Genomic DNA, 57671 nt, shown 5'->3' on the forward strand with positions numbered 1-57671 from the left:
GATACCACAAACGTTCACTCTCAGAAACAGCGATGTATCGAGTTAAACAGTTGCTAGGAGGGCAACTGAGCTTAAGAAATTACAATGCACAGGTGGGTGAAACTTACGCGATGATAAAAGCGTTGAACAAGCTTACTGGGTTAGGTATGCCTGAAACTTGTCGTATTGACTAAGGAATACGCGAAACGGGGTGGCTCTATCTCTAAATTTAATTACGCAACAAAGCCTCTTTGGACAGAGCCTAGACCGGTAAATGAAGCGGTTGAAACATCTGCGCTACGGTTTAAACACCTGCATTGCATTAGACACAAGCACAGCGGATTAGCCACAGGTACAGCAGATTAACCACCTGTCAAAAAACAACGAGCGTGTTTCTAATCACACAGCTTTAGAGTAGAAAACAAACTCATTCGCGACAAACCAAAAACCCGACTCATCGCCTTACAACAGTTAAGGTGAAAAGATAGATAGAAAAAAGGTAAACAGGCAGAATCGTGACTATAGAAAAGCCACAATTGGATTCAAAACCTTCCCCACCGACTCGATTGAATAGTAAAGCACCGTTTTCCGGCAATTTATTTGTGATCTGGGTTGCGCGCGTACCGCATACTATCAGATACTGAACAAAACTAACCTTCAGCCACAGTAAACGTTCCGCGCTTGCTGTTCAGGAAATTCAATGAGTTCAGATAATCAGCCGACCTACTTCTTTTTCGATTACGAAACTTGGGGCGTTAGCCCAGCAAAAGACCGTCCGAGTCAATTTGCGGGAGTTCGTACCGACCAAGACTTTAACGTTATTGGAGAGCCTCTGGTTATCTATTGCCAACCTCCTGCTGATTACCTCCCTGCGCCTGAAGCAGCACTAATCACACGCATCACACCACAGAAAGCGGCTTCACAAGGTCTTCCTGAGCCGGAGTTTATTGCTAAGATCCATGCTGAGTTAGCCAAACCAAACACCACAAGCCTTGGCTACAACAGTATTCGATTCGATGACGAAGTAACGCGTTACACCTGTTACCGAAACTTCATTGACCCATATGCGTGGAGCTGGCAGAACGGCAACTCACGTTGGGATCTACTGGATGTAATGCGCGCTGTTCACGCACTGCGTCCTGAAGGCATTGTTTGGCCAGAGAACGAAGAAGGTTATCCAAGCTTCAAACTGGAACACCTATCTGTGGCAAACGGCATTGAACACGAGAACGCGCACGATGCAATGGCCGATGTTATTGCGACCATCGAGTTAGCGAAGAAGCTGAAAGCAGCACAACCTAAGATGTTCGATTACCTTTACAACATGCGTCATAAGCGTAAGCTGAATGACCTAGTCGATATCGTAAACATGACACCATTGATGCACGTTTCAGGCATGTTTGGTCGAGACTGCAACTACACTAGTTGGATTGTGCCTATGGCGTGGCACCCAACCAATCAGAATGCCGTTATCGTGGTTGATTTAGCTAAAGATCCAAGCCCGTTATTAGAACTGGATGCTGATGAACTCAGAGACAGGCTCTACACCAAACGTAGTGAACTTGGTGAAGACGAGCTACCCGTACCAATCAAATTAGTTCAACTGAACAAGTGCCCTATTCTTGCGCCAGCCAAAACACTGACGGCTGAAAATGCCGAAACCATCGGTATCGATCGCCAACAATGCTTGAAGAACCTAGCACTGCTTCGTGAACACCCAGAGATCCGCGAAAAACTGATCGGGCTGTACTCACAAGAGCGCGAGTACGAAAAGAGTGATGATGTTGATACACACCTTTACGACGGTTTCTTTTCACCTGCTGATAAAACAGCGATGAACATCATTCGCGAAACTGACCCGAACAACTTGGCAGCTTTGGATATCACCTTCAGTGACGAACGTATTAAACCGTTACTGTTCCGTTACCGTGCGCGTAACTTCCCATGGACGCTCGACGAAGCCGAGCAACTGAAATGGGCGAACCATTGTCGTGAGTTTTATGAGGGCCGTTTAGAAGAGTACATGCTGAACCTTGAAAACCTCGCACACGAACATGAAAGCGACGAGAAGAAAATGGCTATCTTGAAGGCGGTTTATCAGTACGTAGAAAAGTTAGCTAGCTAATTCCATTATCAAGAGACGTAACACTTTGAAAGAAAGATTGATCCAACTGGTTTACTGCTTAATCTCCTTCACCTTAATCATAGGTGCACTTACAGCAGGTAACGCGTTACAACACTTTTTGGATACCTCAATCCCAGGCAGTATTTTTGGCATGTTGATTCTGTTTGCCGCCATGGTGATTGGTATTGTTCCTTCGCACTGGGTACAGCCCGGTGCAAGCTTGATTATCCGCCTAATGATCTTACTGTTTGTTCCGATCAGTGTTGGGTTGATGGATCACTTCGACATGCTCATCGCGAACGCATTGCCAATTATGGCGAGCGCCGTTGGTGGCACATTACTGGTGTTGGTGTCCTTATCATGGTTCTTAGACCGCTTGCTTTCGAGAGGTAACTGATCATGTGGATTCTACTCACCATCGTGGTATTCCTGTTTGCTCGCTGGGTAAGCCAAAAAGTAAACTCGCCGCTGTGTAACCCCCTGCTTATCAGCATTGGTATCATCATTCCGATTCTCACGTTCTTCAAAGTACCGTTTGAGACTTACTATGCTGACAACACCTGGATTACCTACATGCTTCAGCCTGCGGTTGTTGCACTTGCTTACCCGCTTTATGAACAGCTACCTCAAATCAGAGCCAACTGGCGCATCATCACCTTTGCTTGCACGTTAGGCAGTGTAATGTCGATGACAACAACGGCATTAATCGCAGTGGCTTTTAAAGCGGACTTAACTTTGATCGCGAGTTTGTTAGGCAAATCAGTCACCACGCCAATTGCGATGGAAGTATCAAGCCATTTAGGTGGTGAAGCAGCGATTGCGGCAATACTGGTATTGATTGTTGGTCTGTTTGGGGCAATTTTTGCTTATCCAATCTACAATCTCATTGGTATTAAGAGCCCTATCGCCCGTGGTTTAACCATGGGTACCGTGTCTCACGCTTTAGGCACTGCAACCTGTGCTGAAAAGAATCAGGAAGATGCAGCATTCAGTTCTTTGGCTCTTGTACTTTGCGGCGTCATTACCTCAATCATCGCACCGAGCATATTTTCGCTTGTAGTTTGGTTCTACTCTTAACCATTTTTATTACAGTTTAAACGTTGCTCGTTCATTGGTTACCTAATAGATTTGGCTAACGGTTCTAAAGTATGACAAGTAGCCCAAGCAGAACTCTGATTATCTCAGTGTTGGCTTGGGCTTTTTTATCGCATTTACTCAGTAATAGCAGTCAAATCACGGTCTTTTACGAGCACTAAGTGCGATATCAGCTGTATAAATGGCTCTTGTAATCGATTTCAAGTGTGACCTCACTCTAATTATGCAAACCAATGTAACAACAACAATTCAATAGTGATCTTTATCACAGAAAATTCCTGAGCAATGCATAAACTTAAAGCCTAAGGTCAATTAAGGATTCAACATGAACAGTCGTATTACCCTGGCGCTGGAAAGTGCTCCAACAGCAATCAAAGCACTTTTGAGTGACATCGTATTAGCAGACAACTTTGACGCGACATTGTCTCCAGAACAATTTGCTAGCTTACTACAAGCAAGTGGTTTAGCGGATGACGAGCTACGTATTGCACTACTTCCTTTTGCCGCAGCGTATTCTTATGCTCCGTTATCTGACTTTTATGTTGGTGCAATCGTGCGCGGTTTGTCTGGCACTCTGTATTTTGGTGCAAACCTTGAAATCGCTGGTGCTCAACTTGGCCAAACAGTACACGCAGAGCAATCTGCAATCAGCCATGCTTGGATGAAAGGCGAACAAGGTATCTCAGATATCACGATCAACTTCAGTCCTTGTGGTCACTGTCGTCAATTCATGAACGAACTGACAACAGCAAAAGAACTTAAAGTTCAGCTTCCACAACGTGATGAAATGTCTCTGCAAGAGTACCTGCCAGACTCATTCGGCCCTGCTGATTTAGGTGTCAAAACTGGCCTAATGACGAAGCTTGATCATAAGTATACGACCGAAGAAACAACGCCTATTGTTGTAGAAGCGCTAGCAGCACTAAACCGCAGCCATGCTCCTTACACCAAAAACCTAAGTGGTGTTTCACTACAACTGACGTCAGGTGAGATCTTCACGGGTGCTTATGCAGAAAATGCCGCGTTTAACCCGAGCCTACCCCCTCTGCAAGTGGCGTTGATTCAACTTAAACTGGCTGGCTTCGATTTTGAACAAATTGAAAGTGCTGCTTTGGTTGAAATCGCAGAAGGTAGCATCAGTCACCTAGCGGATACGCAATCTACATTAGAAGCGATTAATCCAGACATTCCAGTGACTTACTTAGCAATCTAAGTACATCTAATTAACAAAAATTTAAATAAGCAGCCCTATTTAACAGGGCTGCTTTTTTTATCCCTGCAATTAACGCAACAGCTTGCGCAAACGTTTGCTTTTATCATTAAAATAAGTATGATCTCCCCGTTTTCAATCAATCGTTCAAAAGATCGGAAGGAATTTCTATGTTTGGTACTGCTACTCGTGAAAATGCTACTCGTGTACTTCTATTAGGTTCAGGTGAACTCGGCAAAGAAGTTGCTATCGAGTGCCAACGTTTAGGTTTGGAAGTTATTGCTTGTGACCGTTATGCAGACGCACCAGCGATGCAAGTTGCGCATCGTAGCCATGTATTAGACATGTTAGACGGCGATGCACTTCAAGCGATCATTGAACTAGAAAAGCCAGATTATGTGGTTCCTGAAATTGAAGCTATTGCCACCAGCAAGTTGGTAGAGCTAGAAGCGCAAGGCTTAAATGTCGTTCCAACTGCGAATGCAACCAAGCTAACGATGAACCGAGAAGGTATCCGTCGCCTAGCCGCAGAAGAGCTGAAACTGAGCACTTCTCCTTACCGCTTTGCAGATACCTTTGAAGATTTCTCAGCCGCTGTTGAGTTCGTGGGTATGCCTTGCGTTGTTAAGCCAGTAATGAGCTCTTCAGGTAAAGGTCAAAGCGTTATCAAAACAGAAGAAGATATTCAGAAGTCTTGGGACTACGCACAAGAAGGCGGTCGTACTGGCGCAGGTCGCGTTATCGTTGAAGGCTTTATTGATTTCGATTACGAGATCACCCTTCTAACCGTTCGCGCTGTTGATGGCGTTCACTTCTGTGCACCTATCGGTCACCGCCAAGAAGACGGTGATTACCGCGAATCATGGCAGCCACAAGTGATGTCAGACAACGCACTTAAAGCCGCGCAATACACGGCTGAACAAGTGGTTAACGCACTAGGTGGTCACGGTATCTTTGGCGTCGAGCTGTTTGTTAAAGGCGATCACGTTATCTTCAACGAAGTATCCCCTCGCCCACACGATACTGGCTTAGTGACATTAATGTCTCAAGACTCATCGGAATTCGCACTGCACGTACGCGCGTTTACTGGTATGCCAATCAAATCAATCACGCAATACGGCCCATGTGCTTCAGCGGTTATTCTGGGCCAAGGCACTTCAACCAACATTCGTTTTGAAGGTCTTACAGAGGCGCTAGACGCACCACAAACTCAAGTTCGCTTGTTTGGTAAGCCTGATATCGATGGTCGCCGTCGCCTAGGTGTGGCGCTTACTCGTCGCAACAGTACAGAGACAGCAATTGAAGATGCCATTGAAAGTGCATCTAAAGTAAAAGTGATTTACTAGCTAGCTATTCAACTCTGAACAATCGCGACTTCAAACCTGAACAATAAAAAAGACGGGCCATTGAGCCCGTCTTTTTGTTGGTGTTCTCATTTTATTGAAGCAGTCTTTTCGCTTGAAAGCTCACTGACTTAAGCGTCTGACTCAATCAAATACACTTCTTCACTGAATCGAGACAAGCCTTTCTTAGCAATCTTCGGATGTTCATCGTCCGCTATATCTTGATTCAACAACGTGATTTTGTATCCTGCGAACAACTGATCGATCTCTAGTTTAGGTACGCTAAACGGAGGTCCTGGCATCTCGCTTTGGTCATAATCCAGAGTTACCAGAAGGATCTTTCCACCCGGTTTCAGCAGTTGTTTTAAACGCTCTACGTACTGCACTCGCATCTCTTCAGGCAGTGCGACTAAAGACGCGCGATCATAAATGGTATCAACAGGCTGGATTGGAGCTGTGAAGTAATCGCCTGTATAGATGTTCAGCTCATCGAATTGATACAGCTCATGCTGACCGCTAATTTGAGTCACAGTCGGCGTGTACAGGTGCTCTGCAAAAAATGCGCGAACCGCAATCTGGCTTAACTCGACACCTTGAACATCTTCATGCTTTGAAGCTAGCCAAATCAGATCTTCACTTTTGCCACAAAGTGGAACAAACACACTCTGCTCGTAGCTAGTCTCAGTCTTTTCCCAAAATTTAATCAGAAGTGGGTTTACATCTTCGAGGTGGAAACCAATTTGGTTGGCTGCCCATTTATTGTGCCAAAATTCAGGATTATTCATCTTTCGTTCATGTTAAACAGTCATAATGCAAGGGTACAGTATAGAGAGGTAAGAGCAACCTTAGCTTGGTTTAAAGTACCAAATTGGTTTCGGCAGAATCAGAAACTGGCTTAGTTCAAAGTTCTGATAATTGCGGAACTAACGCTTGGATTATTTGTCTATATCTTCACATTTTAAAGCAATATTAAACGTTAGAGTTGGTTTCTGTCTTAGCTAGCCCCATTTAATATGTAGTGAGTTTAGTTAAGCTGTTTTTACTCTTATGCGTTACTGGTTACCCCTTTTGACTACCCGTTTTTTGTAACCTTGTATTTTGGAGTTTGAATGAGTGTATTTCTCCGTACGACGGCCCTAATGCTTCTAGTATTGAGCCGAGCGCCTGCATTCGCAGCAGCACCTGTTTCAACAAGTTCAACTGATCAATCACGCACCGCGTCATCGCAAAACCAAGTTTCATCAAATGTATTCCGCCATAGCCTAAGCGGCTTGTATGGCATAAAAGCATTCGACTCACGCCCGACTCAGCCTTATACCGACTTCGATATTCTGTACAGCAAAGCGCATCAAGGCCAAGCTGAACTAGAAACTATCTGTAAAAGTACTGCCCTACTCACCAATTCTGAAGCACTATTTGCCGGCGTTAAATCTCAAGCTCGTGCAGAAGAAAAAATCGCCCTTGAGCTTGATGGTGACGTAACAAAAATTACCGACTTAGCCCGCGCAACTATCATCGCGAACGATGTCGAGAGCTTGGTTGAAGTTTACGAAGCGCTAAGCCGTGAAGCAGACGTTGTTAAGCTGAAAAACAAGTTTAAATCACCAGCTGACTCTGGCTACCGTGACCTTAACTTGTTGGTTCGTTTACCTAAAACCAACATCATTGCAGAGGTTCAACTTCACTTAAAAGCGATTGCTGATGTGAAAAGTGGCCCTGAACACGAGCTGTACGAAATTATCCAAGGTATTGAGCGTCACGCAATTGCTGAACATCGCCCAATCAACGATATCGAAGCGGCACAAATCAATAGCCTAAGACGCCAATCTTTAGAGCTTTACCAACAAGCATGGCAACCGTACATTACAACGCACATTAAAGCGGCTTAATCACTGACTAAGCAATTATCATAAACAAGAACGACAAAGGGCTGCATAATCGCAGCCCTTTCTTTTATCAATTATTTTGCTTATCCAACCTCTTAGAAACCAACTTAGCCAGTATCCCGAGAAAGCCCCACCTACTGGTGATAATACTCTTTAGTGCGGTTATATAAGTCCAATGGCTTCAACGTGCCATAGAATGCAGCTACGTCTTGCAAGTCTTTATCCGAAAGGTGTTTGACCACCGACTGCATGTACAAATCTTGGCGTTCATCACTTTTAAAATCACGCAGCTGTTTAAGAATATACCCAGCTTTCTGACCTTTGATGTTTGGATAAGATTGTACGAAGGGAATGATTTTGTCGCCATGACACTGGCTACATAGATTCTGAACCAACTTTTCACCTGCGACTAGGTTAGGTATGTAACCCTCGGTGATTACCTTGCTATCGACACTAGCTTCAACCTCAGTTTTAGCTTCCACTTCAAGCTTCGGCGCTGGTTCCGACTTTATTCCTAATGATTCGACTCGCGAGGCAACTTTATCTTCAGGGCTCGACTGTTCATCAGTACACGCCGACAGCGACAAAACTACTGATACAGCGGCTATCGCGATAGCTCTATTAACAACAGCTCCATTCGCAACAATTCCATTTGCAAGAGAGGCCCGCTTTAATCGTTTAATGATCACTGGCTCTCTCCCGGCATAGGTGGCATCAAGGCGCTATCAATAGGCTTACGACGATACTTGTTCATATCGATGCCTTTGTCTTGATAATAGGTACTGAGGTAATCCAGTACTGGGTCCCAAGTATCAGACAGATCCCACAGCCCTTGAGTATCGACCATCCACTGAATAGTTTCACGCCATTGTTCTCTGTTACCGCTGTTCTGAGCAACGATTAAGCTGGTATGGCAAGCGTTACATTGCCCTTTCACGGTCTCCCAACCGGGTGCCATAATCAGACCCGATGCTTTATCTACACCGTAGTACTCTTTTGGATTCTCAGGAATGTCTTCAGCATGAACGAGCATCGACGTTAATAAGCTACACACCAATGCCGCTCTTATTATACCTTTACGGTAACTGCGCTTACTGGCAGGAGTTGAGTTTGCATGAAATGAGTGACCATCAACCAAATTGGTAAGTTTAGAACTGCCATCAATAGGCTTATTGGAAATAGACAGCATCACGACACTCTTACTGCGATACGGTGGCAACCATTAAACAGGTAACCTTTAGGATTCCATTGCGGTTGCACGACTGGCTGGCAATCACCTTCGCTATCGGTCGCCTTCGCCCAAATCTCATAATAACCTGTCATAGGAAGGTCTAGATCGGCTTCCCATTGTTGCCACGCGCCTTTGTTTACTGGCTTATTCAGCTTTGCATCCTGCCAAGTGGTACCGTAATCGTAACTCACTTGCAGCCTCTCAACGGTTCTTAGCCCAGCCCAAGCATGACCACTGACTTTAATCTTTTTACCAAGGGGAAACTCAGTTCCGCTTTTTGGAGAAGTAATCAGCGACTTCACAATCATCTCTTCAATGATTCGGAAATCTTTGTTATCCACTTTCTCACCCGGAGCGATTGGGTTCTTAGGCACTTGATAAGCAGGAGCCGCCATCTTGTGGCCATCATGAATCTTATTTCGAATACTGATGCCTGTTGTGCATTTCTGAGAAACAGAAGCCGGTCGACCGCCAAATACCGTTCGTAGCGGATAACCATGGAGATAAGGGATCGGCTCGCCATTCATTTCCCATGCAATCAAGGCGTTATCGTTCATTGCAGCTGCAATAGGAACACCACGTGAAATCGCCTCACCTTTACCACTCAAGTGTTTATCAAAGCCATGGTTACCAACGTAAACCGCATCATCTTTAATGCCACAGTCTTTGAGCACATCGCTCAACAACACCCCTGTCCACTGCGAACAATAGACACCAGCATTGTTCCATTGATTACCTTTGGTGCTTGGATAAAAGTTGTTACGACTGTTACCACCACACTCCAACACAAGGCTTTGTGTGTGATGTTTAAACTTAGATTTGAGCTCGGCTATCGTGTAGGTTTTGCTTTGTTTTACCGATTCCCCTTTCACTTCGAAGGTCCAAGTGTCAGGGTCCATCTCCGTAAAATCAGGCATCAAGCCATTCCAACGAACAAAGGGAACATCTGCAGGTGTCACAGCAGGCGCAAGCATACTTTCTGGCGGATACGCATTCAAAGGGTTGGTATTTAAAACGGTGTAGTAATCCGGTAGATCTTCTGCTTTTGCCCACGTTAATGCATTGATATCCAATGCAGCTAAACCTTCAGGACGATTCGCGGCAAATACCCACGACACTGGCAATGCAGATACTGCGGTTGCTGAAAGCGCGGCTTTAAGGAACTGTCTTCTATCTAAACTCATTGCGGTGCCCCTGTTTTATTCAGTTGGTAAAAGTAATTAGCTAACTTCTTGATGTCTTCTTCTGACAATAATTGCGCGACTTTGGACATCGTTTTGTCCTCACGCTTACCACTTTTAAAGTCAGTCAGTTGCTCAGTAAGGTAGACTTGGTTTTGCCACTTAAGGTTGGGGATAGAGGGAAACGAGGTGTCGTTGTTACTGCCATGACAAGCAATGCACATATTGGCGAGTTGCTGGTACTCAGCTGCCGGAGCGACAGTCGATAAAAAGAGTAACATCAAAGCTAAAGCGGACTTACGCAAAGCTTCTCCTTAGATTTAGATCAACAAAATAGATTAACTAGCTGCTTATTGAGCACATTACAGCAAATCACTCGGATGATTTAAATTCAATTAGATTTAACCACTGTTCAATTTAACTGAACAGATTCATAAAACACATGAAAAAACCTGAATAAATACTGGTTAGCTGTCCATTTTAAATGTATGGGTAATAACTAAAGACGGGTGTCGATGTATGGAAATACGTACGATATAGAATGCGCGAGATTACGAGGTTGCGAGGTTGCGAGGTTGCGAGGTTGCGAGGTTGCGAGGTTGCGAGGTTGCGAGATGATAAAAGACTTAAAGAGAGGCACAACAATAATTGCCAGACCAAAAACAAAAAGACCACGCTAGGCGTGGTCTATTGCTTGGCTACTTCTCGATTTTAATATTTTCAACTCGGGCCTTTAGTTTTTGTCCCGGTCTGAAAGTAACAACACGTCGAGCAGAAATTGGAATGTCTTCACCAGTTTTCGGGTTACGACCAGGTCGCTCGTTTTTCTCGCGAAGATCAAAATTACCAAAACCAGACAGTTTTACCTGTTCGCCATTTTCGAGTGCTTTACGAACTTCTTCGAAAAACACTTCAACCGTTTCCTTGGCATCCCGCTTGCTGTATCCGAGTGTCTCAAACAGGTTCTCAGCCAAATCGGCCTTCGTGAGTGCCATAAAACTTTCCTCAAAGCTATGTTAAACATTGCTACTATCGTCAGTAGCGCCAAAGCATTTACCCTATTCAATCAATGAGATAAGGTCATTTACAAGGAAAGTGTATGCCAAGCTTCTGATTTTCGCCAACTTTTTTATCTTAACTATTTAATTATTCTTTCAAATCAGAAAGATAAGTCGCTTCAAATTTCACATATATAGCTAAAAACCATCTACTCAACAGCCACAGAATAGAACTATACTCCACAAAAATAGATTAGTTCAGAATTTAAAACTTAAGCGATCCGAATATTAATTTTTGAGACTTTTCTCCGATACCCAATAAAATCAGCCACTTGATTTGATATTGGACTCAACAGAGGTCACTAAATAAACGTTATTAAATATGAGATTTGTATCATTTCAGAATTTAATTCGAATTCGCTTATAACAACCCATGTTCTTTTGGGAGTTTAATCAGTAATCCAATCATTATAAGAAAGCTTCTTTGGTACAACATGCAAATGATGGGCAATAAACGGCTATTATTCATCTACAAAGTAAGCTTGGAAAGAGAGAGCCCACCTAAGAGGTTCTTTAATTAAAAGTTCGTTTCTTATAGCTAGTTGTTATGTTATAACATATCCACATTATCACTAATTTTGTGGATTGAATGAGAGACATCGAAGCGATCATCGAGCACGTAAAACAAGGCTGTAAAACAAACGGAAAACAGTTTACCGCTAAAAGACTGTTGATACTGCGTGCGCTGGTTCATGCCGACAAAGCTCTGTCTGCGTATGAACTCGTTGAATACTGTAAGGAACACTTTGACCAGCACGTTCAAGCGATGTCAGTTTATCGAGTGTTGGAATTTCTTGAAGAGCAGCACTTAGCACACAAACTGCAAGTCTCTAATAAGTACATACTTTGCGACCATATCCTTTGCGATCATGAGCACGGCATCCCGCAATTTTTGATTTGCTCTAAGTGCGACAAAATCAGCGAGCAAACCATCGCCCCTTCCATCATTCGCGATCTTCAATCTCATGCAAAGCAAGAAGGCTTTACTGTAACAAGCCCACAGTTAGAGATTAGCTGCGTATGTGATGAATGCGTCGATACATAAGCTCTAAGCTCTAAGCTCTAAGCTCTAAAAAGCATAGACGTAACCGTAACGATATTTTATTAAACACTCCCCCAGCATTAGCACTAATCAAAAAGGAAGAATGAACCGCTATGTCTGCAACACTCATCAAGAATGCCCGCTTGGTCAATGAAGGCATCATTGCCGAATCGGATCTATTGATCATTAACCAGCGAATAGAAAGAATCGCCAATAACATTGAACCAAAACCAGACGATGAGATTATTGACGCTCAAGGGTGCTATCTCCTTCCAGGGATGATTGACGATCAAGTCCATTTTCGCGAACCCGGCCTCACTCACAAAGGCTCAATAGCCACCGAATCACGAGCTGCAGTTGCTGGCGGCATTACGAGTTATATGGAAATGCCGAACGTAAACCCGGCGACCACCACCATTGAAGCATTAGAACGAAAGTTTGATATTGCAGCACAAAGCTCACTGGCAAATTATTCATTTTACCTTGGTGCGACCGAAGACAACCTTGAACAAATCAAACAACTCGACCCTAAGAATCATTGTGGGGTGAAGGTGTTTATGGGCGCTTCCACTGGCAACCTATTGGTGGAAGATCCTCAAGCGCTAGATGCTATATTCCGCGACTCTCCCGTACTTATCGTTACCCATTGTGAAAGCGGCCCCGTCATTGTCCAAAACCAAGAAAAACTGAGAGAAGAGAAAGCCGAATTCACGATTGAAGACCACCCCACGCTGCGAGACGCCAATGCTTGCTACGCCTCTTCGTCATACGCAGTAGAGCTAGCCAAAAAGTACAGCAGTCAACTTCATGTACTGCACATCACGACTGAGAAAGAACTCGCACTGTTTGAAACAGGCCCCATTCAAAACAAGCACATTACGGCTGAAGCTTGTGTCCACCACCTTTGGTTTAGCAACCAAGACTACGCAGCGTTGGGCAATCAAATTAAGTGTAACCCTGCCATCAAATATCCGAGTGATCGTGACGCGCTAATAGCGGCTCTGAATTCGGGAAAAATCGACATTATTGCGACGGATCACGCGCCTCATACATGGGAAGAAAAACAGGTTCCCTATGAACAAGCACCCGCAGGTTTACCTTTAGTCCAGCATGCTTTGTTGACGCTGTTTGACCATGTGAAATCAGGAAGAATGACGATGACTCAGGTTGTAGAGAAAACGGCTCACAACCCAGCACTGCGCTATGCAATACGTGAACGAGGCTTTATTCGCGAAGGTTACTACGCCGATTTAGTCTTGGTTGACTCGCAAGCACCAACCTTAGTCAGCGATGAAAACAGCTTATACCAATGTATATGGTCACCATTTTCAGGGCATGAGTTCTCCGCTCAGGTAAAGCACACATGGGTAAATGGATCCAGAGTGTATAGCCATCCTGAGGCATTCGCAGATCAAAAGACTCAAGACAGCGTCAAACAAAGCACTCAGCCAACACCGGCAATGAGGCTCTCTTTTGAACGTTAGAGCCTCGACTAAGAAAAACAGACCACCATCTAAACAACGGAATAAATCGCTGGCCACTTATAACGGTAGGCCCAGCGGCACTAAAAAAATAAAAGAGCTCAATATGTTAAGAAGAAACCCTAGCGGCCATATGCCGAACGTGTCGGAAACCACCTTCATTGACCCGACCGCTATCATCTGCGGGAAAGTCATCATTGAAGATAACGTGTTTATCGGCCCCTACGCCGTCATTCGTGCCGACGAGGTTAACGAACAAGGTGACATGGAAGCAATCGTGATTAAGCGCGATACCAATATTCAAGATGGTGTCGTCATACACTCAAAAGCAGGAGCAGCGGTGACCATTGGAGAACGCTCTTCTATCGCTCACCGCTCTATCATTCATGGGCCATGTGAAGTTTGTGACGATGTCTTTATTGGCTTCAACTCGGTGGTATTCAATGCTGTGATTGGCAAAGGTTGCGTCATTCGCCACAACTGTGTGGTAGATGGCCTCGATTTACCGGAAAACTTCCATGTCCCACCAATGACCAATATAGGCTCAGGGTTTGACTTAAATAGCATCTCCAAAGTACCGCCTGAATACTCCGCATTTTCAGAGTCTGTGGTATCAGCCAACCACACCTTAGTTCAAGGCTATAGGAGAATTGCTAATGAGCTCTGATAAGTCACCTATGTTAGGCATTCCAACTAACATTATTACTGGGTTCCTTGGGGTGGGAAAAACCTCTGCGATTCTCAACCTGATGAAGAACAAACCAGAAAATGAGCGCTGGGCTGTGCTAGTTAATGAGTTTGGAGAAATCGGCGTTGATGGTAGCTTGATTCAAGGCAACCAGACCGCACAACAAGTGTTCATTCGTGAAGTACCCGGTGGTTGCATGTGTTGTGCGGCAGGTTTACCGATGCAAATCGCGCTTAATCAACTGCTTACCGAAGCCAAACCAGATCGTTTGTTAATCGAACCAACAGGGCTTGGCCATCCTAAAGAAGTACTACAAGTTTTGTCCTCTGAACATTACCGTAAAGTACTATCACTGCAGAAAAACGTTACCTTAGTCGATGCACGGAAGCTCTCTGATTCTCGCTATGCAGATCACGATACCTTCAATCAGCAAATTACCATTGCCGATACCGTAGTTGGTAACAAAGTCGACCTATACCAAGATGGCGACGCAGAGAAACTGGCTGAATACGTGACTGAGATTTGTCACCCGAATACCAAGCTAGTCTTCGCTCACCATGGAAAAATCCCTTTTGAAGAGTTCGAAGGAGATACAAACTTCTTTGGTCAACAAGCGCACCACAACCATCATCATCACCAGCAAGACAAGCCGCTCGCTTCAGAATTACCAATGCCAGAAAGCGGCATGATCAAAGCGACTAACCAAGGTGAAGGTTTTGAAAGCGTTGGTTGGCGATTCTCTGCAGAGAAACTGTTTGACCACCAACGTTTGAGACACTTTTTAGTTGGATTGAAAGCTGAGCGGATGAAAGCGGTATTCATTACTCAAAGTGGTATTTTCGGGTACAACTTAACAGAGGATGGCTTGACGGAATCAGAACTCGATGAGTGTATCGAAACCAGAATAGAAGTGATCGGTCTAGAAATAGATGACGTGCTAGAGAGCCAGTTACTTGAGTGCATGATCGCTTAAGTCATAGAAAGAAATAAGCCCACTAACCTTGTATACCAAAGCTAGTGGGCTTATTTGCTGGTTATGGATTAGCAGTCTTATCAGCTCCTAGAAAAATTCTTAGCCTACAGAAACTAGACGCTTCTCTGCCAAGGCCATCGCAATGTTCACTTTAGCGTAAGCGCTCTCATTAATGAAATGTGGATAGATATCTTGTTCGCGCTCCCAATAGATATCATAACCAAAAAAAGTCGCTAACAACGGCTCACCTTGCTTCACGGCTTCGAAATCTCTGCCACAAATCGCTGGGTGTACCGTAGCGACTCGCATACCATCTGGACCAAGTGGCACATTCACCTCTTCAACATAGAAAAAAGCACTGTAATCTTGTAACGCTTTAACTTTGTTAAGGTTATGGTTCTCAACGTAATCAAGAACCAAGGTCAGCATTTGCTTCATCAGTTTGAGAGTGTCGAACTTGAGTGACCCATGCGCTTGAGCCCCTACTTCAATCATGACGCCGCGATCACCTGCCGTGCACAGGTATGGCTGCTCATCCCACGGTTTTCTGTCTTCAAAAAGAATATTGGCTTCCGGCATACGTTGCTTCACATACGCGCCCATTTTTTGGTAGAAAGCATCATTTGACAGCAAGATTAATGTCGCCCCCATATTGCTGGTCGTGTTGTGTAAATCAACGATCAATTGTTGCTCTCGATTTGCATCCCTTTCGGCAAACTGACGCGCGACCGCCTGTTCAGCTAAGTCAGATCCGCTTTCTTCATCACCAACAACAAACTGACGGTTTAGGTCTATATCTAGGTATCGTACATTCTGTTCTACCGCTTTCGGATTTGCGATAACAGAAGTCGCAGCGAACGTTGAACGATCAGCCCCATACATGCCCTCTTTGATCAGCTTGTTTAGGTAAATACCTGAGAGTTCATTGCCGTGTGTTCCCGCAACCAGCAAGACTTGTTTAATTTTATCCATGATATCGATGTCCAAATGTCGAGAAATCTACTTGCCCTATTTTTGATATGATATAACATAACAATTACTGACAAATTTCTCCAGATAACTTGACCGCCTTACATAAGATAACTTTAAGCAAATTCAATACATAGAATAAGACCTCACAAGTGCGAGGTCTTATTTGTCATTGAAAGGTGCTTATGCAACATCAGTTTTCTTCAATCACTTTTGTTCCGCAAGTATTTGTGTCGCTTTGGTATTCGCTGTTTTCGCAGGTTTCACAATCAGGCCAATCCCGACAAGAAACAGTATTGATGCAACAACCTGAGCCACAGACAGTACCTCGTCATACATAAAGTAACCACTGATCAATGCGAAGATAGGTACTAGCAAGGTTAACGGTGCCGTCGTGCTTAACGGATATTGGATTAGCAGCTTATTCCATACCCAGTATCCAAATAGCGTGGTTGGGTAAGCCTGAAACAGTACCGCAATCGTCGTGCTCCAATCCCATTGTTTGATACCCTGCCAAATAATTTGGTCACCGTGTAACATCACTGCAAATAACACTAATGGTACCGGAGCAAACAGCATCCCCCAAACATTGAACGCAAAAGCTTGAGTGGTTTTAGATGCCTTAACAATCACGCCCATTAAGGTCCAACTGCACGCCGCAATCATAATCAAGATCACGCCATTAACGGTGACATTGCCCGTTGCTGCAGATACCAATACCGCCAACGCACACATAGCTAGCATCGCACCCATTAACTTACGAACAGAAGCACTCTCCTTGAACACCCACACGCCAACCGCCATGCCGATTAATACGTTGGTTGACAGTAATACCGATGAAAGCCCAGAAGATAACCCAGCGGTGATCGACCATGAAGCCATCCCCCAGATACCCACACCAAACACAAAGCCATAACTAACTAAGTAACGCCAAGCGACATTAGGTCTCGCCACAAAAAATATTACTGGAACCACCGCGAGCGAAAAACGCGCTGCAGTGGCTAATAATGGATGAACGTTGGTCACACCCATTTTGATCATCGAGAAATTGAATCCCCAAATTGCCATGACGAATACCGCTAACAATAAATCATTTCTTTTCATAGTCACCCCTCCCTTGTTTTGAATGAGTATCCCTTGAACAAAAAAACCAGTACAGATACAATTTTCACAATAAAAACCAGTACAGTTAATAACGGTCGTGACAATGAGTATCTACAGAAAGCTAGCCAATCAGTTTATCGATGAGATAGAAACAGGCAAAAGACCGGAAGGCGGACGCATGCCTTCGCTACGTCAATTGGCCAAGCAACAAGCCATCAGCATGTCGACCGTGGTAAGCTGTTACCAAGAACTGGAATCACAAGGCTGGATTCATTCTCGACCGCAAGCAGGGTATTTTGTTTCTCCTCATAAACCTGCTCACTCAACCCCAGAGTGGGCACAGTTTGAGAGTAAGGTGTCGAGCGTTAGGCAAACCTCATCGACTCACAACTCAATCAACGGGCCTTTAGGGGTGTCTAGCACCACCAATGATGAACAATCGATTGTAGAACTGGAACGTAGTTTCCGCCGCGCTATCAAACGCATGGGCAACAGACTCAACCATTATCCTGATACACAAGGTGAGCCGATTTTACGACAGGCATTATCCACTCATTTTGCCAAGCTCGATGTGCACTTTTCACCTGAAGAGATGGTGATTACGGCTGGCTGTATGTCTGCGATTAAGGCCGCACTTGAATCTTGCACTAAAGAAGGCGACACCATCGCTATTAGCTCGCCATGTTTCAACGGTATTCTGGAATTGCTCGGACAAATGTCGCGAAAAATCATCGAGATCCCGTCTCTAGATGATGGTGTCGACTTGCAACAACTGGAAGCGCATTTGAAGAATAAACGAGTGGATGCCGCGATCTTTTGTACCTCTCATATGAACCCTCAAGGGATCAACATGTCAGCCACTCAAAAGCAGAAACTGGCTGAATTAGCGAATCACTATCGAGTGCCGATCATTGAAGATGATGTGTATCTGGAGCTTTCTTATTCCTCACACACGCCACTCCCCGCGAAATACTACGACAAAGGCGGCTATGTCTTATGGTGTGGATCAGTATCGAAAAGTTTGTCACCGAGTTACCGTTTGGGATGGTGTTTGCCGGGCAGGTTTATCAACGAGTATAAGGCTCAGTTCTCTGCTGCGAGCTACGGCATTGCCCTGCCTACTCAACTTGCGGTTGCTGACTTTATTGAATCTGGCCAATACGCAAAGCACGTGAGGAGAAGATGCTCTCAGATCTTGTCTTTGCGCCAGCAATACCTAAGTTATTTGTCTCAGCACCTTCCTCAAGATGTGAAGATAAGTAACCCACAAGGTGGCATGGTGCTTTGGCTGCAAATCCCAAGCTTGAACCAGTCAGCCTTTGCTCAGGGCATTACCGAGAAGAACATTGATATTAGGCTTGGACACCTGTTCAGCACTCTCGACCTTTACAGTAATTGCTTACGCATCAATATTGGGTATTCGTTAGAGGGTGAAGCCAAGCAGCAATTGGATGCCTTAATTGAGCTTATCCACATTCACAGTTAACACCCCCTAACCTTTCAAATCAGCTTTTTTAAAAGCCTTTCAATCGTCGAATTTTAATAGCCTTTTGTCATAAAAAAGAAGGCTATTATTCCTATCTTGATTCGGTTAAAGCCCCGAACCGTAAGGAAACCCACTCGCCTCAAAACCCTTAAATGCTGAGTTTGCAAGCACCCACAAATTTATGCAACTTGGCTAATGACACATCACTTTTTATCGTCAATATACAGCCGTCAGCGCTGGCGTTTTCCTGTATTTGAAGAGAACTATTATGAGTGATAAAACAAAAAACAAACCACTACCTTCCTTTATCGAAGAGCGCTTGAACTTCTATATTCAAGACCTGATTACCCAGAACCAAAGCCAAAAGCATTTGGTATTGGGTAAACGCCCTCAGCGCAGTGCCGTTGTGATGCAGAGCAATGATTACCTAGCGCTGTCACACAACAAACAGATCCAACAAGCTCACCAAGCGGCGATCAGTGAACACGATGACAACGTAGTGATGTCTGCCATTTTCTTACAAGATGAGCAGTCTAAACCTGCGTTCGAAACTGAGCTCGCGAACTATGTCGGAATGGAGAGCTGTTTGCTTTCTCAGTCTGGCTGGGCTGCTAATATTGGGCTATTGCAAACCATCTGCCCACCGAGCACACCGGTGTACATTGACTTCTTTGCACACATGTCGCTTTGGGAAGGCATTCGCGCTGCAGGCGCCCTCGCCCACCCATTTATGCATAACAATATGAATCACCTGCGCAAACAGCTAGAGCGCCACGGCTCAGGCGTTATTGTGGTCGATTCGGTTTACAGCACCATTGGGACCATCGCCCCACTACGCGACATCTACGAAATGGCGCAGGAGTTTGATTGTGCCGTTGTCGTTGATGAATCGCATTCACTGGGTACACATGGGGAAAATGGTGCAGGCTTAGTGCAAGCATTGGGGCTCACCAACCAAGTCGACTTTATCACTGTTAGCTTGGCAAAAACCTTTGCTTATCGCGCCGGGGCAATCCTTGGTCCTAAACAATTGTCTAGAACCTTGCCGTTTGTGGCGTACCCTGCGATTTTTAGCTCAACGGTATTACCACAAGAGGTGGTTCGTTTGGAGAAAACGTTGGAGGTGATCAAAGGTGCGGAAGGCAAACGAGAAGCCTTATTCAATCGGGCTAAGTCGCTGACTACGGGGCTAAAGCGAATTGGCTTTAACATCCGCAGTGAGTCTCAAATTATAGCGCTAGAGTGCGGCAATGAAAGGAACACTGAACGTGTGCGTGACTTCCTAGAACAGCGTGATGTGTTCGGTGCGGTATTCTGCCGCCCGGCTACTGGCAAGAACAAAAACATCATCCGTTTTTCAGTGAATGCCGACATGACGCCAAGAGACATTGACCATGTGCTCACCGTTTGTCACGAAGCGTATCATCACCCCGAGTTAGAGTTCGTGTAACCTTGTTCGAACCATATTTATAACTAACACCAACGGCAGGACTGAATGGACGCTATCATGTCGCAATACAAAAAGAGCCCAGCAATTCGCTGAGCTCTTTCTTGAATCTATGTCTACCCAATTCCCGTGAACTTCAGACTATTACATCCATTAAATCCAGTGAGCAATTTTATCGAATAGTCGGTTTTTGTCCGCCGGTTTAACAATAAAGTCCGACATGCCTGACGATTCCATCTTTTCCAAGGTAACGGGAGAACTGTCACCCGTGTGAGCAATAATCGGCACCGAAGAGTATTCTTTGTCGGCACTTCGAATTCGGCGAGAAGCTTCAACACCGTCCATGATTGGCATTTCAATATCCATTAGGATCAAGTCGATGTCGTCGGTATCAAGCGCATCTAAGGCTTGTTGTCCGTCTTCTTTCTGCACAACATCAAAGCCCTGTTTTTCCAATAACATTGCCGTAAATCGGCGTAGAGATTCATTGTCATCGACCACCATAATCGTACGTTTAGTGGTGGCCTCTAGCGGTTTTACAGCAACCGATGTCATCACGTAGTTGGAGTCAAACAGTAAACGGTCAATGGTCGCTTTAGTATTCAGTAGCCAGACTTGTGTTTCCACCCAAATAGGCTCGAAAGAGATGTTACGTACATGCTTGATAGGATGACGCTCATACAAGTAAATGATTCGCGCCTCAGTAAACGAAAGTAACGATTCAATCCTATCGAGGCAATTGGCTCTTAAATCCAAGCTCTCCATATCAACAAAGATCAGATCGAATTCGAACTGATACTCCTTGTTCTTAAGCGCAGATGCGACATCTAAGACGGCAAGTTCAAAGCCCATAAAACGCGATATCTCGGTCATTTTACTGGTCAGAATCTTCTGGTCGCTCACCATTAATACGGTCTTCAGCTTAGTGAGCTCACTCTTGATCTCTTTCACTGTATTTGAAGCCAAAGATGGGAACGTCATCGTAAACTGTGTCCATTGTTCCACTTCAGACTGGCATGTAATCTCACCACCAAACGAACGCATGACCTTCTTACAAAATGGTAAACCCAGCCCGTAATTACCCGACTGGCCTGTGGTGTAAAAATCTTGGAAAATACGACGAATGATATCGCTCGAAATACCAGACCCGTTATCCGTCACCATAACTTGGTTCGTCACTTCATCACTGAACATGGTGACATGAATATGGAAATCTTCAGGGCTACGATGATGGAACGCATTCTTGAACAGGTTATACATGACGTATTTCAGCAAGGTGTCGCTGCCCAAGAACTCAAAGTTACTCTGCACATCCAAGGAGATTGCTGACTTATCAGCAGTACGTTTGTAATTGAAGCTGTCTATCGCATCCTCAACCACCGCTTGCGCTGAATGCTTCTTAAACGTAGAGCGAGAGACGCGGTTTTCATCAATTGAAGTCAGTAACAGATCAATCGTTTCGTTGCCGGAATGAATGATCTCCATCGCTTCATCGCCCACTTCACGTAGCTGAATCACTTCCTCATTGCTTAACGCATATTGCCCTTTTTGATCGCCACTTTTAGGGTTCGGCAATATGGACTGCATGACATCAATAGAGGTAAGTAAACCGCTTAGAGGGTTTCGCATCTCATGGGCGATACCTGCACCAAAAGACTTCGCCAATGACACCTTGTTTTCATGTTCCACCTGATTGCGGAAGTAGAACAAGTTGCCGAATAAGTAGATAAACAAAAAGATTGGCACATGCGTCCAATCCATTGTGAGTTCGAGGTAGAAGCCTTGTGCAATCCAAGCACACAACGTAGCAATCCCAATACCGGCAAAGGTTTGTGCAAACATCACTCTCGTCACGTGCACTAATAAAATATGGAGGAAAATAGCCGACATGAATGACATAACCCAAACGTTGGACCAATTATTCATTAGCAGCATGTAGAAGAAGAAACCTGGCAAACAGATAGTTACAGCGACTTGATAATAAGCCGGAAGATATTTTCGCCATTCAAATGGGACACGATTGCGAAATATAATCCCAAAGAACAACACCGAGCAAAACAGGCGAAGCGCTAAGTTTTCGTAGGGTTGCGGAAACAAAAACTCCCACACAATGTAGTAAATTGGAAAGCCGACAAAGCCCATCCAACCCACAAGGGTGAGATTCGGTTCTGCGTATTGATAAACTTTACGAATCGCGTTCATACGAAATACTTTGTTCTCTAAGCCCTAACGTTTATTAATTCTATGGTTTAGTTTTTATACTTATATATTGGCGCCGATTATATTACACATCACCTCCGAGCAGTGAGGTTTCAATCAAATAACCAACGCATTTGTTTTTATTATTAGGCTCAGACGAATGATGCACCTTGCTGACACTTAATTTAAGCACGAGAGTTTGGTTCAAGGGATGGGGATGCACGGTGTTCCTTTGATAACGGTGTTCAGCATACCGTTATGTCACTGTTACTCGATGCATTTTCCGCGGTGTATCGCCATAATCGATCACTGCATAATGTTGAGTGACCCTGTTATCCCATATCGCCATCGCTCCCTTCTCCCACTTGAAGCGCACCTGAAACTCTGGACGTCGAGCAATTTCAAATAGTTGGCTGAGTAACACGTCGCTCTCTTGGCGGTCGAGCTTATTGATATAACGCGTAAACTGTTCATTGATATAAAGCGTTTCTTTACCTGTTTCAGGATGAATTTGAACAACAGAGTGAACCACTGGCGGATTTTCTTGAGCCGTTTTGATTAACGACTTATGCCAATCAAGCTCAATTTGCTCCGACTCTATGCCTTCAAACGCCACCAGCGAATGAGTCGCCGATAAGCCCCGCAACTTTGCTTTCATACCTTCATCTAACGAATCAAACACAGCAGTCATCGAACACCAAATCGTGTCCCCTCCCACATTGGGCACATGCTGAGCATGCAACATAGAAGCTTTCGATGGTAATTTTCGCCACGTTAGATCCGTATGCCAATAACTTTCCATTGGCGCATTGCCTCGGGTTGTTTCAATCACGCTCACCTGAGGCGCACTCTCCACACGAGGGAAGAAAGGATGTGCAGGTTCTAACGTTCCAAAGCGTTCTGCAATCATCAAGTGTTGTTCCGGAGACAAAGCCTGCCCGTCGAGAAAGATCACTTGATAGTCAATAAGCGCTTGATACACCTCCTCGAGTTCACCTGCACTGCAGGTCGCAAGATCCAATCCGTGAATGCGTGCACCGATGTGAGGGGTAATGGGCTCTATTTTCAACATACTTTCTCTTATTTGGTGGCTTTAAGTTGGGGGGCTGATCTGGCTACTAGGCTAATCTGGCTAATAACAATAAACCGGACAAATACAGATTTTCTTTCCCACTTGAAATAGAAAATCGCCTCTCCGAAACAAAAAAAGAGCCCCTACGCTGGAGCTCTTTTCGTTTTTTGATACTTCCTGTATCCATAGACAAGTCCAATCTGTAGTACTTTCACTGAAAGCCAGATCATCGATATCTCCAGTTGTGTATCACTAATAAATCTAGCATACAATCCTCAGGGTTTTCTGAGACGCAACCGAAATAGTGCGCTTCGTCCCACGCCATCTCATTGCTAAGCACTGCGACAGCACGATCAACATTAACAATGCTGATGTGGAATAAGTACTATTAATTGTACTTATACAGTGTTGGGTCTTATCGTAGTAAGAACAATGCAAATAGACCAACGCAAACGGCACTACGCATAGCGTGAGCACGAAGAAAAGGATAAATAATGACCGCTATTACTGATTTAGATGTCTTGTTGAAATCAATATCACCAGAGCTTATCGAAGGTAGCTATGTTTTCTGTACCGTTGACGGGCCGTTAGCAGACTATGTTCAACTAAACCCAATCTCGACTTTTCAAGAAAAGGAAGGTCTAACACTCGTTTTGGAAGAATACGTTGCGACTAAAGCTCAGCTCAACTTCGATAGTGTGTTTAGCCTAATCACTTTGTCTGTACACTCTAGCCTTGAAGCGGTTGGATTAACGGCAGCGTTTGCGACCAAGCTTGGTTCATACGGCATTAGCGCCAACGTTGTTGCAGGCTACTATCACGACCATATCTTCGTTCAAAAAGACAAAGCAGATGCAGCAATAAGTGCGCTGAAAGAGTTTTCAGAAACAGATTGATAAAGAGTTCTATTGCTAACAAATACAAAAAAAGCGACGTAATCTACGTCGCTTTGACTTATTGCTTAGCGCTCACTCACTGATCAGGCATCAGCGAGTAAAACAGTTAAGCAAGCTTAAAAGTGGCCACTTTGTCACTTAAACCAGCGGCTTGGCTTTTAAGTTCGTTTGACTCAGTTAAGCTGTCCTGTGCACCCACAACCAAGTGGTCAGTGACATCTTTAATGGTCGTAATATTTTGGGTAATTTCACCCGTCACGTGTGTTTGCTCTTCAGCAGCCGTCGCGATTTGAGTCGCCATATCACTGATCAAAGCCACCGCCGAGTTGATCTCTTCAAGCGCATGCGAAGCTCGGTCGGCATCTTCTACAGAATGTATTGCCAGTTTAGAACTGCTCTCCATCAGCTCAACCGCTTGCGCCGTTGTGCGCTGCAGGATATCAATCGTTGATTTGATCTCTTCCGTTGAAGAGTGAGTGCGCTGTGAAAGCACACGTACTTCATCAGCAACCACAGCAAAGCCACGACCTTGTTCACCAGCACGAGCCGCTTCAATGGCAGCATTCAAAGCAAGCAAGTTAGTTTGTTCTGCAATACCTTGAATCGTTGCGAGTACTGTCGAGATCTCTTGAGCATGCTTGTTTAGCTCGCTGATCACGTTACCCGCTTCGTTCACTTCATTGGCTAGGTTATTGATAGAACCTTTAGTGTCGACTACCAGAGCATGACCACTGTTAGTGCTAGTCGCTGAGTCTTGCGCCGCTTTTGCTGTTTGTTCAGCATGCGAGGCAATCTCTTGAGTTGCACAGGCCATTTCCGTTACCGCCGTTGCCACCATAGTGATTTCTTGCTGTTGGTGATTAAGCTCGTCCACAGAACGGTTCGCACGTTGAGCACTTTGCTCTGACTGGCTATTTAGCTGTTCTGATTGCCCACGAATATGACCAATCAACTGCTGTAAGCTGCCCACAAAGGTATTAAAGTTATGAGCCAGCTCGCCTACTTCGTCTTGATTTTCAACATGAATACGTTGAGTTAAATCACCACTACCGTTAGCAATTTGCGCCAATGCTTGAGACACGTGGTTCAGCGGACGGAATAGAATCGTACACAACAGGTTAAACAATATGGTACATACGATCACCACAAGTAGTGTCACCAAAACTTGGCCAATCACAGCATCGAATAGCGGTGCTACCAAAGAGTCATGGTTAACAACACTGATAGTAATCAGGTTAGTTCCATCAATAGCACGCGCATACAAAACATAGTCGCTGCCATTCAACTCTATAGACGTATCTTTGCCGCTAGTTAAAGCCTTTTGTACATCCGCAAAATCCAACCCAAGTGAGCTGATGTTTTTGTTCAGTAACTTAGTGTCAGGGTGCGTATAAACCGTGCCTTTATTAGTCGCGATGAACATGTAACCTTCACCAGGAAGAATTACTTGCTCTAGGCTATTAAGAATGTCGGTAATTTCAACATCCGCACCTAACACGACCTGTTGACCATGTAATTGCATGGCAGTACCCAGCGACACAACATTCGCCCCAGTTGCAGCTGCAACCGTTGGGTTGTCCATAAACACTTTACTTGGGTTTGCTACCGCATTGGTGTACCAACCCCATAGATGTGGGTCATCATTGCCCGGCGGCAATACCACTCCGTTCGCGTTCTTTTGCGAACCATCAGGAAATGCCAAGAAGACATTATCAAAAGAGGCAGAATCACGAACCTGTTTTAGGTGAGTCACCAAGCTTTCTTGTTTAGACTCTTGCGACAAAGAAGTCAGTGCACGTTCTTTGGATAAGATCCAATCCGATACATATTGATTGTAAGAAGCCGATGCGCCCTCTAAACGCTGTTCAACTTCAATATCTAGTCGTTGCAATGAAGCACGAAAAGACAGTGCCTCGACCAAAATCCCCCCCAGGATAATGGCCATACTGGCTGAAATCGCCAGCTTATTTTTAAGCGAGAGTTTCTTGAACATAGGAAACCTATAATTTGGAAATAAAAGTCCGTGGCGACAAGTTTGTTGCCAAAACGGCTTGCAAGCGCGATATATTTTACGCCTTAAAATAAATTAAGAAACCGGCTAACGAATTGAATTATTGATATATGTGAACGAGGGCACGTATAGGAGCATATTCATCGAGTAAATATCATCCCCCTCTACGCCAAATGAGATCAGGTAACCTTTTGGCTGCAGCACTTATTGATTGCGCTCTATTTTCTCGGCATGCTGTAAACCTCAAAATAAAAAGGACTAAACGTATGACGTTCAGTCCTTTTTATTTATCTCAAATCTAACTAAATAGAATCTTCACTTCCTATCAAGTCAATATTTATACTCGAATACTTAGATTACTGAAATTCTTTAAATTACTGGCCTCTAAAAGCAGATATTTTTAATGAGTGGACTATTGAACCATCGATTATTTATACAGTACGCTTTGTATTTATCAGCCTGTTTTTTGGGGTGTTACCTACAAGAAAAGCCAATCGCTAATAGGCAACTATTTTTTACTATTCGTCAAAGAAAGCTTGTAACCCAAATATTGAACATTCACATCAGCATAACCCAACGTAACGGCCTCAAATTGGTGGCTAAGCTCTTTCGCGTGTTGTGCATCCTTAGCAATAAAAGAAACCGAATACACAGGTCGGACAACATGATTCTCAAGTTTTTGCGAATCAATATATGAAGATGTTACCAGCCCTGCTTGGTTAAGGCTGATCACTCTTTGCAAATCAATACTCAATACACGGTCGATTTCAAGAGCTTCAATTCCCTGTTTCCAAGTGATTGTGACGCCATAGTTATTATAATCTGGTGTATTGTCTAACCACTTAGAACCGAGTGGAGTAATTTTGGCGATATTAACCAAATCCTTCTTATACAGAGGTAAATGAGCCAATTTATCTTGTACTTGTTGAGGGTCATTCGCCTCTATAACAAAACGCAGTAACTGTACTGAACGACCATCAACCTCACTACGTGATACATACATATCTTTTATTTCACCTCGGTCAATCAGTTTACTAAATTCAGCTTTTTGCTCTGGCATATTATCGAGAACTTGCTCCAGATTGTTTGTATTCCACTCAAGTTCAACGGCATAGTCTGCTGCGCTAATGAAAGTGGAAAAAAAGATTGAAGCGGCAAGTGTTGCCAATGTAATAATTTTCATATTTTGTTCCTTCTTTTGGCTAATAAGGCTTGGACGAATAAATGTGTTTGGTTAGATTCATTCGATTAAGTTAATTGAGCGGTTTAACCCGTGTTACCAACGTGATCGGTATGAGCGATGGCAGCTCTTGCAAGTATCTTGTGCTGCTTCTAATCCTGATTCCGCAAGCGATACATCACCTTGTTGACTGCCTTGGAAAAGCTCCTGAAAGCCCTGGTCCATTTGTGTTAACAGACGATTGAATTTTTCAGGTTGGCTCCAAACACTCTCTTTTGCTTTACTCCCCTCGTGACTGCCTTCCGGAAATAACGTCAGCAATGATTGGCTGTGAGCCGTTAGCTCTAAGCTCGTTTCCTCTAGTGTCTGCCAATTCGTATCATTGCCATCTAAAGTGTCGCCGGCTTTCTCTATTAAAGTTTCGATTTGCGTAAATGCGTGTTGACGCTGTTCAATTTTGTTTGAGTAAACGGGTAAATCGTCGCCTTGTTCAGCGATAGCATAGGTACTGAGCAGAACTGTTGTAGTACACAGTAGGCCCGTCATTATCTTGTTCATATCTCTCTCCGCTACGTTTAGCTTTTGTTGTCTAGTTTCGATGGTTTGTTTCGATGTAGTGTCTTGCTTCGATGAATGTAATTTACACAACAATAGTTGCGCACGCAATTATTGCTGTGTAAATTAATGCAAATCAAATTGATGCTAAGTAAATAAATACAACAGAGAGAATGACGTTATGAAAATTTGGGATCTATCAACTCGCCTATACCACTGGGCTCAAGCAGCGCTTTTCATCGGGTTAATGGCGTCTGGCATTTCAGGCAATGGCCCCCACGTTCAACTAGGGCTAGCACTGATTACCTTAATCATCTGGAGATTAATTTGGGGATGGGTTGGTAGCGAAACGAGCAGATTCAGACAATTTTTACGATCCCCAAAATCAGTGGTTCGCTATTTACTAGGAAAAGAAAATGCTAAACCTGGCCACAATCCTGCTGGGGGTTGGATGGTTGTGACACTGCTATCAACTTTATTCATTCAATGTATTTCTGGCTTAGCTTTAGCAGGCCTTCTTGATCGCTTACCCTATGCAAGTATCTGGTTGAATGATTCAGTGTTTACCTTGCTAGAAAACATCCACCTAGCCATGGTAAAAGTGCTCCCGGCGCTGGTTGCCGTACACCTCTTTGCCGTTCTGGTCTACAAATTACGTTCAAAGCCATTAACTTGGGCAATGGTCACTGGTTTTCAAACACGAATGCAATTTGATGACCGCGTAGCATTTGTTTCGCAATGGCGCGCGTTGTCCGTACTTGCTTTAGCTGCACTGCTTACCGTTACTCTGGTTGTATTAGCATAAATAAAAATAGGTGTAATTTGGTACACCGGAATGAATTAATGACTGAAGTACTTGATAGAGAGCACACCGCTTGTTGGTTGATCCATGTAATCGCAAACAGCACAGCAAAGAGATTTGACTTTGAGCTTAAAAAGCATGGATTGACTGTCGCGCTTTGGCCCACCTTGATGTGTTTATGGGAACAAGAAGGAATAACTCAACGAGCAATAGCTCAGAAATCCAAGGTAGAAAACTCGACCACAACTCGAACCTTGAATAAGCTCGAACGTCTTGGCTTGATTGAACGACGACCCGCCCCAAGTAGCCGTCGCTCTTTCAATATTTATTTAACAGAGAACGGGCGGACGATCCAAGACGATCTTTTACCTCTCCCAGTTCATGTCAATCAAGAATACTTAAACATACTAGAGCCGGATGAACGAAAAGAGATCAGCCATCTGCTTAAAAAAATAGTATCTCGAATATAGCGCAATTAACCAAAACGCAGCGAAACCATGATATCAAGCTGCTAAGAGGCTGATAAATAGGACAAGTAAAGTCCTGAATCGAACGTCAGATAGGCTCAGAGATGTCGTTGATGTCACATGTCGTTACACTGCATGATACCTTAAGGCTTTACATCTTGGGCGAGGTAAACAACAATCCCTGAGAATAAATCCATAACATAATGTATTTAGAAATTATGAGTAGCACAGAAAATAAAAAATCGAGTCCTCTTTTTGAAGTCGTCTTTAACGTCCTTCTTCCTTCATTCATCTTAATGAAATTCAGTGGAGATGAGCACCTAGGAACCGGCTTAGCTTTGCTTGTTGCCCTTGCCTTCCCTATTGCTTATGGTGGTATGGAGTTAATCCGCAATAAGAAGTTCAACTTCATCGCTGCGCTCGGCTTTGTCAGCGTGCTATTAACGGGCGGTATTGGTTTCTTCGAACTAGACACTCGTTGGTTAGCACTAAAAGAAGCATTAATCCCTGGTTTAATTGGTTTAGCGGTTCTTGGCTCAACCTTCACCCGCTATCCGTTTATTCAGAAAGTTATCTTCACACCAGCTCTGTTAAATATCTCTCTTATCGAAGAGCGTTTACGACAGTTCGGTAAGCAGGCGCAGTTCGACCGTTGCTTAATGACATCAAACTACCTATTCGCGAGTACTTTCGCATTTTCTTCAGCTATGAACTACTTCCTAGCGACTTGGATTGTAACCAGCCCTGCTGGCACCGCTGCCTTTAATGAAGAACTTGGTAAGCTGACACTTTACAGCTACCCAGCAATCGCCATCCCAAGCATGCTGATGATGTTAGGTATTTTCTACTACATTTGGCGTCAAGTTCGCACGATGACATCACTAGAGACAGAACAAATTTTTATTACCAAATAGTTCTGAATTAATAAATCACTCTGACCACAAGAAGCCCAGCAATTAAGCTGGGCTTCTTTGTTTTTACTGTTTCGTTTGTCAACGTGATAGGTGACAGCCTCGATTTGGATTATGAATCGATCGGGCAATCCTAACGCTCTTTTCTCAAGAAGTTTTGGGCAACATGTCTATAAATCAATAATAATCAATGAATTGCATTGATTGAACCGACAGATGCTTTTATAGTCAATTCTGTTGGTTACTTTACAAAGCTCTACCCAATCACTGACATTATTTCAGTTGCTGTTGATAAGATCGCATAAGCTAGGTGCTAAAGGTAGACGCCAGCCGTACTCAATAAGGAATATAGATTATGAACAAATCTCAATTAGTTGAACACATCGCGACATCTGCAGACATCTCAAAAGACCAAGCAGGCACAGCACTAAATGCGCTAGTTGAAGGTATCTCTACTTCGCTTGCTAACGGTGATGACGTATCGATCCTTGGATTTGGTAGCTTTAAAGTTAACTCTCGAGCTGCTCGCACTGGTCGTAACCCGCGAACCGGAGAAGAGATTCAGATTGCTGCATCAAAGACGCCAGCATTTAAAGCGGGCAAGGCACTAAAAGAGACGTGCAACCTGTAACACAGAAAACACAAGGAAGGTTACGATGACGACTAAGGAAAAAGCGAAAACGAGCCGAAGTAAAAAAGCAGGTAAGTCGACTAAAGCGCAAGCCGAAACGCCTAAGACTCGTCAACGCATCGAAGAGCTTCTCGAAGAGCGTGAACTGGCCAAACTGTTAGAGCTATAGTTTCTGTAAGAACTAAAGTTTAGGTTTAAGCAAAGTGATAGTTTGTTATCGTTCTAATGCCACTGCACATTTGTAGTGGCATTTTTGATTTAGGAGCAAGCGCCTCCAATAAATAACATTGATACCTATACCCCTCCCCACTAAAGCGACAAACACATCTGCCCAAAATCTGAACGCTAAGTAACTGATTGAGTTACATAGCTATACTTACCCAAATCACCTTTTTCACTATCATCATTTTCTTGTTATTGGTGAGATTATTGGAAGGGTTCATGACACGACTGTGTTCGAGCAATCCTTCTTCTTTGAGGTGATTATGAATGTCGTTCGCATGGGGATTGAAGCAAATACCCATAAAAATAAGGGTAAGTACAAAGCGATAGTTAAGTTTACTATTCGTGCCCTGTTTTATTATTCAGCTACTCGCAAAATGAGTGATAATTTCAACTCTGAAGAGAGAAAGTTGTTATTTATCAAGCAACCCAACTTCCTTTCCAAATTTGTCACTCCCTACTTATGTACTGGCTTTAGCAATAAAGAAAAGATCGATATCTTATCCAAACACTACGACTGGTTTGAAAACACCTTCGCAACAGAAGCTAGACACCAAATCTATAACGAAAGACTCAATCTTCTAAAACTTGAGGTAGATGACAACGTTTATCTGGTTAATCTCAGCTTCGAAAGAAACGCGAGAAAAGAAGGTGAACTGACAATTTCATTGACCAATTCTCAACTCGAAAAAATGTATACCATTTCGTTTACTGTTTTCAACAACAACATCTACATCGGCGGTATACAGGGTGGCGCCAATGACAATGGATTTAGCCGCACATTCACCAAAGCTTTTTACGGTTTAAGACCTAAATCTTTCATGGTAGAAACGCTACGACTGCTCGCTATTAACTTGGGTATCGACAATATCTATGCGGTAAAAGAATCTGGTCATGTGTCGAACTCATTACGCTACGGTAAGAAAAACAAAGACATCAGCCTTAAATACAACAGTCTGTGGGAAGAGCACGATGGAAAGGTGCATGATGACTATTTTTATCGTCTCCCGACAAACCCGAACAGGAAAGATCTTGAAGCTCTAAAACGTCAAAAGCGTAAGTTGTATCGCGAGCGCTATGCGTGGCTAGATCAGTATGAACAAGATCTAAAGAACGAAATGAGCCGTTACGCCCCCCTTCATATGTAGTACCAACAATTGAACTAGCGTCGGCCAGTTAATTTAGCGCAGTGACTTAACCCGGCATCTGATCTGGCTGTTAAGATACCCCGTCCAAGTAAGCTCAACCGACCAAAAACATAAAACCTCGCAATTGCGAGGTTTTATATTTGCGCCCAAAGCTAAAACTAGTTCAAATCTCAATTCACAGTTTAGCCTCTCGTCAAAATAGCGAGTCACTCTATTGAGTTTAAAATCGAGCGACTCCTTTTCTTAACTCATTCAAGCTCAGTACACTTTGCTCATACTGCTTTTTGCTGTCTTCCATTAGGTCGTGAGAAGCTTCAGCTTTACTATGGATAGAAAGAATATTCTGATTAATCTCTTCAGAAACATTAACTTGTTCTTCAATTGCGACGGCGATTTGGTTATTCCTATCAACCACTCCCTGTACCTTTTCACTCAATAACGTAAGGCTTTCTAGAGTCGATTGAATCGTTGTTTGAGTACGTTTAGCTTTTTCAGTGCCATTATTAACGGCCGTAACTGACTGACCACTGCCTGTGCATAGCTTTTCAATAACCGCTTGAATCTCTGTTGTTGCTTCTTGTGTTTTTTGAGCTAGCACTCGTACTTCATCCGCCACTACCGAGAACCCTCTTCCAGAGTCGCCCGCTCGTGCAGCTTCTATCGCGGCATTGAGAGCTAACAGGTTGGTTTGGTCTGCAATCGCGTTAATCATCTCAATAACGGAGCTTATTTGCTGCGTCTCTCTCTCTACAGACAGCGATATTGTCGATATATTGTCTAATTCATTAGTCAGCTCGACAAAGTTTTCTTCTACTTGGTTTAGTTCGTTCTGACAAGATAATAGCTCTTGTTGGGTGCTAAAGGTGGAATCTAGAGTACCTTGTGCATTTTGAGAGATTTCGCTTGAAGCCGCCTGCATTTCATTAATAGCTGTCGCTGCCATATCAATTTCTGTTTTCTGACTTTCAAGGTTTTCAGACACCGTTGCGTTCGACTCAGCTGTTTTATTCGCCTGCATTAGGGTTAATTCACATGAATCACTCACCGAAATTCGGATTCTTCCTAATAACGCTTTTGCATATTGTTTCCGTACCTTCATTCCTAAAGCAATTTCGGAGAGATCATCTACCTTACCAAAATAAATATGCTCCATTAGGGGATTATTGAATTCATTTTTCGCTATTTTACAAATACTCTCCAAACGACGCGTGAAAATATAAATTGATGCAGTCCCTCCGAAAAAGAGCAATGAGAAACTTTGTAGTACAGTTAGGAATTGGTTAATATGGAGTGCATAAACAATCCCTATTAATAATAAGGATATGAAAGTTTGACGCTGCCAAAGCCTTGTTTTTGGTAACATGAGTTTGAATGGTGTTTTTCCTTTATTTAAAATTCCATACGCTTTTTCTGCTCGTTCAACATATTCTCTTTTTGGTTTAAACCGAACCGACTGATATTCAACAATCTCGTTGTTTTCTTTTAACGGAGAAGCAAAAGCGTCAACCCAGTAATAGCCGCCACCTTTTCGTTGGTTTTTAACCATACCCATCCAGTTATTTCCTAACTGAATATGACCCCATAGGTCTTTAAATGCGGCTTTAGGCATATCACCGTGACGAACTACATTGTGATATTCACCTATTAGCTCTCCTTCTTTGTAGCCTGCTACTTCGTTAAAGTGTGGGCTTGCGTACTTGATCTTGCTTGAAGGGTCTGTCACTGAAATTAAATTGTACGACTCTGGGTAATCATACTCTTGCTCTACCATAAAATGCTTCCCTGTTTAAACTAGATAACAATCAACTTGTTGTGCGGCCATCCATATCACACTGTGCTGAAAGTAAAGGCACTTACTGCTCACCTCATTGACTCAACGGCTATTCGCTATTGAGTCAACGAAATTTTTACCCAAGTAAGACGAACACCACTCACATCAATGCCATCAATTTCATAATGACGTTAGATAAGACTAGCTTATGAAAAGTAAAGTGGGGGCGTTAAACATCTCCCCCGGCAAGAGTGAAGCGCATTTACCTACACACTACCTTGCTCACAAACTTTATCACTAAGAAAGCAGCACCAATGTATAATTAAACTCTAATATAGCAATGAAATAAATTTTTTAATTTTCACCTTGATATTTCGACAAACTTGAGCTTATTTACCTGTTGCTCTGAACTCAATTCTTGTGAGGTTAATGAAATCACCCCCAAAATAGGATTAATTATCAATTATACTTTAGTATTTATTTAGGCTCTCATTATGAAATGAAACTATTAAAATTTATAATAATCACTAAATTAAAATATTATCAAAATCACCTTGATTATGAACACAATCTATCCTTTACTATGCAACTAGTATAAAAATATATTAAAGGAAACTTATGAATGTATTAGACAAGGATTGCTTACTACAATTAGTCATTGATAACTTTCAAGAAGATGTCGCAAAGTCTGTTGATTTCAGCACTGGTGAAGTTGGTATAATGTATACCAATCTTGATCATAACCTTATTTTTTGTGTGGATTTATCTATTGTGGAAAAAATATATTCGACGAGATAAATCCCGAATAATCTGAACTCATGAGCAATGTTATCTTTGAAGTTGATAATTTCAAATAAGTTGTAAACTTCAAAGATAATAACTTGTTCGTCAATCAAGCCCTGCTTTCAATACGCTGGTAATGCAAGAGGCACTGACATAAATATTTTAAACCCATTTCCACTCATACCCGCTTCGCTTAATAGGTGTATCCGGCAGAACAAACCTCTTCCAAAAACGAAACTTTAGCTTACTGGTTTTAAGCGGATATCGCATTGACGGCTATTCTTGAGAAGCGCATGCTTTTGTTTCCGAGCAGAAGCGTTCTTGGTCGTATTGATAGTGTCAAATGCCCAAAGCTTGTTCTGTGTAACGCACCTAATTGAATGACAAGTCACATGAATAAAATTGTAATGTTAGTAATGGGGTTGCTTTTCACAAGTCGATTGTTTGCCAGTATTGTGCCGCATGTAGGCCAACTTGAGCATGATGCTCCTATCTTGATTCGTTCGGCACTTATTGTCGGTGTTGCGGCTTATCTGGTTTGGACAGCATTCAAGTACTTCAAGAAAAATAAAGCCGCTGGTTCTGAGCAACTCTAGCAGAAAGAGCTTGGAAGCCCTGGTGTAGCTAATTTACTTAAACTACTTATCCGCAAAGTATTCGACCAGTATTTTGCGCCACTTCCGTGACTCACGAATTTTCAATAGTGCTCGGTTTATCTCTTCTTCGTATTGGTTGTTTTCAGTGATGATAAAGCCATAATTTTGCTTTTCTAACTGATAAGGCAGAACCTCTAAATCCTCAAATTGCCCGCCTATCCTACCATTACCAATCATGTATTTGAGCACCACATCATCAGCGACAATCGCTTCAACCTCACCATCCTCTAAAGCTGCTAATAGCCTTGGCATATCAATGTAACTCTTGTGTCGAATACCAAAGCTTGTGAGCATCAAAGAAGAAGTCGTTGCTACTTTGGCACCCACCTCCACTCCCGCAAGATCATTCACTCCTTTGATATGGGAAGAGCCTTGGCTTAGAGTAAGTTTACTAGCTAACACGGCAGTAATACTTGCGATAAAAAGCATACTAAACACGCCAATAAACACCGTGGCAATTCGTCCAGTTAGGCTCTTAAACTCAAAGTAATTGAATGGACCACGAGTGATGAAAAGTAAACCCAGTATGAAGCTTTCTAGCCACCGACCGGTTCGGCTTTTCATCGAGTAGAGCTTTTCGTTCTCTCCATGCTCCAATAGGTAGAAAAACGCCCCAATCACGCCTGATATAAAGACGATGACACCAATGATAATCCACAATGCAGGGTTCAAAAATATAGCGCGCAAGGTATGAAGATAACCTTGCTTCTTAACGGCGATAGCGAGGTGAGTTTCGTAGAAGGAATGGGAAAAATCAGCAAACAGCTCACGTTCTGGCGTTATTGAAATGCAAGAGACGCCGATGTCAATTTGCTTGATTTCAATCGCATTGAGTAAGTCACCCAAGGGGCGGTTCTCTACTGTAAACTCAACGTTCATTTCTTGTGCAATTCTCTCCCAAAGTTCAATACTCAGGCCGTTCCATTCATTTTCCATCGAACTAATCACAAATGGAGGACATGGATAAACACCGACTTTAAGCGGCGCGGAAGAAGCATAACTACTGAAGAATGGAAAAAGTAAGACGATTGATAGAACACAATACTGGAATGTCGATTTGAAGAATTTTGGCATCAGCAGCCCTCCGAGAAAAGGCAGTGATGAATTGAATCAAGTGCGGGGAAACTCGCTCTAATGAACGGATTCAAGCGCGCTCAGGAGCTAAAAGATGGATAGTTAATTCAATACTGCCCTACTAGTTTTTTCGTTACTACATTAACTATAGAAAACCTCTATTTATTGTGCAAAAGAACGGAATCAACAAACTAGCACCATCCAAGCTGTCGATCGATAACTAGGGTGATGACATAAACTGGCTTTGTGCCGACGAACACAACGCTCCGTTCTGAGTGATTTTACTCTCTAAGAAGTGAATATTACGCCTGCTTTTGACCCATTGCGCGCGAATTTCCAACTCTTGACCAATCGCGATTGGGTGATGAAAGCGAGACGTCAAACTCACCGTCATCGCATTGATACTGTTCTGAAATAGACAATACAACATCGCGCTGTCATGCAGTGTGGTAACAATGCCGCCCTGCATAATACCATCGTAGCCCTCGGCTTTATCTGTTGGTACAATCTTGGCTCTGGTTTCATATTTAACTAAAGCTTCATACTTATCCAAAGTTTCATGCTTAGCTAAAACTTCGCGCTCGCTATTAGCTTCAAATGTTATTGGGCTGTCTGAGAAAAAACCTTGGCTGCACACTTGGCAACGCCGATGATTGTGTGGAATGAAGATATTCATACTGACCTTTTTACCCTTAGATTCCTAGAGATTGATATGGCTCGACCAAAAAAACATCGCCAGTTGTGTACTCGTGCGGCTTACTCTTGTTTTAAGCCCAATGGTGTTCCTATGGACGAGCTTCATAAAGAAGAATTGCTATTGGAAGAGCTCGAAGCCTTGCGCTTGGCTGATCAAGAAGGCCTGAGCCAGCTTGAAGCCGCTGAACAAATGCAGGTGTCTCGCCAAACATTCGGTAACATCATCAAGCGTGCACGAGCTAAAGTCGCCAAGTGCATCGTCAATGGTCACGCGTTGGTGATTCAAAGCGGTTAATTCACGTGTTAGCCAGAAGTTATTTAACTCAGCGAGCGAGAACTCTAGATGCTTAGCTCGATACTTAGCTTTGATACTTAGCTTGATGGCTCAGTAATCTGATATAGCTTTCTGCTTTGCCCTTCACACACATCCTTGCAATTGCATTCACGCTCAATATCTAACTGCGCCAATCCTCCACAACTGCCTTTGATTGGCTTGCGCGAAAAAATCACGCCTATCGCCATCAATGTAACGACTCCGACAAACCCCAATAGCGTCAACAAAAAGGTCATTTTCGAAACCCTTGAATAGCGCCTAACTGATTAGGGTGTGCCATTAGGATCGAAGCTTGTTTTTTGTGCCCTTTATCTCCGCACGTTTTACTGCTGCACCCGCTATTTCTCGGCTCTCGACCATAATCGAGATCGATTACTTCCCGTAGATTGTCGAAATCCAAAGTCCCGATTTCTGCCTTACCTGTCGACGCCAAGACTCGAATATCGTTATTAAACAAATGCGCCAACATTTTCTTCCCGATGTGACGAACCACCACAGCCTTTACATCGTAAGATTTAACGACAGACATCCATTGCTTCTTCTTGTTGCACGGATTGTCAGATTCAACCAAAGGGATGAGATGCTTGATTTGTCGTTGTTCATCGACAATGGCGATCTGGGGAGAACGAGCAAAATGGTTGCCGACATGAAGGTCGCGGCAAGGTACTGCGTATAACATAGTAACTTCCTGTTATTGATGATCAGGTGTTCATAATACGCCCAGTTACTGGCATATGCCAATAACTATCGTGTGCAAGATTAGATTTACCGTTTGCAGAGATCCTAATGACAAGTAGAAGAGATCTGATTAAATGAAAGGTTTCAATTGAATGCGGCGGTTAAAATCTGCACAATCGCTCAATATGGAAACCTGACACGCACGATAAGGAAATCACTATCTCATCAACGATTCTTTGGATGATAGGCACTCTGATGTCATTCAGTTTGATGGCCATCGGAGCACGAGAGCTCAGCGGTAACATCAGTACATATCAAGTATTACTTGTGCGAAGCATCATTGGTTTGTGCGTCGTGTCATCTCTGATCTTCGCGTCTAAGCAAAAGGAACTGTTCTCGACAAAGCGACTGCGTTTGCATAGCCTACGTAATGTCTTTCACTTTGGAGGGCAGTTTGGCTGGTTTGTTGGAATTGGATTACTTCCCCTATCGGAAGTGTTCGCGCTTGAATTCACCGTCCCACTTTGGACAGCTCTATTGGCGAGCCTCTTCCTGGGTGAAAGCCTGACACTTAAGAAAATGATGGCTATCGCATTAGGGTTACTCGGCGTTGTCATCATTGTTCAACCGACTCAAGATGTCATAAATGCCGGAGCTGTTGTCGTGTTGTGTGCAGCGTTTTGTTACGCGGTCGCGCATACGTCCACCAAATCATTGGCCAACACTGAGGCTCCGCTGACCATCCTGTTTTACATGTGTTTAATCCAACTGCCGATTGGCTTGATTCTGTCTTGGCAAGTATTCAAAACACCTTCAACTCTAGAATCGGCTTGGTTGTCACTCGTCGCCCTTTCGGCGCTCTCCGCTCATTATTGTTTGACCAAAGCCATGAAGAACGCTGAAGTAACTCTGGTGATGATACTCGATTTTTTCAGGCTTCCTGTTATCGCAGTAGTTGGGATTTTACTTTACGACGAGCCATTGACGTTCGCGCTAATCATTGGTGGTGTGGTGATGCTGATCGGTAACCTATTCGTTACTTACAAAGGTCGTCGGCCTTCGTAGCCGATAAAACAATAACAGGCAAACCCGACCACTAAAGCGCAATTTTGTTTAGCTGTGTTTACGCGTCTAGCTAAACGGCTTAAGCCTCTTTGCCCAAATAAAATTGCCTCGCACTTGCGGGGCCTTTCTTTATACAAAGCAACTCAACTCCCCCTCTCTTAGCGCTGAACTTCAAATAACCACATATACTAGGGGGTAGTATTTTATACTGGGGAGGGGTATAGTTTTTTGAACGCAATATCATGAGCTTCACCAACCCTATTACCAGATAAGAGAAGAGTTTCTGAATGAAAGACGTTAAGGGTGTATTCCGCAACCTAGAGAAAATGCTGCGCAAAGCGAACTGGTTTGAAGATGGTTGGGAAATTTATAACCGTGGCGAGTACCTTCAGCTATACAAAGAGAATTGGTTCAACCAGAATCAAGGTGGCGTCCACTTTGAAACCTTTATTGAAGGGCCTCAGGTTAAACAAAAGGCCTTTCCTATCTGCATGCATGCGGAAGAAGACTGCCCTGCCCAACCTGAATTTATACGTCAGTTCAAAGAGTTGGAACAAAGCCGTATTGAAAGTTGGAAAGGATACAAAACCCAAGATAACAGTTACGGTATTTGTCAGCGAACACTGCCTTTGAATTTCAAAAACCTTGAACAGCGTTTGTTCGAAGAATTCAACCGACTACGAGCGCTTGAAGCGAGTGTCGATAAGGTGCTAGAGAGACTATAACTCAGACAAGCTATAACTAAGACAGGCTTTAATAGGACAGATTCTAAAATGAAAAAGAAAAAAAGCCCGTGTATCGACATGTGTGACTTTTCAAACAGTAAAGGTTGGTGCTTGGGGTGTGGTCGAACTCGAGAAGAGTGTAAGGCTTGGAAAACGATGAAGCCTTACGCCGTTAATGCTTTAAAGAAAGAGCTAGTGAAAAGAAAATCACAAATGAAAGCTCAATAAATCAGACCTTTATTTGATGTAAGAGTCTAAAACTTTAAGTACTACTTCCATATCTTCTTCACGCTGATCCTTGTCATCTTCTAGCACAACATGTTCTAGGAGATGGCCTTTAATCACTTCTCTCATCAAGCCGTTGACCGCACCACGAATGGCCGCTATCTGCTGCAATACATCCTGACATTGCTGCTCTTCATTATCCAACATCTTCTTTAGGCCATTCACCTGACCTTGTATTTTGCTGACTCGAGCCTTTAGCTTTTTCTGATCTTTGGCTGTGTGCGACATAGCATTTTTTACTCACGTGACTGAATGAAAAGGGATAGAGCGTAATGTAGCACCTTATTTATACTGGGGGGTAGTTTTTAGCGCAGTTAACGCCTGTTATCACAGGCCAAGCTCAAGCCCACTACAAAAAGGCCTCTTACAACCGAGATCTTAATCGACTATTCAACGTCACACACTAGTCTGAATAATGTCAAATTAAGCACCAATCAAAGATGTTTACAGGAAAAATGGGTTGAATTGAAAATCAAGAATGACAATCCGCTTTAATGTAAGCAAGCTTATAATTTGAAGTGAATAACGCAGCAAATTGTTATAATATAACATAACACTAAATAACCATCATTTCTCATGAAACAGCTATTTATTCTAATCGATGTCATCAATCGCCTCTCCTCACGCTATCTAAGCCGTTTCGCGACATGCTTTCGCTCTTTCAAGGGCTTGACTGTTGGCCTAGCACTCTTGTTTTTTGCGCCAAATCTATATGCCCATCCTCACTCTTGGATAGAGATGAAAACTCATATTGAGGGAGATAATGGCATGATCACCGGTCTCTCTATGGAGTGGTCTTTTGATGCAATGACATCCATGTACATGTTGGATGGCGAAGACGTCTCCGCCGATACAGAAGCTGAAACATTCAAAAAGCTCGCTGCGTCTGTAATCGAAAACATGATGTACGAGCACTACTTCACGTATTTTTATGATGGTGAAGAGCCCATCAAATATCAGATGGTTGAGAACGCAAAGTTTGAGCGTGATAAAGCCAAGATGGTTCTAACATTTGACCTACCACTTTCTAAACCTAAGCCAGTGACACGAGACTCGCTTCGCGTATTGATTTTTGACCCTAGTTACTTTGTCGACATGTCGTGGCTATCCAACAGCGACGTGACCCTGTCATCCGAACTAGCGAGACAATGCCAGTTAGAATTAATCGAGCCTAACCCGACTCCCGAGCAGATGAGTTATGCGATGTCTCTACCTGTCGATGCAGATCCAGATAACACGCTAGGCCAACTGTTTACACAATCGGTTGAGCTTCATTGCGCTGCGGTTCCCGCTTCTTAGTCTCAGTAATTCGTTTCAGCCATTAAAGTCAGCGTCTAACTGATTAAGCATGGCAACTAATTAGCAGAAAGATTTCAGATATAGGTTCTTGTTAAATGAAGAAAAATCAGTCCAAACTCAATCACTACCTCATTGGAACTGGTGCGTTCGTGCTTATTGTTGTTGGGGCATATCAACTGTGGTCTATGTGGCCATCGTTAGTTATCTCTAGCATCCAATGGCAAAGAGAAGTCAATTCAGAGCTTGCAGACCTACTCTATGAAGCTAAGTCCAACCCTTGGGGTGCAGGCAGTTACCTTATCGGGTTCAGCTTTATCTATGGCATGCTTCATTCTCTGGGGCCTGGGCACGGCAAAGTTATCGTATCTACTTACTTAGCAACTCACCCAACCAAAGCCAAGGCGAGTTTAGTGCTTACGGTCGTCTCCGCTTTTTTACAAGCACTGGTCGCGATCTTACTAGTAAGCGTGTTGCTGTGGGGCTTTAGTGCTTCAATGCGAGTCGTGAATGACAAAGCGAATATGTTTGTTTCATTAAGCTTTGCCTTAGTCGCGGTCGTCGGCGCGCTTATATGTTGGAAGGCTTTGAAAAACATCTATACCGCTATGCGTAAGCCTAAGCTGAAAGTGAAAGCCATCACCACACTCGCAACAAACACAACTGCACCAATTTCAGCGCGTTCGCCAATGGCACTGCGTTCATCAATATCAGCCCCTTCCCCTATAATAGGCGCGACTAGCGCAATGCAAACCGCTGCTGCTCACACTCATACAGATCAGTCTCACGCCGACTGTGGGTGCGGCCACCAGCATGTAGCCGATGCAGACGCAATCAACAAAGCCTCAACGCTCCGCGAATATGCGGGAATCATCGTGACGATTGGCGTAAGACCGTGCACCGGAGCCATCATGGTTCTGCTTTTCGCGAACATGGTTGGCCTATATTGGATGGGCGTATTGAGCGCCTTTGCGATGGCCGTAGGCACAGCACTAACAACCTCTTTAATTGCAATGATGACGCTAACAGGCAAACACTTAGTGAAACGCTACTTGGCAGCAGGCAACAAGAACAGCAACACCTCATTAAAAGCCGCAGGTCACTACTTGCAACTCTTTGGCGGCATTTTGCTTGTGTTGATTGGCTTGTTATTGATGAACGGTCAAGACAGCGGCATGTCCCCTGTTTTCACTATGTAGTGCACAATACCAAGAACAAACCCTGACGGTATTATTGATTTACAAAAGAGAAATAAAACCGCTAAAGAAAAGTACCGAGAAGCGATACAATGCTCGAGTTGCGAGATCGCAGCATAAAATACCAATTCAAAGAAAGCCCATTAACAAGTAGCATTAAAGTAGCCTCACATGTCTAAAGAACCCGGTTTCACTACAGAATACAAACTCGACAAGACGTTTTTCGCGGAGTGTTATGATCAAACTAGCCTTCCGACTCAATTTCCAAAAGCCTATTTGAAAGGCATACTGTTTCTAATTTTTGGTGTGGTTCTGCTAGAGTTTGAACTATTACCTAACGGTTACGTTGGCTGGTTCTTTATTGTTTTGAGTGTAATTGAAGCGTTCAGTGTGTACTGCAAAAGAACATGGTGGTTATGGCGACAAAGAATCAGCTCTGGCGCTGGCAGCAAAATAGTCTTTCAAGGTGACACGAACGGTGTGAGTTATAAAAACCATAAAGCGACCAACACTATCGCTTGGAGTGACATCGACCAGCTTGAGCAGACCGATCTCGGCTTTATCCTTCATATTGGTAAACAGCGCCAATATGTCAGTAAATCTTGCTTAAGCGATGAAGCCATTGCCTTCATGATTGAACACCATGCCGCATCAAAAGCGAAATAACACTAATAAATGCCTGCTGACTTAGCAGGCATTTTTCTATCACCTTTAATTCTATGTATGGAATGGTCGGACAATAACAATGAATACCGTGTACCAAATCAGTGATTGTCACCTTTCAGATAAATCCAGCTATGAGAACCTGCGCAGAGCACGGGAATACGTCAACAAAAACACGGCATGCAAGACAATTTTTCTGACTGGTGATATTTTTTGTAACACAAAGCCGGGCGACTACGTTAGATTTAAGGCGTTTATTAGACAACATATTAGCGAGAATATGATGATCTTTAGGTGTAAAGCTCAACAATTTAAAGTGGTTAAATGGTAACAAAGAGTGATATCCCTTTATTCTTTCATGCTTTCCTATAGAATCACCGCAAACATCAGACGCTATAGGCCTAAGGAGCAAAAATTGAATATATGTAACATTCATATTTCTTTTGCCTGTCATCCTTTGCAAAGCCAGAGTAAAGCCGTAGCGATCTACCTCCCCTGCAATAAATAACCGACACAATGTCGCTCATCTCCAAATGGAGTTGGGCCGTCTCGAAGTTTTCTATACTAACTGGTTATTATTGGAGGGTTTATGTCCCTTTTTATTGCCTCCCAGATATTGGTAGGTCTAGCTGCACTGTTCGATATCGCATCGTTCCAGTTCAAAAATCGAACGCTACTTTTATCTGCACTGTCTATATCAGCCCTGCTTATTGCTGCTCATTTTGCACTACTTAAGGAGTGGACTGCTGCATGCTTGTTGTTCATCGGAGCATGCCGTTATTTTACTGGCATCTTCATCGTAAGCCATAGAATAAAATGGCTATTTTATTCTGTAACACTCTTAGGCACACTCTTAACATTCAATGGCTTAACAAGTGCTCTAAGCTGTACAGCGTCTCTATTACATACGAAAGCTTCGTTCAGTAGCAATGACAAATTAATGCGTTGGATGATGGTTATTGGCACAGCGGTTTGGTGTATACATGATGTGTTGGTCGGTTCACCAGTCGCTGTATTGATAGACGTTCTATTTATTGTAAGTAGTGCTGTTGGATACTATAGAATTCATATCAAAAAACCTGTTTTAGTCATTTAAGCTCTGACATCAATAATCTCCCCCTCTCAAATGCAGTTAAACATTATCTTTGGGTTAGCGACTGAGGGGAGAACATTCCTTAAAGCAATAACTTCGGGGTGTATCTAATGATTCGATTCTCATCCAGTTCGCCTAATTCACCTACCCAACTGACTTGACCGTTTTGGTCAGTGGTTGAGAAAGGTTAAATTGATATTTATGAATAAAATCAGAAAAAGTAACGTTTAATCGGGTCTATAGTTAAATCAAAGGGAGATCGACGCTAAAATCAAACGGGAAGTTTATATGTTTCTACAATCGATAAGTAATTTTAGAGGAATTACAATAGTTCTAATCGTCATGGGACATTCGTATACTTACGGACTATCGAGCACTGATGAGATTGGAAATATTCTAAAAAACATAATAACTGGAGGTACATCGCTCTTCGTTTTTATATCAGGTTATATGTTTTACCACGTCTTCTACAGCCGCTATGGCTACAGTAAATTCGTTCTTGGGAAATTTAAAAATGTTGGTGTGCCTTACTTGATTCTTGGAAGCATCGCCACCCTCGCTTTCTATTATCTTAATTGGGGGTACTTTAATCCTATTGAGAACATGGTTGATCCGGAAAGTGCATACCGAAATGGTGTATTGTTCGAACAGTCAGATCCAGACATCATCACCGCAATAAAGTATTTGTTTACAGGGCACTTCCTCACTGCCTATTGGTATATCCCCTTTGTTCTTTTGTGCTTCTTATCTGCTCCTATGCACATGCGTTTTATCAAATTAGCGCCTAAGTCACAGCTTATGGTTATTTGTTTCCTTTCGATACTGTCTCTGTTCGTTCATCGAGCGGTTGAAGGGACTAACCCACTCCAGTCTCTGGTGTATTTTACGCCAATATATTTGATAGGGATTAGCGTGTGTATGAATAAAGATAAGGTCACTGAGTGCTTAAATAGTAAGACACTACTTCTGTTGCTATTTATCGTTGTCATGCTGTCTATTTATCAAAATTACACTGGTATCAATGGTAATTCACACAAGCCATTTTTTGAATACGATGGGATAGACGTTGTTTTTATTCAAAAGGTTGCCCTCATTTTTTTACTGTATGGAGCTCTTGAAAAATTGAGTTTTAAATCTAAATATTTAGACACCATTTCAGATACAAGCTTTGCGATTTTTTTCATCCACCCGTGGTTGCTACTGTTCCTCGAAATCGCAGACGCTAAATATTTTGGTGGCACCTTAAAAAGCGACTTTAACATTACTCTCTACCTAGGGATCTGCAGTGGAATTGTAGTCACATCCGTTTTCTGTGCGAAAGTAATGAAGATGGTATTTCGAGGTAGCAAAAAAACAAGATACTTAATCGGGTATTAAATGAGCACACAATAGGCACCATATGCTTCTAGGCGATGCCTTTGAATTTATTCATTTTTACTAGCTTGTTGTGGTTAAAATGCCGTATGGTACAAACGATAAAATGATAAATACTTACGGACTTGCCACAGAGGCTCTCCATTTTACACGAAAAGACTTACTATGAATTTTGATATCAATACACTGAAACACCACCAGCTAGTCGAAGATGGACAATTAGAAGGGTGTTACATTCATCAGCCAGTACAAGGCAGTCAACCAGATGATAAAGCGGTTTTAGCAGAGCGCCAAGCGCTTGAAAGCCAAGGGTATAAGGTGGTTCAAGTTAAAGCGAAAGGCGGAACAACTACGTTTGCCGAGGCTATGCAAGAGCTTGCGAAGAAGACAGGTCATCAAACCAAGGACTAAGAAATTGGTTAGAGATAAGCACCCTGCCGATTATTAAGTCAGCAGGGTGTTTTTTTATTTACTGACTCAGCTGCCCAAACTTCGGCAAACTCTTCACAAACCTCTGGTGTACATCCATATAGGTTTGCATATAGATTTCATCGATACTGTCACCACTCGGGAAGCTGGATGAGAAATCGACGTGGTTGCGGTCAATCGACAATTTAGCGGCCTCGACAATATGAGCAATGAACATTCTAGGATCTTCCAAGCCGATAGAGATACGCATTGTAGTCGGTTTGATGCCTGCTTCATTGAGCGCTTCATCGCTGAGTTCTGAATGCGTGGTCAGTGCCGGACACAGCGCCACCGTATTGGTTTGCCCTAAGCTTACTTGCATGCCGATAGCCGGCTCAAGCATGTCGAAGAACTGTTTGAACCCATCTCGATTGATTGGCGCACGATCGCCGTTACCTTCCATATCTATGGTAAACAGCGCCGCTGGTAAACCCAAGTACATGTTGTTCTGGCAGTGTTCATAGTTATCACTGTCTGGCAAAGCAGGACACGATACATTGATGTCTGGGTGCGTATCAAAAATCTTCGCCAGAGTCAGTGTATTAATGGTTTTCTGCACCACACGCATCTCATAAGTTTTCATACCATTAAGCACTTCAAACGCTTTGTCTGCATCTAAGAAGGCACCTTTAATGTAATACACATTCCAGAACAGGGTTTCGTTCCAAGGAATAGTCGCCTCATCGCCATTGGGCTTGGTGAAAGTCACCTCCTCCCCTTTTGGAACAAACATGGTCTCGTTACGCCCAATCACAACCCCAGCGGTGGTGGTGCCAGAACCCGCCAATTCTTTGGTGTAGGAATGAACGACATAGTCTGGCCTTTCCATCACATCATCACGTTTAAGTACTGGGTGAAGCAATGGCGTGCCTACTGTTGAGTCAACAATCACATCCCAGCCACGAGAGTGAGCCGCTTTACTGATGTTGGCGACATCTAACACGTAGCCATGTGGGTTACACGGTGACTCTAGGTAAACGTAGATCTTCTTACCCGCAGAGAGACGATCTGCGTATTTGTCCGCAACCTCATCAAGGCGAGCAGCAAACTCATCACCGGAGTAGCCATCCACCCACTCTACCGCGACATTTAGATTAGACGGTTTGCCAAACCAATCTTCCAACAGCTGATAAGAACCGCCATAAATATTGCGTGAGGCCAACACAATATCTTCATGTCCAAGTAAATGGCTTAAAAGCCCATCAATAGCCGCCATACCGGAATTAAAGTTCCATGCGAGGTATTCATTGGCTCTTGAGCCTGCCTCTAGATCAACCATGTGGTTCGCCAGTGAAATCGATGTCGGGTTGAGAAGTCGAGAATAGATATCGTGCAGTGGCTCTTTACCGTTGAATGCGTCTTCAATCCATTCTGTACACGCAAACAAATAGGTCGCGGTACGCGTAATCACAGGGCTAGCGGAGAATATAGCAGCGACATTATCGAAGATAGGATACGCACCTTTGGAGGCAAAATTGCCATTGTTGGTGGCAATGGATTGGTAAGTGGCGCGCATTGGGTTTTGTAGGTTGTCGAGGATCTTAGCTATCTGGAATGACAAAAAACGTTTGGCGTTAAACCAAGCGATTCGGTCACTCTTGTCGAGCTCTGAAAGTCCATCAACCGTCAATGCCCAAAGGTCGTGAGTCTTGGTATTGGCTTTATACAGTGTCGTCGCCAGTTCAATCAGCGTGATGCCGTAATCACTGTTTGAGTCGATACCAAAATGCTTAGCTTGCTCAATGGCAAGCGCTTCTGCTTGTTCGTGTTTGGTCGTTTTACGCAGCGGGCTAAGTTGAGTTGAAGTATTCATAGTTCCTAAGTCATTCCATGCTTGTTATTCCTCCTTTAATTCTAGTTTTGTTCAGATGTTAAAAATTGCAATTTGCGTAGGAAGACATACACTTTGAGCAATAATATTGCCGAATATAATTCGATATTGATGGAATATGCCAATGGACGAAATCGACAAAAGAATACTGGCTGAACTGCAAAGTAACGCTCGGCTGACGAATCAAGAGCTGGCCGATCGCGTGGCACTGTCGCCCTCTCCTTGTTTGCGTCGAGTTCGAGCATTAGAGAAACAAGGGATTATTCGTGGCTATCACGCCAGTGTCGATCAAGAAGCGTGTGGCCTGCCGGTTAATGTGTTTGTGTTGGTAAAGCTTGAAAAGCCGACAGAAGAGAACATGCGAGACTTTGAGCTCGACATTGAAGCCATTGATGAAGTATTAGAGTGCTTTCTGATGACAGGCAATCACGACTACCTATTGCATGTGGTGAGCGAATCGCTCAAAAGCTACGAGCAGTTCATCCGCAAGCAATTAACCCGCCTGCCCAATATCGCTTCTATTGAATCGAGCTTCGCGTTTGGGCAGGTAAAGGCAAAAACGAAACTGCCAGTCAGGTAAGTAAAGTCGCTGTTAAGTAAGCAAAAATGGCTTTTGACCTTGTGCTTGAGTACTTTCTAATAGCTGCGCTACTTCAAGAGTTATTTGGTCTACAACCTCTTTGACAAACACGGTTCTGTCATGACCAGATAATTCTATGGCGGCTCCGAGATTGGGGATTGCCCAGTGAAGCCTATTTGGTATGTGTGAACAAACCACGTTTACGCATTCAACAAACAAGTCACACTGCTCATTACTTATTTGGTCACATAGTGTAATCACGTAATCGAAGTTTTCATTTGTCCTTTTGTATTCAAAAACAGTTTTGCTTTCGGTCTTTATCGTTACATCAAGTAAGTTAGACAATTCGTCTAAGATAACTTTAGGGGTTACTCCTGGCTCAAAACCACAGCAGCTAGCGTGTATCACCCCATTAGATTGCTGCTCGGCAATCGCTTTAGCAATAGCAGCTCTTACGCCTTTTTTGACGCAAACAAATAGAACGTTGATAGGAGCTATATTCATGTAAAAAAACCTTGCAGATAATTATCCTATCTCAAACATAGGTATTTGGGGTGTTTTTTTCAACAAGATAAGTACTTTATACACAAAAATTAACCGCCTAGCTCGTGGCTGCTGTCGTGCAGTGAATTTGACCTGTGATTTAAAGTTTGAGCATACCTCAGAGAGTCCGTTAGTCGGAAATTAAAAAATACCATCCCCATTCTGTCTAAGTATTTATTCTACGAATTTAATTAATCTGCTCTTAAAGAAGCTATCTATCCTATATTTTTCATATAACTCCGAGAATAACATGGAAGTCATTAAAGCATGACCAAGCTATCTTCAATTAGCCCCAAAGTGTGCTTGTACTCTTTCTCTTGCTTACGTCTTTGACGTATGGTGGCATTTCACTTTATGTCCTCTCTAATCACAGCCAGTCGACCGTTAAGCAACTGCAAAGCGGTAACAGCCGTTTTGAGCTTGAGTCTGCCAAAATTTTCATGGAGAAGTACCTAGAGGTTGCAGAAGACCGTATTATTTTGGCTTCCCAGTATCAAGGAGTAATAGATGCTGTATCAAGCTCAAATATAGAGCGACTCTCATTTCACCTGGAACGGTTCAAAGGCCAGAACCAATCGATGCAATTTGCAGTACGAGATCGTACAGGTCAGTTGTTGTTTGAAGATACATTTCGCCACCCCGCGTCAAAGCAAGAACAAACCATCTTTATGGCAATGGCTAATCAAGAAGTAGATGAGCGCATTTTGTACCTTTTGCATGATGATGCTAACCATATTTGTATCAAGCTATTTATGCCGTTGTATCAAGCTGGAGATTTTAAGGGGGTTTTATATGGTGAAACGGCAGTCGATTATGATGAGTTCTTTGGTTCATTTGTAACGAATCGAAAGCGTTGGTACGAGCTTAGTCAAATAGTTCCCCCTGTTGCTTCTCTCACTGAAACGGACGAGACACATGCACATAGCCACCATTCACACACCATAGCGAAAAATAAATACAATGAAGAAGAGTGGCTCTTAACCCAAACGGCTTTGACCAGAGGCGGTTTGGTATTAACTCAAGGGGTAAGCAGTTCTTTTGTTAATAATCAGTTGTTACGCTTACAAAAGGATCTTTTGAATGGCCTTTTAATTGTATTAGTAATTAGCTCTATTTTTGTTTTTTTGATGGGACAAAAATTATTCGTTAACCCCCACAGAGAATTAGAAGGGTCGAAGAAGCTACTTGAAGAGTCGAACAAACGATTAGCAGAACAAGAACGTGAAAGTCACCTCCTAGCAACAGTAGTCAAAACGGCTAGAGATGGTGTTGTTATAACGGATAAGAAAGGGCGCATAGAGTGGGTAAACAGTGCTTTTGAGACAATGACAGGCTATCGCTTAGATTCCGTAAAAGGGCTAAAACCAGGCTCATTTTTGCAAGGGGAAGAGACTTGTCTTGATACCGCACGCAGGATAGGTTCAGCTATTCACAAAGGTGATCAAGTTAAAGCTGAAATATTGAATTATTCCATCGACAAAACGGCCTATTGGATCGACATTGATATCGTACCTTTGCGCAACGCGAAAGGTGAAGTTGAACGTTTTATCGCGATTGAACGCGATATTACAGATTTTAAGAAGCTTGAGTTGAAATTAGAAGATCAAGTAAATAAAGCGCACCAAGCGAATAATGCAAAATCACTATTTTTGGCGACAATGAGCCACGAAATTAGAACTCCGATGAACGGCTTACTTGGTATTCTACAAATGCTTGTCGACGACTTGGAGAAGAAAGAGCAGAGAGAAGTGCTCCGGTTAGCGCTTGACTCAGGCGAGCACTTAATCGCTATTCTTAATGACATTTTAGACTTAGCTAAAATCGAAAATGACAGTTTAGAGATTGATCCGCATCCATTCAAAATGTCCAACATAACTAACCCCGTATTAAACACGTATCAAACCTTGTGTTCAGAAAAAGGCATTGAGTTTTCTTTGCTTGATGATAGCGATGCCGCCTTCTCATACAATGGCGATTCCGTCCGAATCCGACAAGTCATTCTTAATTTAGTCGGAAATGCACTTAAGTTCACCGAAAGTGGCTCAATCAACGTCACTATCAAACCTCTAGGCGGTTCTGCGATGGAGTTCGCTGTAGAGGATAGCGGCATCGGGGTCCCAAATAGTAGGCTGAGCTCCATCTTTAATGAGTTTGAGCAAGCCGATCTATCTACGACAAGGAACTATGGCGGGACTGGGCTTGGATTAGCAATTTGTCACAAGCTTGTGACTTTGATGAACGGACAGCTCCATGTAACAAGTGAACTGGGTACAGGAAGCCGCTTTAGTTTTGTTATCGACCTACCAACGGTTGCGTCTGAGGATGAGAAAATAACAACAACGCAAGAAGTCGACCTCACTCCGTTTAAAGTTCTAGTAACCGATGACAACAAAATGAACCTTATCATCGCCAAAGGATTTTTAGATAAATTAAACGTTGAGTGCGTTACTTGCAATAGTGGCTGTGAGGCTTTAACACACTTGGAAACAGGTCGCTTCAACCTAGTCATTATTGATAACCATATGCCGAAAATGAATGGTTTAGAAACAGTTCGAAAAATACGACAAGCTGGTCATAATGATCTTGTTATCTTTGGCTGGACTGCCGATATCATGCAAACATCAACTCTAGCTTTCATTGAAGCAGGCGCAAATGAAGTGTTAACTAAACCGCTGATTAAGTCAGACTTAGTGGACGCACTTTCTCGTTACCTCAACCTAATAAAAAAGGTAAATAGAGCAAGCTAGCCGTCGTTTGCTCTGTATTATTTATGCAATATAAATAGCACTACCTTTTATCTACATTTCAAAGTCGCTAACTCTCTAACCCACCAACCTCTTTCTCGTAGAGGGTTATTAATACTTTTTCTTGGCAACAAATCACCCAATAGAAAAACAATTATTGATGAGAATTAATTTATAAAATACATTCACCAAATCAATCAAATGGAGAGAAGCGTGAAATACTTATTAGTTACTCTTTGTGCTGTCATTCTTTCTGGCTGTAATTCGAGTGATGATGGAGAACCGTCTAATAATTCAAACTCTCGAGTTATTCTTGAACCGAATGTAGCCCCTATTTCAGCCGGTTCTTGGTATCGCCCCCCTGTTTCAGTCACATGGCAATGGCAGTTAGAAGGCAATTTAAACACCTCTTATTCTGTTGCTCTCTATGATGTAGACCTTTTTGATACGAGAAATACGACAATACAAAATTTACAACAATCAGGAATAAAAGTGGTGTGTTACTTTTCAGCCGGATCTTATGAGAATTACCGAGATGATAAAGACCTCTTCTTGCCAAACACGCTTGGAAATACGCTTGATGGCTGGGCTGATGAGCGCTGGCTTGATATTCGTTCGGATAACGTTCATTCAATCATGAAAAAACGTCTGGATATTGCCAAGAACAAAGGTTGTGATGGTGTTGAGCCTGATAACATGGATGGGTACACCAATAAATCTGGGTTCAATCTGACGTCTCAAGATCAGCTCGCATACAATCGATTTATTGCAAACGAGGCGCATAAAAGAGGCCTTGCGGTTGGATTAAAGAATGACCTTGACCAAATAAGTGAACTGGTCGAGTACTTTGACTTTGCTGTTAACGAACAATGTTTTGAGTACAGCGAATGTGATGCACTGCTGCCTTTTATTAATCACGGCAAGCCCGTTTTAACAGCTGAATACTTAGATAAGTATGTCAACAGCTCTAGTGAGAGAGAAGCAATATGCCAAGAATCTCGGGACAACCAATTTAGTACCCTAATCTTGCCCCTTGATTTAAACGATAGTTTTAGGTTTAGCTGTTTGTAAGGCGTCCAATAATCATCATATAAAATATCCGCCTTCATAGAAGGCGGTTTTGCTTTATAACCCCCTAGAAGTGGGCATCCACGCTATCAGCTCTTAAATAACTGCAGTTGTTGTTCATACACTATGTCCTATTTATCTTGGTGTCGTACATATCGTCGAATGACTTCTCCATTCACACCGACCGTATCGACAAAATACCCTCTAGCCCAAAAGTGATTTCCCCATAGTTTCTTACGTATATGTGGAAATTTATTGAAAAGTCTAATTGATGTTCGGCCCTTTAAAACACCTAACAAACTCGAGAGCGATAACTTGGGTATTTCTTCAGGCTTTAGTAGAGGTTACATTTACTGTAGGCAGGGCTTGTGGATAAGTGCTTATTTTGGGTTCATCGCAACTTTCCCCTGAAAGCCAAGATGAACCTTTTTTCAATAATCTAGCGTGTGAAAGCATTAGACAGGCCGATATCACATTGCCTTACATCACATATATTAATAAAAGTAATGTTACTTACATTTATAAATGTGATGTTTATCTCCATTCATCTTTTGATTACTTTCTAAGCTTAGTTGGTTTTTATCCGATTAAACAGAAGGTTATATGATAAATAGAATAATAACACTAAGTGGCGTTGCATTACTTTGTTCAGCGAGTGCGCATGCGCAAATGCAAAATGGAAGTTTCGAAAGTTGGGAAGGAAATGTACCATCTGGATGGAGTGTGATTGACTCCGGCATTGCAGTTTCACCCTCTAGCGTTCCTGTTAATAACGGCAGTTTCTCTGCACAAGTAACAGTGAATACAAGTACTCAAAGTAATACCGATTTTCTTCAAACGATACGTGTTGAACAAGGGAAAACTTATGATTTCTCTGTCGATGTTTACCACACGGAAGGCAACGTGAAAGCTCGCCTTTTTGTTGATGGCTATTTAGGTTACTCGAATAATGGTTTAACGAATCAGTGGCAAGCATTGACTCACTCGTACAGTGCTACGAGCACCAAAGATATCGTTGTGGGCGTACGATTTTATGATGATGCAGGTTTTGATGGTTCGGAAGTGGTGTATTTAGATAACTTTCAGCCTACGGAGACTCCACCAACACAAAGCTGCAATGACACAAGTGCCGCACTCACGCTAGTGACGGATAACTATGGTTCTGAAACCAGTTGGTCTCTCAAAAACTCAGTTTCTCAAACTCTTTATTCTGGTTCAGACTATAAAAATAACACCATCAATGAAGTGGAAATGTGTTTAGCGGATGGTAGCTACATCCTAGAAGTCTCAGACTCTTATGGAGATGGAATGTGTTGCAGTGTGGGGAATGGTTCATACAGTTTGTCGGTAAACGGAACCGTTGTGGCGTCTGGTGGTGATTTCCAAGCAAGTCAGAGTACAGAATTTACGGTTGGTGGTTCAACTACACCACCAACTGAACCACCAGTTTTAGGTGAGTATTACAAAGACGCTGAAGGCAAAGTGGGCTTTTCGTTAAAAACGGCCTTATATCAAATTATTGATAATCATAGTAGTCAGGGTTACACCGCTATTTGGACGTTGGTGTCTGAGGCTGACCTAGACGCATACTATGACACTGATGGGTCGATTCTCGATATGTATTCGGAGAAACCTTCAGGCTCAGATTCAATCCAATTTACTAAGGTGGTCGATCAATGTGGTCAATACAGCAAAGAAGGTGATTGCTACAACCGTGAGCACTCATTCCCGAAAAGCTGGTTTGGTGGAAAAGTCGAGCCAATGAACTCTGACGGGCACCATTTATTTGCCACTGACGGCTACGTTAACTCGAAACGCAGTAATTGGCCATTTGGTGAGGTAAGTAGTGCAACATACACATCAAGCAATGGTTCTAAATTAGGCAGTGCAGCAAACTCTCTTGGTTATGCAGGTACGGTTTTTGAGCCAATTGATGAGTTTAAAGGTGATTTCGCAAGAGCATATTTCTACATGGCAACACGCTATGAAAATGAAATCGCTAATTGGGAAGGGAACTCTACAAGCTCTGATGCCGTTCTGGATGGAACCAATACAACCGTTTTTGAACCTTGGCTACTTACTATGCTAAAGCGTTGGCATTCTGAAGATCCAGTAAGCCAAAAAGAAATCGACCGAAATAAGGCGGTACATGATTTTCAAGGGAATCGTAATCCGTTTATTGACCATCCAGAGTTTGTAAGCCAAATCTGGGGAAATTAATCGGAATATAACCACCATGACAATGGTTTCATGATTATTGAATTGAGCCCAATCCTTTGTTTGGGCTTTTTCATTTACCTTTAGCTTTCTAGTAAATGCAAATTTAGGGGGAAGCTGTAGTTCATTTATGCCCAGAACCTTCGTAGGCTGAGTTTTTACTCGTGGCACTTTCTAGCTCACAAGTTCCCTTTGTTCTGACTCAAAACAGGCAAAATTTGCGGCAGAACCGTATTTTTTTTTATCTTCGTGCCTCTAAGAAGGAAACATAGCTGATCTTCATTGCGAGTTAGACGTATAGGCTCCTTAAAAGGAAGGAAAACTATGGCCAACGTTTACATCAGCATCGGAAGCAACATTAACCGCGAACACCACGTCACAGAATCTCTCAAAGCATTGAACGACCGCTTTGCACCGCTGCACATTTCTAATTTCTACGATTGCGAGCCAGTCGGTTTTGTGGGGGACAACTTCCTTAACCTAGTCGTTGGGTTTGAATGTGACCTATCTGTCGCAAAGTTGGTTCAGGTTCTACATCAAATCGAATCAGAGAACGATCGCAAGCGTCAGACCAAAGCCTATGCTTCACGCACTATGGATATCGACATCCTTCTTTATGGTAATCAAGTGGGCGTTATTGATGGCGTAGAGCTGCCTAGAGGTGAAATCACCGAGTACGCTTTTGTGCTCAGGCCGTTAGTCGATATTGCCGCACAACAACGGCACCCCACTCTAGACATCTCATATCAGCAGCTCTGGGAAAGCTTCGATCAGTTAAGTCAGAAAACCAAACCCATCCCTTTCAATATCAGTTTCACCTAGCCTCTACATGACTGAAAAAAGAACGGCTGCAACAGGAACAACGGCTAAAGGAGCGACTGAACTCTTAATCACCTGAGCTTTACTGATCTTTTCTTAAAACAAGCACGTAACTGACTTCACTTTCTAAGGATTGGACACTGTTATGAATCACAACGCCATTATCACCATTACAAACCTGAGACTAAGAACCTTCATTGGCTTCAACGAAGAAGAAAAGTCCAAGCAGCAAGACATCGTCATCAATGCAGAAATCCACTACCCCGCTAATAACCTTTGCCTCTCTGATGATGTGGACAACGCGCTTAACTACAAAAACATCTGCAAGAAGATCATTCAACATGTCGAATCCGGAAGGTTTCTGCTTTTGGAGAAGTTAACCAGCGACGTACTCGGCATTTGTATCGATCATCCATGGGTGAAATACGCTCAAGTGAGAATCGACAAGCCTCATGCGCTACGTTTTGCCGACTCTGTTTCGCTAACGCTTAGCTATGAAGCAGACAACGACAATAATTCATAAGGAGTGCGTCATGCTAAATACAGAAGCCGAAAAAGTAAGAGAAGCTTTGCTCGCAAGAGGACTTGAAACTCCAATGACACCGAGCGAAATGAATCCCAACCAGAAGTACAACCGCATTAAAGGACTTTTGACGGAAGTTGTCAGTACGCTTGGACTGGATTTAACCGATGACAGCCTTGCTGAAACACCTCATCGCATTGCGAAGATGTACGTCCATGAGATATTTTCAGGGCTCGATTACGATAACTTCCCGAAAATCACTGTTATAGAAAATAAAATGTCGGTTGATGAAATGGTTATGGTATCGGATATCGACTTAACATCTACGTGCGAACATCACTTCATTACTATTGATGGTTTAGCGGAAGTAGCCTACATCCCTGAAAACAAGATTCTTGGGCTGTCTAAAATCAACCGTATCGTCCGATTCTTTGCTCAGCGTCCTCAGGTACAAGAACGCCTTACTCAGCAAATCCTAGTCGCGATACAGACTCTAGTGGAAACAGAAAACGTGGCCGTGACGATTAAAGCCACGCACTATTGCGTTAAATCCAGAGGCGTCATGGATGCAAACTCTGAAACCTCAACAACCGCGCTCGGTGGTATTTTCAAAACTAACCCTCAAACTAGAGCTGAGTTTTTACGATGAGTGAAACGATACTAATAACCGGCGTGGGAAAGCGACTCGGCTTCGCACTGGCGCAGCAACTTTTAGCGGATGGATACAAAGTAGTTGGCACCTACCGCAGCGACTTCCCTCAACTGCAACTGTTGCGCGATAGTGGAGCCGACTTGCA

The 57671-nt window shown here is 43.1% G+C and carries 59 protein-coding genes and 3 pseudogenes (1 of these 62 running past the window's edge); 40 read left to right on the forward strand and 22 right to left on the reverse strand.

Annotation, left to right across the window (positions count from 1 at the left end; all coding sequences use genetic code 11):
• The 6 genes and pseudogenes from ATB74_RS17005 to purT all read left to right on the forward strand — a co-directional run.
• Positions 1–173: pseudogene (locus ATB74_RS17005) on the forward strand (IS5/IS1182 family transposase); the annotation flags it as partial.
• A 506-nt stretch (positions 174–679) separates the two neighbouring features.
• Positions 680–2104: an exodeoxyribonuclease I gene (sbcB, locus tag ATB74_RS17010; RefSeq protein ID WP_061019216.1), complete on the forward strand. Its 1425-nt coding sequence runs from the start codon at positions 680–682 to the stop codon at positions 2102–2104.
• Positions 2105–2129: 25 nt separating this feature from the next.
• Complete coding sequence (locus ATB74_RS17015; RefSeq protein WP_004734867.1) at positions 2130–2501, forward strand: CidA/LrgA family protein; 372 nt, start codon at positions 2130–2132, stop codon at positions 2499–2501.
• A 2-nt stretch (positions 2502–2503) separates the two neighbouring features.
• Positions 2504–3181, forward strand: a complete 678-nt coding sequence (locus ATB74_RS17020) for an LrgB family protein (RefSeq protein ID WP_004734865.1) — start codon at positions 2504–2506, stop codon at positions 3179–3181.
• A gap of 343 nt (positions 3182–3524) precedes the next feature.
• Positions 3525–4412 carry a cytidine deaminase gene (gene cdd / locus ATB74_RS17025; RefSeq protein ID WP_060981837.1) on the forward strand — a complete coding sequence of 296 codons (888 nt, stop codon included), beginning with the start codon at positions 3525–3527 and terminating at the stop codon, positions 4410–4412.
• 167 nt (positions 4413–4579) lie between these two features.
• On the forward strand, positions 4580–5755 hold the full coding sequence (gene purT, locus ATB74_RS17030; protein WP_017059132.1) for a formate-dependent phosphoribosylglycinamide formyltransferase: 1176 nt from the start codon (positions 4580–4582) through the stop codon (positions 5753–5755).
• Between the two features lie 128 nt (positions 5756–5883).
• Here purT and ATB74_RS17035 read toward each other — a convergent pair whose 3' ends face one another.
• The gene (locus ATB74_RS17035; protein ID WP_061019217.1) at positions 5884–6537 is read right to left on the reverse strand and encodes a thiopurine S-methyltransferase; all 654 of its coding nucleotides are present in this window, start codon (positions 6535–6537) and stop codon (positions 5884–5886) included.
• Positions 6538–6861: 324 nt separating this feature from the next.
• On the opposite strand from ATB74_RS17035, the gene ATB74_RS17040 reads away from it, so the two are divergent.
• Positions 6862–7641 carry a RelA/SpoT domain-containing protein gene (locus ATB74_RS17040; RefSeq protein ID WP_012604146.1) on the forward strand — a complete coding sequence of 260 codons (780 nt, stop codon included), beginning with the start codon at positions 6862–6864 and terminating at the stop codon, positions 7639–7641.
• Positions 7642–7772: 131 nt separating this feature from the next.
• On the opposite strand, the gene ATB74_RS17045 is transcribed toward ATB74_RS17040, so the two are convergent.
• From ATB74_RS17045 to ihfA, 5 genes are all read right to left on the reverse strand, one after another.
• The gene (locus ATB74_RS17045) at positions 7773–8327 is read right to left on the reverse strand and encodes a c-type cytochrome (RefSeq protein WP_060981833.1); all 555 of its coding nucleotides are present in this window, start codon (positions 8325–8327) and stop codon (positions 7773–7775) included.
• Complete coding sequence (locus ATB74_RS17050; protein ID WP_061019218.1) at positions 8324–8827, reverse strand: hypothetical protein; 504 nt, start codon at positions 8825–8827, stop codon at positions 8324–8326. The genes ATB74_RS17045 and ATB74_RS17050 overlap by 4 nt, the downstream gene beginning before the upstream one ends.
• A complete protein-coding gene (locus ATB74_RS17055) occupies positions 8827–10053 on the reverse strand; it encodes a molybdopterin-dependent oxidoreductase (RefSeq protein WP_061019219.1) in 1227 nt (408 codons plus the stop codon). The genes ATB74_RS17050 and ATB74_RS17055 overlap by 1 nt, the downstream gene beginning before the upstream one ends.
• The gene (locus tag ATB74_RS17060; RefSeq protein WP_060981831.1) at positions 10050–10355 is read right to left on the reverse strand and encodes a c-type cytochrome; all 306 of its coding nucleotides are present in this window, start codon (positions 10353–10355) and stop codon (positions 10050–10052) included. Before ATB74_RS17060 ends, ATB74_RS17055 begins: the two co-directional genes overlap by 4 nt.
• A gap of 393 nt (positions 10356–10748) precedes the next feature.
• Entirely contained in the window at positions 10749–11045 is a 297-nt protein-coding gene (gene ihfA / locus ATB74_RS17065) for an integration host factor subunit alpha (protein ID WP_004734853.1), read from the reverse strand.
• 652 nt (positions 11046–11697) lie between these two features.
• On the opposite strand from ihfA, the gene ATB74_RS17070 reads away from it, so the two are divergent.
• The 4 genes from ATB74_RS17070 (at position 11698) to ATB74_RS17085 (ending at position 15292) form a co-directional block, all read left to right on the forward strand.
• Positions 11698–12153: a Fur family transcriptional regulator gene (locus tag ATB74_RS17070; protein ID WP_060981830.1), complete on the forward strand. Its 456-nt coding sequence runs from the start codon at positions 11698–11700 to the stop codon at positions 12151–12153.
• A 110-nt stretch (positions 12154–12263) separates the two neighbouring features.
• The gene (locus ATB74_RS17075) at positions 12264–13634 is read left to right on the forward strand and encodes a dihydroorotase (RefSeq protein WP_061019220.1); all 1371 of its coding nucleotides are present in this window, start codon (positions 12264–12266) and stop codon (positions 13632–13634) included.
• Positions 13635–13737: 103 nt separating this feature from the next.
• On the forward strand, positions 13738–14298 hold the full coding sequence (locus ATB74_RS17080) for a carbonate dehydratase (protein ID WP_061019221.1): 561 nt from the start codon (positions 13738–13740) through the stop codon (positions 14296–14298).
• Complete coding sequence (locus ATB74_RS17085) at positions 14288–15292, forward strand: CobW family GTP-binding protein (RefSeq protein WP_061019222.1); 1005 nt, start codon at positions 14288–14290, stop codon at positions 15290–15292. The genes ATB74_RS17080 and ATB74_RS17085 overlap by 11 nt, the downstream gene beginning before the upstream one ends.
• Positions 15293–15391: 99 nt before the next feature.
• Here the strand turns inward: ATB74_RS17085 and ATB74_RS17090 are convergent, their stop codons facing one another.
• Positions 15392–16264 (reverse strand): aspartoacylase, encoded by an 873-nt coding sequence (locus tag ATB74_RS17090; protein WP_061019223.1) that lies wholly within the window; start codon positions 16262–16264, stop codon positions 15392–15394.
• A gap of 204 nt (positions 16265–16468) precedes the next feature.
• Positions 16469–17365 carry an EamA family transporter gene (locus ATB74_RS17095; RefSeq protein ID WP_061019224.1) on the reverse strand — a complete coding sequence of 299 codons (897 nt, stop codon included), beginning with the start codon at positions 17363–17365 and terminating at the stop codon, positions 16469–16471.
• 103 nt (positions 17366–17468) lie between these two features.
• Between ATB74_RS17095 and ATB74_RS17100 the strand changes: the two genes are divergently transcribed.
• Positions 17469–18851 (forward strand): PLP-dependent aminotransferase family protein, encoded by a 1383-nt coding sequence (locus ATB74_RS17100; RefSeq protein WP_061019225.1) that lies wholly within the window; start codon positions 17469–17471, stop codon positions 18849–18851.
• 268 nt (positions 18852–19119) lie between these two features.
• Positions 19120–20301, forward strand: coding sequence for an alpha-hydroxyketone-type quorum-sensing autoinducer synthase (gene cqsA, locus ATB74_RS17105; RefSeq protein ID WP_061019226.1), 1182 nt, complete (start codon positions 19120–19122; stop codon positions 20299–20301).
• A gap of 150 nt (positions 20302–20451) precedes the next feature.
• Here cqsA and ATB74_RS17110 read toward each other — a convergent pair whose 3' ends face one another.
• A complete protein-coding gene (locus tag ATB74_RS17110) occupies positions 20452–22500 on the reverse strand; it encodes an ATP-binding response regulator (protein WP_061019227.1) in 2049 nt (682 codons plus the stop codon).
• A 253-nt stretch (positions 22501–22753) separates the two neighbouring features.
• Positions 22754–23569 carry a TauD/TfdA dioxygenase family protein gene (locus ATB74_RS17115; protein WP_061019228.1) on the reverse strand — a complete coding sequence of 272 codons (816 nt, stop codon included), beginning with the start codon at positions 23567–23569 and terminating at the stop codon, positions 22754–22756.
• Positions 23570–24063: 494 nt separating this feature from the next.
• Between ATB74_RS17115 and ATB74_RS17120 the strand changes: the two genes are divergently transcribed.
• On the forward strand, positions 24064–24465 hold the full coding sequence (locus ATB74_RS17120) for an ACT domain-containing protein (RefSeq protein ID WP_061019229.1): 402 nt from the start codon (positions 24064–24066) through the stop codon (positions 24463–24465).
• A gap of 106 nt (positions 24466–24571) precedes the next feature.
• On the opposite strand, the gene ATB74_RS17125 is transcribed toward ATB74_RS17120, so the two are convergent.
• The 3 genes from ATB74_RS17125 to ATB74_RS17135 all read right to left on the reverse strand — a co-directional run bounded on the left by ATB74_RS17125 (position 24572) and on the right by ATB74_RS17135 (position 28214).
• Positions 24572–26458, reverse strand: a complete 1887-nt coding sequence (locus tag ATB74_RS17125) for a methyl-accepting chemotaxis protein (protein WP_061019230.1) — start codon at positions 26456–26458, stop codon at positions 24572–24574.
• A 526-nt stretch (positions 26459–26984) separates the two neighbouring features.
• Positions 26985–27659, reverse strand: a complete 675-nt coding sequence (locus ATB74_RS17130; RefSeq protein ID WP_061019231.1) for a hypothetical protein — start codon at positions 27657–27659, stop codon at positions 26985–26987.
• 93 nt (positions 27660–27752) lie between these two features.
• Positions 27753–28214: a cytochrome c gene (locus ATB74_RS17135; RefSeq protein ID WP_061019232.1), complete on the reverse strand. Its 462-nt coding sequence runs from the start codon at positions 28212–28214 to the stop codon at positions 27753–27755.
• 178 nt (positions 28215–28392) lie between these two features.
• On the opposite strand from ATB74_RS17135, the gene ATB74_RS17140 reads away from it, so the two are divergent.
• The 6 genes from ATB74_RS17140 (at position 28393) to ATB74_RS17160 (ending at position 32392) form a co-directional block, all read left to right on the forward strand.
• Entirely contained in the window at positions 28393–29016 is a 624-nt protein-coding gene (locus ATB74_RS17140; protein ID WP_060981817.1) for a cytochrome b/b6 domain-containing protein, read from the forward strand.
• A 38-nt stretch (positions 29017–29054) separates the two neighbouring features.
• The gene (locus ATB74_RS17145) at positions 29055–29483 is read left to right on the forward strand and encodes a MarR family winged helix-turn-helix transcriptional regulator (protein WP_061019233.1); all 429 of its coding nucleotides are present in this window, start codon (positions 29055–29057) and stop codon (positions 29481–29483) included.
• A 215-nt stretch (positions 29484–29698) separates the two neighbouring features.
• Positions 29699–30394 (forward strand): VC0807 family protein, encoded by a 696-nt coding sequence (locus ATB74_RS17150; protein ID WP_060981815.1) that lies wholly within the window; start codon positions 29699–29701, stop codon positions 30392–30394.
• 352 nt (positions 30395–30746) lie between these two features.
• The gene (locus ATB74_RS17155; RefSeq protein WP_017059113.1) at positions 30747–31022 is read left to right on the forward strand and encodes an HU family DNA-binding protein; all 276 of its coding nucleotides are present in this window, start codon (positions 30747–30749) and stop codon (positions 31020–31022) included.
• Positions 31023–31047: 25 nt separating this feature from the next.
• Entirely contained in the window at positions 31048–31191 is a 144-nt protein-coding gene (locus ATB74_RS24305) for a hypothetical protein (protein WP_017059112.1), read from the forward strand.
• Between the two features lie 316 nt (positions 31192–31507).
• The gene (locus tag ATB74_RS17160; protein WP_155645082.1) at positions 31508–32392 is read left to right on the forward strand and encodes a VirK/YbjX family protein; all 885 of its coding nucleotides are present in this window, start codon (positions 31508–31510) and stop codon (positions 32390–32392) included.
• 220 nt (positions 32393–32612) lie between these two features.
• Here the strand turns inward: ATB74_RS17160 and ATB74_RS17165 are convergent, their stop codons facing one another.
• The gene (locus tag ATB74_RS17165; RefSeq protein ID WP_061019234.1) at positions 32613–34163 is read right to left on the reverse strand and encodes a methyl-accepting chemotaxis protein; all 1551 of its coding nucleotides are present in this window, start codon (positions 34161–34163) and stop codon (positions 32613–32615) included.
• Positions 34164–35338: 1175 nt separating this feature from the next.
• On the opposite strand from ATB74_RS17165, the gene ATB74_RS17175 reads away from it, so the two are divergent.
• Entirely contained in the window at positions 35339–35542 is a 204-nt protein-coding gene (locus ATB74_RS17175) for a hypothetical protein (RefSeq protein ID WP_061019236.1), read from the forward strand.
• 42 nt (positions 35543–35584) lie between these two features.
• Here the strand turns inward: ATB74_RS17175 and ATB74_RS17180 are convergent, their stop codons facing one another.
• Both ATB74_RS17180 and ATB74_RS17185 read right to left on the reverse strand, forming a co-directional pair.
• On the reverse strand, positions 35585–36676 hold the full coding sequence (locus tag ATB74_RS17180; protein WP_061019237.1) for a transporter substrate-binding domain-containing protein: 1092 nt from the start codon (positions 36674–36676) through the stop codon (positions 35585–35587).
• A gap of 220 nt (positions 36677–36896) precedes the next feature.
• Positions 36897–37352 carry a PaaI family thioesterase gene (locus ATB74_RS17185; RefSeq protein WP_061019238.1) on the reverse strand — a complete coding sequence of 152 codons (456 nt, stop codon included), beginning with the start codon at positions 37350–37352 and terminating at the stop codon, positions 36897–36899.
• A gap of 36 nt (positions 37353–37388) precedes the next feature.
• Here ATB74_RS17185 and ATB74_RS17190 point away from each other — a divergent pair, with 36 nt between their 5' ends.
• A complete protein-coding gene (locus ATB74_RS17190) occupies positions 37389–37667 on the forward strand; it encodes a DUF134 domain-containing protein (RefSeq protein WP_061019327.1) in 279 nt (92 codons plus the stop codon).
• Positions 37668–37744: 77 nt separating this feature from the next.
• Here ATB74_RS17190 and nqrM read toward each other — a convergent pair whose 3' ends face one another.
• Positions 37745–37942, reverse strand: a complete 198-nt coding sequence (gene nqrM, locus ATB74_RS17195) for a (Na+)-NQR maturation NqrM (protein ID WP_009846971.1) — start codon at positions 37940–37942, stop codon at positions 37745–37747.
• On the reverse strand, positions 37939–38385 hold the full coding sequence (locus ATB74_RS17200) for a NifB/NifX family molybdenum-iron cluster-binding protein (RefSeq protein WP_061019239.1): 447 nt from the start codon (positions 38383–38385) through the stop codon (positions 37939–37941). Before ATB74_RS17200 ends, nqrM begins: the two co-directional genes overlap by 4 nt.
• 239 nt (positions 38386–38624) lie before the next feature.
• On the opposite strand from ATB74_RS17200, the gene ATB74_RS17205 reads away from it, so the two are divergent.
• The 3 genes from ATB74_RS17205 to ATB74_RS17215 all read left to right on the forward strand — a co-directional run bounded on the left by ATB74_RS17205 (position 38625) and on the right by ATB74_RS17215 (position 40402).
• Positions 38625–39449, forward strand: a complete 825-nt coding sequence (locus ATB74_RS17205) for a DMT family transporter (protein ID WP_061019240.1) — start codon at positions 38625–38627, stop codon at positions 39447–39449.
• 287 nt (positions 39450–39736) lie between these two features.
• Positions 39737–40174 carry a hypothetical protein gene (locus ATB74_RS17210; RefSeq protein ID WP_061019241.1) on the forward strand — a complete coding sequence of 146 codons (438 nt, stop codon included), beginning with the start codon at positions 39737–39739 and terminating at the stop codon, positions 40172–40174.
• A 48-nt stretch (positions 40175–40222) separates the two neighbouring features.
• Positions 40223–40402 (forward strand): DUF1289 domain-containing protein, encoded by a 180-nt coding sequence (locus ATB74_RS17215; RefSeq protein WP_061019242.1) that lies wholly within the window; start codon positions 40223–40225, stop codon positions 40400–40402.
• 9 nt (positions 40403–40411) lie between these two features.
• Here ATB74_RS17215 and rcnR read toward each other — a convergent pair whose 3' ends face one another.
• Positions 40412–40687: a Ni(II)/Co(II)-binding transcriptional repressor RcnR gene (gene rcnR / locus ATB74_RS17220; RefSeq protein ID WP_060981805.1), complete on the reverse strand. Its 276-nt coding sequence runs from the start codon at positions 40685–40687 to the stop codon at positions 40412–40414.
• A gap of 348 nt (positions 40688–41035) precedes the next feature.
• Here rcnR and ATB74_RS17225 point away from each other — a divergent pair, with 348 nt between their 5' ends.
• The 7 genes and pseudogenes from ATB74_RS17225 (at position 41036) to ATB74_RS17255 (ending at position 46492) form a co-directional block, all read left to right on the forward strand.
• On the forward strand, positions 41036–41758 hold the full coding sequence (locus ATB74_RS17225; RefSeq protein ID WP_061019243.1) for a DUF1007 family protein: 723 nt from the start codon (positions 41036–41038) through the stop codon (positions 41756–41758).
• A gap of 95 nt (positions 41759–41853) precedes the next feature.
• Positions 41854–42954: a nickel/cobalt transporter gene (locus tag ATB74_RS17230; protein WP_061019244.1), complete on the forward strand. Its 1101-nt coding sequence runs from the start codon at positions 41854–41856 to the stop codon at positions 42952–42954.
• A 168-nt stretch (positions 42955–43122) separates the two neighbouring features.
• Entirely contained in the window at positions 43123–43617 is a 495-nt protein-coding gene (locus ATB74_RS17235) for a YcxB family protein (RefSeq protein ID WP_061019245.1), read from the forward strand.
• 79 nt (positions 43618–43696) lie between these two features.
• A pseudogene (locus tag ATB74_RS24445) lies at positions 43697–43891 on the forward strand (phosphoesterase); the annotation flags it as partial.
• A gap of 312 nt (positions 43892–44203) precedes the next feature.
• Positions 44204–44710 carry a YgjV family protein gene (locus ATB74_RS17245; RefSeq protein ID WP_061019247.1) on the forward strand — a complete coding sequence of 169 codons (507 nt, stop codon included), beginning with the start codon at positions 44204–44206 and terminating at the stop codon, positions 44708–44710.
• A 285-nt stretch (positions 44711–44995) separates the two neighbouring features.
• Positions 44996–46084, forward strand: coding sequence for an acyltransferase family protein (locus ATB74_RS17250; protein WP_061019248.1), 1089 nt, complete (start codon positions 44996–44998; stop codon positions 46082–46084).
• 162 nt (positions 46085–46246) lie between these two features.
• Complete coding sequence (locus tag ATB74_RS17255; RefSeq protein WP_060981798.1) at positions 46247–46492, forward strand: hypothetical protein; 246 nt, start codon at positions 46247–46249, stop codon at positions 46490–46492.
• 58 nt (positions 46493–46550) lie between these two features.
• On the opposite strand, the gene ATB74_RS17260 is transcribed toward ATB74_RS17255, so the two are convergent.
• Positions 46551–48362 carry a trans-sulfuration enzyme family protein gene (locus tag ATB74_RS17260; protein ID WP_061019249.1) on the reverse strand — a complete coding sequence of 604 codons (1812 nt, stop codon included), beginning with the start codon at positions 48360–48362 and terminating at the stop codon, positions 46551–46553.
• A 142-nt stretch (positions 48363–48504) separates the two neighbouring features.
• Between ATB74_RS17260 and ATB74_RS17265 the strand changes: the two genes are divergently transcribed.
• Entirely contained in the window at positions 48505–48960 is a 456-nt protein-coding gene (locus ATB74_RS17265; protein ID WP_061019250.1) for an Lrp/AsnC family transcriptional regulator, read from the forward strand.
• Between the two features lie 12 nt (positions 48961–48972).
• On the opposite strand, the gene ATB74_RS17270 is transcribed toward ATB74_RS17265, so the two are convergent.
• Positions 48973–49464 (reverse strand): arsenate reductase, encoded by a 492-nt coding sequence (locus ATB74_RS17270; protein ID WP_061019251.1) that lies wholly within the window; start codon positions 49462–49464, stop codon positions 48973–48975.
• Positions 49465–49943: 479 nt separating this feature from the next.
• Here ATB74_RS17270 and ATB74_RS17275 point away from each other — a divergent pair, with 479 nt between their 5' ends.
• Both ATB74_RS17275 and ATB74_RS17280 read left to right on the forward strand, forming a co-directional pair.
• Positions 49944–52250, forward strand: coding sequence for a PAS domain-containing hybrid sensor histidine kinase/response regulator (locus ATB74_RS17275; RefSeq protein ID WP_244270925.1), 2307 nt, complete (start codon positions 49944–49946; stop codon positions 52248–52250).
• Between the two features lie 210 nt (positions 52251–52460).
• Positions 52461–53318, forward strand: a complete 858-nt coding sequence (locus ATB74_RS17280; protein WP_061019252.1) for an endo alpha-1,4 polygalactosaminidase — start codon at positions 52461–52463, stop codon at positions 53316–53318.
• 128 nt (positions 53319–53446) lie between these two features.
• On the opposite strand, the pseudogene tnpA reads toward ATB74_RS17280, so the two are convergent.
• Positions 53447–53635: pseudogene (gene tnpA, locus ATB74_RS23895) on the reverse strand (IS200/IS605 family transposase); the annotation flags it as partial.
• 283 nt (positions 53636–53918) lie between these two features.
• Between tnpA and ATB74_RS17285 the strand changes: the two are divergent.
• The 5 genes from ATB74_RS17285 to folM form a co-directional block, all read left to right on the forward strand.
• On the forward strand, positions 53919–55535 hold the full coding sequence (locus tag ATB74_RS17285; protein ID WP_061019253.1) for an endonuclease: 1617 nt from the start codon (positions 53919–53921) through the stop codon (positions 55533–55535).
• A 321-nt stretch (positions 55536–55856) separates the two neighbouring features.
• Positions 55857–56354, forward strand: coding sequence for a 2-amino-4-hydroxy-6-hydroxymethyldihydropteridine diphosphokinase (folK, locus tag ATB74_RS17290; RefSeq protein ID WP_061019254.1), 498 nt, complete (start codon positions 55857–55859; stop codon positions 56352–56354).
• Positions 56355–56496: 142 nt separating this feature from the next.
• Positions 56497–56874, forward strand: a complete 378-nt coding sequence (gene folX / locus ATB74_RS17295; RefSeq protein WP_017102704.1) for a dihydroneopterin triphosphate 2'-epimerase — start codon at positions 56497–56499, stop codon at positions 56872–56874.
• A gap of 10 nt (positions 56875–56884) precedes the next feature.
• Complete coding sequence (gene folE, locus ATB74_RS17300; RefSeq protein ID WP_061019255.1) at positions 56885–57523, forward strand: GTP cyclohydrolase I FolE; 639 nt, start codon at positions 56885–56887, stop codon at positions 57521–57523.
• Positions 57520–57671: the 5' end (the start) of a dihydromonapterin reductase gene (gene folM, locus ATB74_RS17305; protein WP_061019256.1), read on the forward strand. The gene runs 565 nt beyond the window's last position; 152 of the gene's 717 nt are visible here — the first part of the coding sequence; its start codon is at positions 57520–57522; its stop codon lies beyond the right edge, outside the window. The genes folE and folM overlap by 4 nt, the downstream gene beginning before the upstream one ends.

Origin of the sequence: Vibrio splendidus, from assembly GCF_001557875.1 — a bacterium.
Taxonomy (GTDB): domain Bacteria; phylum Pseudomonadota; class Gammaproteobacteria; order Enterobacterales; family Vibrionaceae; genus Vibrio; species Vibrio splendidus_F.

Bases quoted from the DNA above. Each gene is read 5' to 3' on its own strand.
- ATB74_RS17150 (WP_060981815.1), top strand. From the start codon at position 29,699: ATGAGTAGCACAGAAAATAAAAAATCGAGTCCTCTTTTTGAAGTCGTC.
- purT (WP_017059132.1), top strand. From the start codon at position 4,580: ATGTTTGGTACTGCTACTCGTGAAAATGCTACTCGTGTACTTCTATTA.
- ATB74_RS17175 (WP_061019236.1), top strand. From the start codon at position 35,339: ATGAATAAAATTGTAATGTTAGTAATGGGGTTGCTTTTCACAAGTCGA.
- ATB74_RS17245 (WP_061019247.1), top strand. From the start codon at position 44,204: ATGTCCCTTTTTATTGCCTCCCAGATATTGGTAGGTCTAGCTGCACTG.
- ATB74_RS17270 (WP_061019251.1), bottom strand. From the start codon at position 49,464: ATGAATATAGCTCCTATCAACGTTCTATTTGTTTGCGTCAAAAAAGGC.
- ATB74_RS17285 (WP_061019253.1), top strand. From the start codon at position 53,919: ATGATAAATAGAATAATAACACTAAGTGGCGTTGCATTACTTTGTTCA.
- ATB74_RS17055 (WP_061019219.1), bottom strand. From the start codon at position 10,053: ATGAGTTTAGATAGAAGACAGTTCCTTAAAGCCGCGCTTTCAGCAACC.
- ATB74_RS24305 (WP_017059112.1), top strand. From the start codon at position 31,048: ATGACGACTAAGGAAAAAGCGAAAACGAGCCGAAGTAAAAAAGCAGGT.
- ATB74_RS17185 (WP_061019238.1), bottom strand. From the start codon at position 37,352: ATGAATATCTTCATTCCACACAATCATCGGCGTTGCCAAGTGTGCAGC.
- ATB74_RS17140 (WP_060981817.1), top strand. From the start codon at position 28,393: ATGAAAATTTGGGATCTATCAACTCGCCTATACCACTGGGCTCAAGCA.
- folX (WP_017102704.1), top strand. From the start codon at position 56,497: ATGAATCACAACGCCATTATCACCATTACAAACCTGAGACTAAGAACC.
- ATB74_RS17115 (WP_061019228.1), bottom strand. From the start codon at position 23,569: ATGTTGAAAATAGAGCCCATTACCCCTCACATCGGTGCACGCATTCAC.
- ATB74_RS17215 (WP_061019242.1), top strand. From the start codon at position 40,223: ATGAAAAAGAAAAAAAGCCCGTGTATCGACATGTGTGACTTTTCAAAC.
- ATB74_RS17265 (WP_061019250.1), top strand. From the start codon at position 48,505: ATGGACGAAATCGACAAAAGAATACTGGCTGAACTGCAAAGTAACGCT.
- ATB74_RS17180 (WP_061019237.1), bottom strand. From the start codon at position 36,676: ATGCCAAAATTCTTCAAATCGACATTCCAGTATTGTGTTCTATCAATC.
- ATB74_RS17075 (WP_061019220.1), top strand. From the start codon at position 12,264: ATGTCTGCAACACTCATCAAGAATGCCCGCTTGGTCAATGAAGGCATC.
- ATB74_RS17145 (WP_061019233.1), top strand. From the start codon at position 29,055: ATGACTGAAGTACTTGATAGAGAGCACACCGCTTGTTGGTTGATCCAT.
- ihfA (WP_004734853.1), bottom strand. From the start codon at position 11,045: ATGGCACTCACGAAGGCCGATTTGGCTGAGAACCTGTTTGAGACACTC.
- ATB74_RS17050 (WP_061019218.1), bottom strand. From the start codon at position 8,827: ATGCTGTCTATTTCCAATAAGCCTATTGATGGCAGTTCTAAACTTACC.
- ATB74_RS17135 (WP_061019232.1), bottom strand. From the start codon at position 28,214: ATGAACAAGATAATGACGGGCCTACTGTGTACTACAACAGTTCTGCTC.
- ATB74_RS17100 (WP_061019225.1), top strand. From the start codon at position 17,469: ATGAGTATCTACAGAAAGCTAGCCAATCAGTTTATCGATGAGATAGAA.
- rcnR (WP_060981805.1), bottom strand. From the start codon at position 40,687: ATGTCGCACACAGCCAAAGATCAGAAAAAGCTAAAGGCTCGAGTCAGC.
- ATB74_RS17070 (WP_060981830.1), top strand. From the start codon at position 11,698: ATGAGAGACATCGAAGCGATCATCGAGCACGTAAAACAAGGCTGTAAA.
- ATB74_RS17250 (WP_061019248.1), top strand. From the start codon at position 44,996: ATGTTTCTACAATCGATAAGTAATTTTAGAGGAATTACAATAGTTCTA.
- sbcB (WP_061019216.1), top strand. From the start codon at position 680: ATGAGTTCAGATAATCAGCCGACCTACTTCTTTTTCGATTACGAAACT.
- ATB74_RS17200 (WP_061019239.1), bottom strand. From the start codon at position 38,385: ATGTTATACGCAGTACCTTGCCGCGACCTTCATGTCGGCAACCATTTT.
- ATB74_RS17160 (WP_155645082.1), top strand. From the start codon at position 31,508: ATGAATGTCGTTCGCATGGGGATTGAAGCAAATACCCATAAAAATAAG.
- ATB74_RS17080 (WP_061019221.1), top strand. From the start codon at position 13,738: ATGTTAAGAAGAAACCCTAGCGGCCATATGCCGAACGTGTCGGAAACC.
- ATB74_RS17205 (WP_061019240.1), top strand. From the start codon at position 38,625: ATGATAGGCACTCTGATGTCATTCAGTTTGATGGCCATCGGAGCACGA.
- ATB74_RS17035 (WP_061019217.1), bottom strand. From the start codon at position 6,537: ATGAATAATCCTGAATTTTGGCACAATAAATGGGCAGCCAACCAAATT.
- ATB74_RS17225 (WP_061019243.1), top strand. From the start codon at position 41,036: ATGAAACAGCTATTTATTCTAATCGATGTCATCAATCGCCTCTCCTCA.
- ATB74_RS17165 (WP_061019234.1), bottom strand. From the start codon at position 34,163: ATGGTAGAGCAAGAGTATGATTACCCAGAGTCGTACAATTTAATTTCA.
- cqsA (WP_061019226.1), top strand. From the start codon at position 19,120: ATGAGTGATAAAACAAAAAACAAACCACTACCTTCCTTTATCGAAGAG.
- ATB74_RS17020 (WP_004734865.1), top strand. From the start codon at position 2,504: ATGTGGATTCTACTCACCATCGTGGTATTCCTGTTTGCTCGCTGGGTA.
- ATB74_RS17130 (WP_061019231.1), bottom strand. From the start codon at position 27,659: ATGAAAATTATTACATTGGCAACACTTGCCGCTTCAATCTTTTTTTCC.
- folE (WP_061019255.1), top strand. From the start codon at position 56,885: ATGCTAAATACAGAAGCCGAAAAAGTAAGAGAAGCTTTGCTCGCAAGA.
- ATB74_RS17110 (WP_061019227.1), bottom strand. From the start codon at position 22,500: ATGAACGCGATTCGTAAAGTTTATCAATACGCAGAACCGAATCTCACC.
- ATB74_RS17155 (WP_017059113.1), top strand. From the start codon at position 30,747: ATGAACAAATCTCAATTAGTTGAACACATCGCGACATCTGCAGACATC.
- ATB74_RS17125 (WP_061019230.1), bottom strand. From the start codon at position 26,458: ATGTTCAAGAAACTCTCGCTTAAAAATAAGCTGGCGATTTCAGCCAGT.
- ATB74_RS17040 (WP_012604146.1), top strand. From the start codon at position 6,862: ATGAGTGTATTTCTCCGTACGACGGCCCTAATGCTTCTAGTATTGAGC.
- ATB74_RS17090 (WP_061019223.1), bottom strand. From the start codon at position 16,264: ATGGATAAAATTAAACAAGTCTTGCTGGTTGCGGGAACACACGGCAAT.
- folK (WP_061019254.1), top strand. From the start codon at position 55,857: ATGGCCAACGTTTACATCAGCATCGGAAGCAACATTAACCGCGAACAC.
- ATB74_RS17255 (WP_060981798.1), top strand. From the start codon at position 46,247: ATGAATTTTGATATCAATACACTGAAACACCACCAGCTAGTCGAAGAT.
- ATB74_RS17190 (WP_061019327.1), top strand. From the start codon at position 37,389: ATGGCTCGACCAAAAAAACATCGCCAGTTGTGTACTCGTGCGGCTTAC.
- ATB74_RS17260 (WP_061019249.1), bottom strand. From the start codon at position 48,362: ATGAATACTTCAACTCAACTTAGCCCGCTGCGTAAAACGACCAAACAC.
- ATB74_RS17275 (WP_244270925.1), top strand. From the start codon at position 49,944: ATGGAGAAGTACCTAGAGGTTGCAGAAGACCGTATTATTTTGGCTTCC.
- ATB74_RS17230 (WP_061019244.1), top strand. From the start codon at position 41,854: ATGAAGAAAAATCAGTCCAAACTCAATCACTACCTCATTGGAACTGGT.
- ATB74_RS17210 (WP_061019241.1), top strand. From the start codon at position 39,737: ATGAAAGACGTTAAGGGTGTATTCCGCAACCTAGAGAAAATGCTGCGC.
- nqrM (WP_009846971.1), bottom strand. From the start codon at position 37,942: ATGACCTTTTTGTTGACGCTATTGGGGTTTGTCGGAGTCGTTACATTG.
- cdd (WP_060981837.1), top strand. From the start codon at position 3,525: ATGAACAGTCGTATTACCCTGGCGCTGGAAAGTGCTCCAACAGCAATC.
- ATB74_RS17120 (WP_061019229.1), top strand. From the start codon at position 24,064: ATGACCGCTATTACTGATTTAGATGTCTTGTTGAAATCAATATCACCA.
- ATB74_RS17235 (WP_061019245.1), top strand. From the start codon at position 43,123: ATGTCTAAAGAACCCGGTTTCACTACAGAATACAAACTCGACAAGACG.
- ATB74_RS17085 (WP_061019222.1), top strand. From the start codon at position 14,288: ATGAGCTCTGATAAGTCACCTATGTTAGGCATTCCAACTAACATTATT.
- ATB74_RS17095 (WP_061019224.1), bottom strand. From the start codon at position 17,365: ATGAAAAGAAATGATTTATTGTTAGCGGTATTCGTCATGGCAATTTGG.